52 protein-coding genes and 1 tRNA gene (1 of these 53 cut by a window edge) are annotated in these 56,605 nt (G+C 63.5%); 36 read left to right on the plus strand and 17 right to left on the minus strand.

Annotated elements, in window-relative coordinates:
• Positions 1–514: 514 nt before the first annotated feature.
• The gene (locus BLT09_RS30120; protein WP_091600149.1) at positions 515–1,783 is read left to right on the plus strand and encodes an SAM-dependent methyltransferase; all 1,269 of its coding nucleotides are present in this window, start codon (positions 515–517) and stop codon (positions 1,781–1,783) included.
• 52 nt (positions 1,784–1,835) lie between these two features.
• On the opposite strand, the gene acs is transcribed toward BLT09_RS30120, so the two are convergent.
• Entirely contained in the window at positions 1,836–3,791 is a 1,956-nt protein-coding gene (gene acs / locus BLT09_RS30125) for an acetate--CoA ligase (RefSeq protein ID WP_091600151.1), read from the minus strand.
• Positions 3,792–4,097: 306 nt separating this feature from the next.
• Here acs and BLT09_RS30130 point away from each other — a divergent pair, with 306 nt between their 5' ends.
• Positions 4,098–4,370 carry an usg protein gene (locus BLT09_RS30130; RefSeq protein WP_027154578.1) on the plus strand — a complete coding sequence of 91 codons (273 nt, stop codon included), beginning with the start codon at positions 4,098–4,100 and terminating at the stop codon, positions 4,368–4,370.
• Between the two features lie 332 nt (positions 4,371–4,702).
• On the opposite strand, the gene BLT09_RS30135 is transcribed toward BLT09_RS30130, so the two are convergent.
• Together BLT09_RS30135 and BLT09_RS30140 are read right to left on the minus strand one after the other, a co-directional pair.
• The gene (locus BLT09_RS30135) at positions 4,703–5,737 is read right to left on the minus strand and encodes an aldo/keto reductase (RefSeq protein WP_091600153.1); all 1,035 of its coding nucleotides are present in this window, start codon (positions 5,735–5,737) and stop codon (positions 4,703–4,705) included.
• Between the two features lie 39 nt (positions 5,738–5,776).
• Positions 5,777–6,955, minus strand: a complete 1,179-nt coding sequence (locus BLT09_RS30140) for an MFS transporter (RefSeq protein ID WP_091600155.1) — start codon at positions 6,953–6,955, stop codon at positions 5,777–5,779.
• A 137-nt stretch (positions 6,956–7,092) separates the two neighbouring features.
• Here BLT09_RS30140 and BLT09_RS30145 point away from each other — a divergent pair, with 137 nt between their 5' ends.
• Positions 7,093–8,001 (plus strand): LysR family transcriptional regulator, encoded by a 909-nt coding sequence (locus tag BLT09_RS30145; protein ID WP_091600157.1) that lies wholly within the window; start codon positions 7,093–7,095, stop codon positions 7,999–8,001.
• A 48-nt stretch (positions 8,002–8,049) separates the two neighbouring features.
• Here BLT09_RS30145 and BLT09_RS30150 read toward each other — a convergent pair whose 3' ends face one another.
• Together BLT09_RS30150 and BLT09_RS30155 are read right to left on the minus strand one after the other, a co-directional pair.
• Positions 8,050–9,099, minus strand: a complete 1,050-nt coding sequence (locus BLT09_RS30150; RefSeq protein WP_091600159.1) for an aldo/keto reductase — start codon at positions 9,097–9,099, stop codon at positions 8,050–8,052.
• Positions 9,100–9,262: 163 nt separating this feature from the next.
• Positions 9,263–9,925: a YggS family pyridoxal phosphate-dependent enzyme gene (locus BLT09_RS30155; protein WP_091600218.1), complete on the minus strand. Its 663-nt coding sequence runs from the start codon at positions 9,923–9,925 to the stop codon at positions 9,263–9,265.
• Between the two features lie 146 nt (positions 9,926–10,071).
• Here BLT09_RS30155 and leuS point away from each other — a divergent pair, with 146 nt between their 5' ends.
• Both leuS and BLT09_RS30165 read left to right on the plus strand, forming a co-directional pair.
• A complete protein-coding gene (gene leuS / locus BLT09_RS30160) occupies positions 10,072–12,696 on the plus strand; it encodes a leucine--tRNA ligase (protein ID WP_091600161.1) in 2,625 nt (874 codons plus the stop codon).
• Positions 12,683–13,270 (plus strand): LPS assembly lipoprotein LptE, encoded by a 588-nt coding sequence (locus BLT09_RS30165; protein WP_091600163.1) that lies wholly within the window; start codon positions 12,683–12,685, stop codon positions 13,268–13,270. The genes leuS and BLT09_RS30165 overlap by 14 nt, the downstream gene beginning before the upstream one ends.
• 127 nt (positions 13,271–13,397) lie before the next feature.
• Here the strand turns inward: BLT09_RS30165 and fsa are convergent, their stop codons facing one another.
• Positions 13,398–14,051: a fructose-6-phosphate aldolase gene (fsa, locus tag BLT09_RS30170; protein WP_027154569.1), complete on the minus strand. Its 654-nt coding sequence runs from the start codon at positions 14,049–14,051 to the stop codon at positions 13,398–13,400.
• Positions 14,052–14,240: 189 nt separating this feature from the next.
• On the opposite strand from fsa, the gene BLT09_RS30175 reads away from it, so the two are divergent.
• The 7 genes from BLT09_RS30175 to BLT09_RS30205 all read left to right on the plus strand — a co-directional run bounded on the left by BLT09_RS30175 (position 14,241) and on the right by BLT09_RS30205 (position 22,546).
• Positions 14,241–16,424 (plus strand): primosomal protein N', encoded by a 2,184-nt coding sequence (locus tag BLT09_RS30175; protein WP_091600165.1) that lies wholly within the window; start codon positions 14,241–14,243, stop codon positions 16,422–16,424.
• A gap of 292 nt (positions 16,425–16,716) precedes the next feature.
• Complete coding sequence (locus BLT09_RS30180) at positions 16,717–17,112, plus strand: AGROH133_08824 family phage infection protein (protein ID WP_023800088.1); 396 nt, start codon at positions 16,717–16,719, stop codon at positions 17,110–17,112.
• Between the two features lie 246 nt (positions 17,113–17,358).
• Positions 17,359–17,919, plus strand: coding sequence for a F0F1 ATP synthase subunit delta (locus BLT09_RS30185; RefSeq protein ID WP_091600167.1), 561 nt, complete (start codon positions 17,359–17,361; stop codon positions 17,917–17,919).
• The gene (gene atpA, locus BLT09_RS30190; protein WP_023800086.1) at positions 17,919–19,448 is read left to right on the plus strand and encodes a F0F1 ATP synthase subunit alpha; all 1,530 of its coding nucleotides are present in this window, start codon (positions 17,919–17,921) and stop codon (positions 19,446–19,448) included. The genes BLT09_RS30185 and atpA overlap by 1 nt, the downstream gene beginning before the upstream one ends.
• Before the next feature lie 34 nt (positions 19,449–19,482).
• The gene (locus tag BLT09_RS30195; protein WP_023800085.1) at positions 19,483–20,367 is read left to right on the plus strand and encodes a F0F1 ATP synthase subunit gamma; all 885 of its coding nucleotides are present in this window, start codon (positions 19,483–19,485) and stop codon (positions 20,365–20,367) included.
• 72 nt (positions 20,368–20,439) lie between these two features.
• Positions 20,440–22,023: a F0F1 ATP synthase subunit beta gene (gene atpD, locus BLT09_RS30200; protein ID WP_167366577.1), complete on the plus strand. Its 1,584-nt coding sequence runs from the start codon at positions 20,440–20,442 to the stop codon at positions 22,021–22,023.
• 115 nt (positions 22,024–22,138) lie between these two features.
• Positions 22,139–22,546, plus strand: a complete 408-nt coding sequence (locus BLT09_RS30205) for a F0F1 ATP synthase subunit epsilon (RefSeq protein ID WP_027154563.1) — start codon at positions 22,139–22,141, stop codon at positions 22,544–22,546.
• A gap of 226 nt (positions 22,547–22,772) precedes the next feature.
• On the opposite strand, the gene BLT09_RS30210 is transcribed toward BLT09_RS30205, so the two are convergent.
• Positions 22,773–24,257 carry a mannitol dehydrogenase family protein gene (locus BLT09_RS30210; RefSeq protein ID WP_091600220.1) on the minus strand — a complete coding sequence of 495 codons (1,485 nt, stop codon included), beginning with the start codon at positions 24,255–24,257 and terminating at the stop codon, positions 22,773–22,775.
• 176 nt (positions 24,258–24,433) lie between these two features.
• Here BLT09_RS30210 and uxaC point away from each other — a divergent pair, with 176 nt between their 5' ends.
• From uxaC to recQ, 9 genes are all read left to right on the plus strand, one after another.
• Positions 24,434–25,843, plus strand: a complete 1,410-nt coding sequence (gene uxaC / locus BLT09_RS30215) for a glucuronate isomerase (protein ID WP_091600170.1) — start codon at positions 24,434–24,436, stop codon at positions 25,841–25,843.
• Between the two features lie 36 nt (positions 25,844–25,879).
• Complete coding sequence (locus BLT09_RS30220; RefSeq protein ID WP_027154560.1) at positions 25,880–26,857, plus strand: TRAP transporter substrate-binding protein; 978 nt, start codon at positions 25,880–25,882, stop codon at positions 26,855–26,857.
• Positions 26,858–26,960: 103 nt separating this feature from the next.
• The gene (locus BLT09_RS30225; RefSeq protein ID WP_091600171.1) at positions 26,961–27,488 is read left to right on the plus strand and encodes a TRAP transporter small permease; all 528 of its coding nucleotides are present in this window, start codon (positions 26,961–26,963) and stop codon (positions 27,486–27,488) included.
• A gap of 4 nt (positions 27,489–27,492) precedes the next feature.
• Positions 27,493–28,773, plus strand: a complete 1,281-nt coding sequence (locus tag BLT09_RS30230; RefSeq protein WP_065011186.1) for a TRAP transporter large permease — start codon at positions 27,493–27,495, stop codon at positions 28,771–28,773.
• A 9-nt stretch (positions 28,774–28,782) separates the two neighbouring features.
• Entirely contained in the window at positions 28,783–29,559 is a 777-nt protein-coding gene (locus tag BLT09_RS30235) for a FadR/GntR family transcriptional regulator (protein WP_023800077.1), read from the plus strand.
• Positions 29,560–29,586: 27 nt separating this feature from the next.
• Positions 29,587–30,444 carry a 5-dehydro-4-deoxy-D-glucuronate isomerase gene (gene kduI, locus BLT09_RS30240; RefSeq protein ID WP_091600221.1) on the plus strand — a complete coding sequence of 286 codons (858 nt, stop codon included), beginning with the start codon at positions 29,587–29,589 and terminating at the stop codon, positions 30,442–30,444.
• Entirely contained in the window at positions 30,441–31,208 is a 768-nt protein-coding gene (kduD, locus tag BLT09_RS30245; protein WP_091600173.1) for a 2-dehydro-3-deoxy-D-gluconate 5-dehydrogenase KduD, read from the plus strand. Before kduI ends, kduD begins: the two co-directional genes overlap by 4 nt.
• A gap of 22 nt (positions 31,209–31,230) precedes the next feature.
• Positions 31,231–31,569 (plus strand): cupin domain-containing protein, encoded by a 339-nt coding sequence (locus BLT09_RS30250; protein ID WP_167366578.1) that lies wholly within the window; start codon positions 31,231–31,233, stop codon positions 31,567–31,569.
• Positions 31,570–31,990: 421 nt separating this feature from the next.
• The gene (gene recQ / locus BLT09_RS30255; protein WP_091600175.1) at positions 31,991–33,835 is read left to right on the plus strand and encodes a DNA helicase RecQ; all 1,845 of its coding nucleotides are present in this window, start codon (positions 31,991–31,993) and stop codon (positions 33,833–33,835) included.
• 36 nt (positions 33,836–33,871) lie between these two features.
• Here the strand turns inward: recQ and BLT09_RS34715 are convergent, their stop codons facing one another.
• Complete coding sequence (locus tag BLT09_RS34715; RefSeq protein WP_236473479.1) at positions 33,872–34,174, minus strand: SEC-C metal-binding domain-containing protein; 303 nt, start codon at positions 34,172–34,174, stop codon at positions 33,872–33,874.
• Between BLT09_RS34715 and BLT09_RS30265 the strand changes: the two genes are divergently transcribed.
• A complete protein-coding gene (locus BLT09_RS30265) occupies positions 34,167–34,403 on the plus strand; it encodes a type II toxin-antitoxin system PemK/MazF family toxin (RefSeq protein ID WP_091600177.1) in 237 nt (78 codons plus the stop codon). The genes BLT09_RS34715 and BLT09_RS30265 overlap by 8 nt on opposite strands.
• A 104-nt stretch (positions 34,404–34,507) precedes the next feature.
• Here BLT09_RS30265 and BLT09_RS30270 read toward each other — a convergent pair whose 3' ends face one another.
• Positions 34,508–34,831 (minus strand): hypothetical protein, encoded by a 324-nt coding sequence (locus tag BLT09_RS30270; RefSeq protein WP_091600179.1) that lies wholly within the window; start codon positions 34,829–34,831, stop codon positions 34,508–34,510.
• Positions 34,832–34,909: 78 nt separating this feature from the next.
• Positions 34,910–35,803 (minus strand): alpha/beta fold hydrolase, encoded by an 894-nt coding sequence (locus BLT09_RS30275; RefSeq protein WP_091600181.1) that lies wholly within the window; start codon positions 35,801–35,803, stop codon positions 34,910–34,912.
• Positions 35,804–35,992: 189 nt separating this feature from the next.
• Here BLT09_RS30275 and BLT09_RS30280 point away from each other — a divergent pair, with 189 nt between their 5' ends.
• Positions 35,993–36,973 carry a Tim44 domain-containing protein gene (locus BLT09_RS30280; RefSeq protein ID WP_091600224.1) on the plus strand — a complete coding sequence of 327 codons (981 nt, stop codon included), beginning with the start codon at positions 35,993–35,995 and terminating at the stop codon, positions 36,971–36,973.
• Positions 36,974–37,055: 82 nt separating this feature from the next.
• Here the strand turns inward: BLT09_RS30280 and BLT09_RS30285 are convergent, their stop codons facing one another.
• From BLT09_RS30285 to BLT09_RS30310, 5 genes are all read right to left on the minus strand, one after another.
• Entirely contained in the window at positions 37,056–37,949 is an 894-nt protein-coding gene (locus tag BLT09_RS30285; protein WP_091600183.1) for a LysR family transcriptional regulator, read from the minus strand.
• A 121-nt stretch (positions 37,950–38,070) separates the two neighbouring features.
• Complete coding sequence (locus BLT09_RS30290) at positions 38,071–38,424, minus strand: cyclophilin-like fold protein (protein ID WP_236473477.1); 354 nt, start codon at positions 38,422–38,424, stop codon at positions 38,071–38,073.
• Between the two features lie 123 nt (positions 38,425–38,547).
• A complete protein-coding gene (locus tag BLT09_RS30295) occupies positions 38,548–39,660 on the minus strand; it encodes an alpha/beta hydrolase (protein WP_091600225.1) in 1,113 nt (370 codons plus the stop codon).
• Between the two features lie 652 nt (positions 39,661–40,312).
• A complete protein-coding gene (locus BLT09_RS30305) occupies positions 40,313–41,029 on the minus strand; it encodes a pentapeptide repeat-containing protein (protein ID WP_091600187.1) in 717 nt (238 codons plus the stop codon).
• Positions 41,030–41,501: 472 nt separating this feature from the next.
• A tRNA-Ser gene (locus tag BLT09_RS30310) sits at positions 41,502–41,591 on the minus strand.
• 321 nt (positions 41,592–41,912) lie between these two features.
• On the opposite strand from BLT09_RS30310, the gene BLT09_RS30315 reads away from it, so the two are divergent.
• The 3 genes from BLT09_RS30315 (at position 41,913) to BLT09_RS30325 (ending at position 43,657) form a co-directional block, all read left to right on the plus strand.
• Positions 41,913–42,584: a 50S ribosomal protein L21 gene (locus BLT09_RS30315; RefSeq protein WP_091600189.1), complete on the plus strand. Its 672-nt coding sequence runs from the start codon at positions 41,913–41,915 to the stop codon at positions 42,582–42,584.
• A 99-nt stretch (positions 42,585–42,683) separates the two neighbouring features.
• A complete protein-coding gene (gene rpmA, locus BLT09_RS30320; RefSeq protein ID WP_023678077.1) occupies positions 42,684–42,953 on the plus strand; it encodes a 50S ribosomal protein L27 in 270 nt (89 codons plus the stop codon).
• Between the two features lie 116 nt (positions 42,954–43,069).
• Positions 43,070–43,657 (plus strand): GNAT family N-acetyltransferase, encoded by a 588-nt coding sequence (locus tag BLT09_RS30325; protein WP_091600191.1) that lies wholly within the window; start codon positions 43,070–43,072, stop codon positions 43,655–43,657.
• A gap of 169 nt (positions 43,658–43,826) precedes the next feature.
• Here BLT09_RS30325 and BLT09_RS30330 read toward each other — a convergent pair whose 3' ends face one another.
• Positions 43,827–44,696, minus strand: coding sequence for an endonuclease/exonuclease/phosphatase family protein (locus BLT09_RS30330; protein WP_091600193.1), 870 nt, complete (start codon positions 44,694–44,696; stop codon positions 43,827–43,829).
• Positions 44,697–44,826: 130 nt separating this feature from the next.
• Here BLT09_RS30330 and obgE point away from each other — a divergent pair, with 130 nt between their 5' ends.
• The 5 genes from obgE to BLT09_RS30355 all read left to right on the plus strand — a co-directional run bounded on the left by obgE (position 44,827) and on the right by BLT09_RS30355 (position 50,559).
• The gene (gene obgE / locus BLT09_RS30335) at positions 44,827–45,855 is read left to right on the plus strand and encodes a GTPase ObgE (protein ID WP_091600195.1); all 1,029 of its coding nucleotides are present in this window, start codon (positions 44,827–44,829) and stop codon (positions 45,853–45,855) included.
• 2 nt (positions 45,856–45,857) lie between these two features.
• Entirely contained in the window at positions 45,858–47,054 is a 1,197-nt protein-coding gene (gene proB, locus BLT09_RS30340; protein WP_091600197.1) for a glutamate 5-kinase, read from the plus strand.
• A 3-nt stretch (positions 47,055–47,057) separates the two neighbouring features.
• Complete coding sequence (locus tag BLT09_RS30345) at positions 47,058–48,344, plus strand: glutamate-5-semialdehyde dehydrogenase (protein WP_091600199.1); 1,287 nt, start codon at positions 47,058–47,060, stop codon at positions 48,342–48,344.
• A gap of 116 nt (positions 48,345–48,460) precedes the next feature.
• A complete protein-coding gene (locus BLT09_RS30350) occupies positions 48,461–49,048 on the plus strand; it encodes a nicotinate-nucleotide adenylyltransferase (protein ID WP_091600201.1) in 588 nt (195 codons plus the stop codon).
• A gap of 215 nt (positions 49,049–49,263) precedes the next feature.
• Positions 49,264–50,559, plus strand: coding sequence for an MFS transporter (locus BLT09_RS30355; protein WP_091600202.1), 1,296 nt, complete (start codon positions 49,264–49,266; stop codon positions 50,557–50,559).
• Positions 50,560–50,580: 21 nt separating this feature from the next.
• On the opposite strand, the gene BLT09_RS30360 is transcribed toward BLT09_RS30355, so the two are convergent.
• Positions 50,581–51,435, minus strand: coding sequence for a mechanosensitive ion channel family protein (locus tag BLT09_RS30360; protein ID WP_091600204.1), 855 nt, complete (start codon positions 51,433–51,435; stop codon positions 50,581–50,583).
• Between the two features lie 239 nt (positions 51,436–51,674).
• On the opposite strand from BLT09_RS30360, the gene rsfS reads away from it, so the two are divergent.
• The 5 genes from rsfS to BLT09_RS30385 form a co-directional block, all read left to right on the plus strand.
• Positions 51,675–52,052 (plus strand): ribosome silencing factor, encoded by a 378-nt coding sequence (gene rsfS / locus BLT09_RS30365; RefSeq protein WP_023800052.1) that lies wholly within the window; start codon positions 51,675–51,677, stop codon positions 52,050–52,052.
• A gap of 81 nt (positions 52,053–52,133) precedes the next feature.
• A complete protein-coding gene (rlmH, locus tag BLT09_RS30370) occupies positions 52,134–52,616 on the plus strand; it encodes a 23S rRNA (pseudouridine(1915)-N(3))-methyltransferase RlmH (protein ID WP_091600206.1) in 483 nt (160 codons plus the stop codon).
• 147 nt (positions 52,617–52,763) lie between these two features.
• Positions 52,764–54,185, plus strand: a complete 1,422-nt coding sequence (locus BLT09_RS30375) for a murein hydrolase activator EnvC family protein (RefSeq protein ID WP_091600208.1) — start codon at positions 52,764–52,766, stop codon at positions 54,183–54,185.
• A gap of 1 nt (position 54,186) precedes the next feature.
• A complete protein-coding gene (locus BLT09_RS30380; RefSeq protein ID WP_023800050.1) occupies positions 54,187–55,512 on the plus strand; it encodes a S41 family peptidase in 1,326 nt (441 codons plus the stop codon).
• A gap of 110 nt (positions 55,513–55,622) precedes the next feature.
• Positions 55,623–56,605, plus strand: the 5' portion of a protein-coding gene (locus BLT09_RS30385; RefSeq protein ID WP_091600210.1) for a divergent polysaccharide deacetylase family protein. The gene runs 229 nt beyond the window's last position; only the first 983 of its 1,212 coding nucleotides appear in the window; the start codon lies at positions 55,623–55,625; its stop codon lies beyond the right edge, outside the window.

The following is a 56,605-nucleotide window of genomic DNA, read 5'->3' on the forward strand; positions in this document are numbered from 1 at the left end:
CCATCGGCCAAATCCTCGGCACTGTCACGTCAACCGAATGCAGAAATTACTTCATCGAGGCCGGCTATGCGCCAACCTAAATTCATCCCGCTCTAATAGACGAACACCCAAAGGAAAAGGCCGCCGCTTCTTTCGAAGCCGGCGGCCTTCCGTGTTTCCGTCCATGGCGCGGCTCATGGCGGCGACGTAACTAAAGTGCTGGAGCGTCCTTTGCGCGTCCAAAGGACGCGCGGCGCTACAGGCGTCGCCAGCCGCGCATCTCGCGCCTTAACGGGAAGACTGCTTCCCGAAAGTGCAATCCGCTGAGGCCACGTTCTGGAAAACGAAATCACTCGACATCGGATCACCTCCTTTCGATTTGTTGAACACGCCCTCATGATGGGGTGTCGATCTGCAAATGGCAAGGCGCCATCGTGAAAATGCGGTGCGCGTTTGCCGCTAACTGCTTGCGGCTATCCGATCGGACAGGCAATGTCGCTGCCGGACCGTCAGGGGCTGAGCAGGAGGAACGGGGATGGAGGCAGCCGAGAGAGCCGCACGGATCGTTCGAACGGTTATCGAGACGTTGAAGCCGGGTTTCGCGGTCAAGCTGTGGAACGGCGAGCGGATCGGCCCCGCCACCGGCCCGGTGGTCACCATCAACGACCAGGACATCGTCTGGCAGGTGATGCGGCGGCCCAACCTCTCGACGCTGATCGAAATGTGGATTTCCAAGACCATCGACGTGGAAGACGGGTCGCTGTTCGATTTCTACGCTCTGCCTGCGCAGGGCAAGCTCAGGGCGAAGCTCAATTCGTTGCCCAAGCTCGCGGTCCTGCGCGACCTGCCGGCCGTGCTGTTTTCGAGAAAACAGATGACGGCGCGGACCGACCTTTCCGGGCGCAACCCCTTCGTCAGCGGGTCGAACAGGCAAGCAATCCAGCACCACTACGACATTTCGAACGCCTTCTACCGGCTCTTCCTCGATGAACGCATGGTCTATAGCTGCGGCTATTTCACCGATTTCGCCAATGACATTGACCAGGCGCAGAAAGACAAGCTCGATCATATCTGCCGCAAGCTCCGGCTGAAGCCCGGCGAAAGGCTGCTCGACATCGGCTGCGGCTGGGGAGCCATGCTCATCCATGCCGCGAAAAATTACGGCGTCGTCGGCCATGGCGTCTCGCTGTCGGAAGCCCAGACCCAGCTCGCCCGCGAGCGCATCCGTGCTGAGGGACTGGAGGATCGCATCACCATCGAGATAAAGTCCTATGCCGAGCTGTCCGGCTCCTTCGACAAGATCTCGTCGATCGGCATGTTCGAGCATCTGGGGCTGGCCAACCACGCCGCATATTTCTCGACCATTCGTCGCCTGCTCAAGCCGGGCGGCATCTATCTGCATCACGCCATCACCCGGCGCGACAAGGGCAGCATCAAGAAGACCTTGCGCAAGGGCCCGGAATTCAAAGCGCTGATCAAATACATCTTTCCCGGCGGCGAACTCGACACGATCGGCATGACGCTTGGCAATCTCGAAGCGCACGGCTTTCTTGTCTACGATGTCGAGAATTTGCGCGAGCACTACGCCCGCACCTGCCGTCTGTGGGCCGAGCGCCTCCACGCACGCTTCGACGAAGCGATCGCCGAGGTCGGCGAAGCCAAGGCGCGCCTCTGGCTGCTTTATCTCACCGGCTGTTCGATCACTTTCGAACGCGCCTCGGCGCAGATTTTCCAGACCGTCGTCACCAAGCGCGCGCGGGGCCCGAGCGGACTGCCGCCGACGCGGTCGGACCTTTATCGGTAGAGCGGGAGCGAGCCGATCTCATCCGATCGGGTTTCCGTCGACCGGATGTTTCTTATGCCCGCTTGTTCTGCCGGTTGGCGATGAGGTCGTCGACGACCGCCGGGTCGGCCAGCGTCGAGGTATCGCCGAGCGCGGCAAAATCGTCCTCGGCGATCTTGCGCAGGATGCGACGCATAATCTTGCCCGATCGGGTTTTCGGCAGGCCCGGAGCGAACTGGATCTTGTCGGGCGTGGCGATGGCGCCGATGTCCTTGCGGACGTGGGTGACAAGTTCCTTGCGCAACGCCTCGTCCGGCTTCTCGCCGGCCATCAATGTGACGTAGCAGTAGATGCCCTGGCCCTTGATGTCGTGGGGGTAGCCGACGACGGCGGCTTCCGAGACTTTCTCGTGCGAAACCAGCGCCGATTCGACCTCGGCCGTGCCCATGCGGTGGCCGGAGACGTTGATGACGTCGTCGACCCGGCCGGTGATCCAGTAGTAGCCGTCGGCGTCGCGGCGGCAGCCGTCGCCGGTAAAATATTTGCCCTTGTAAGTGGAAAAATAGGTCTGCACGAAGCGCTCGTGGTCGCCGTAGACGGTGCGCATCTGGCCCGGCCACGAATCGGCGATGCAGAGGTTGCCGCTGGCAACGCCTTCCAGCACCTTGCCGTCGCCGTCGACCAGTTGCGGCTTGACGCCGAAGAACGGCTGCGTCGCGGAACCTGCCTTGAGCGGGGTGGCGCCGGGCAACGGCGTGATCAGGATGCCGCCGGTCTCGGTCTGCCACCAGGTGTCGACAATCGGCACCTTGCCGTTACCGACGACATTGAAATACCACTCCCAGGCTTCCGGATTGATCGGCTCGCCGACCGTGCCGAGCACGCGCAACGATTTGCGCGAGGTTTTGGCGACATGGGCGTCGCCGGCGCCCATCAGGGCGCGCAACGCCGTCGGCGCGGTGTAGAAGATGTTGACCTTGTGCTTGTCGATGACCTCCCAGAAGCGCGATTGCGACGGATAGTTCGGCACCCCTTCGAACATCAGCGTGGTGGCGCCGTTGGCGAGCGGCCCGTAGACGATATAGCTGTGGCCGGTGACCCAGCCGACATCGGCGGTGCACCAGTAGATGTCGCCGTCATGGTAGTCGAAGACATATTGGTGGGTCATCGAGACGTAGACGAGATAGCCGGCCGTGGTGTGCAGAACGCCCTTCGGCTTGCCGGTCGAGCCCGATGTATAGAGGATGAACAGTGGGTCCTCGGCCTTCATCTTCTCCGGCTTGCATTCCGCCTTAACCGTCGCGATCTCGTCATGGTACCAGACGTCGCGTCCGGCCACCCAGCCGGTCTTGCCGCCGGTGCGGCGCACCACGACGACCTTTTCGACTTTCGTTCCGGCCTTGGCGGCGATCTCGATCGCCTTGTCGGTGTTGTCCTTCAACGGGATCGGCTTGCCGCCGCGCAGGCCCTCGTCGGCGGTGATCACGAAGCTTGATTTGCAGTCGTCGATGCGGCCTGCCAGCGCGTCCGGTGAGAAGCCGCCGAAGACCACCGAATGGATGGCGCCGATGCGTGTGCAGGCAAGCATCGCATAGGCGGCTTCCGGGATCATCGGCATGTAGATGGTGACGCGGTCGCCTTTCCTAACGCCGTGCTTCTTCATCACATTGGCGAGCCGGCAGACATGCGCGTAGAGCTCGTTATAGGTGATCTTCCTGTCGTCGTAGGGATTGTCGCCTTCCCAGATGATGGCGGTCTGATCGCCGCGCTTCTTCAGATGCCGGTCGATGCAGTTCCACGAAACATTGGTCTCGCCATCCTCGAACCATTTGATCGAGACCTTGCCGTCGAAGGAGGTGTTCTTGACCTTGCTGTAGGGCTTGAACCAGTCGATGCGCTTGCCGTGTTTGCCCCAGAACTTGTCCGGGTTCTTCACGCTGTCGGCGTACCATTTCAAATAGGTGTCTTTATCGATCAGCGCATTCTTCTTCCACGCCGGCTGGACGCGATGGACATGAACCTCGGACATATCTTTGCTTTCCTCCCGAAACCAGGCCGCCCGGCTTGACCGCCGGCGGCATCGCGGCGAAGCGGCCGCGAATTCGCGCGCATTATTAACAGTTCCGCGGTGACGGCAACATTAGACGTTGGATTCGCGCGGCGGGATGCCGCAGAGGTTTGAGTTGCCGCTATCAGCACTCGACCACGATCGCTGCTAACTGCATGTTTTTGTGTCGTAAATCCGGCCTCTAACTACGAAATAGCAATAGACGATTAAGCAAATAGCGCGCACAATTTCAAATTGGGAGGAAGGAGAATCAACCGGGGGACCGCGATGCGTGACCATTCCGAAATGGACCTGATGCTCAAGGGCTATGGCTTGACCACGGCCAAGATCCTTTATCATTTTCCCGATCATCCGCATCTGCTGCAGAGCTTCATCTGGCAGGACTACGACATCGCTCCGAAATTTCCGGTGCTGATCCGGTTCATCGAGTTCTGGCAGACCAAGCTCGATGGCCCGCTGCATTCGGTGAGCTATACGCACCAGAAGCTGATCGCGCCCAATGAGTGGCGGAAGCTCGATGGCGAGTTCGTGCTGCATTAGGGCAACGGCGCAGAATGTTCTGGCGGGCTGCTTGCATGATGGATTCCGCATGCCTTGGTGATTGGCGGAAACATCTCGGAGCTTCGTCATCCTGGGGCGGAGCAAGGAGCGAAGCGACGCGGCGCAGACCCCAGGATCCATGCCGTGACTTCAAAGCGCCGCTGCGGTGCCGAATTCTGCTCCGCTGCACCCTACGGCCAAGGTTATGGCATGGATCCCAGGGTCTCCGCGACGGAGCTTCGCTCCTGCTTCGCCCAGGGATGACGAAGTTGGGGAGGCTTCGGCTAGTCCCGAATGTTTATGATGGTCACCCGAACGAGCGATCGCGACTCTCAGACCGCAGGTGGGCTCAGCCGGGCAAAACCCTCCTGCCGGCGATACGGAAAATACGGATAGGCTGCGGTCACCGCGCTTGCTGCGTCGAGCTTCTTGATCTGGTCTGATGTCAATGACCAACCGACGGCACCAAGATTCTGGCGCAGCTGTTCCTCGGTGCGCGCGCCGATAATGACAGAGGCGACGGTCGGCCGCTGCAGCAACCAGTTGATGGCGATCTGCGGCACGGTCTTGCCGGTTTCCTTGGCCGCGGCTTCGAGCGCATCGACAACCCTGTAGAGCAACTCGTCTTCGACCGGCGGCCCGAAGCTTGCGGTGTCGTGCAGCCGGCTTTTTTCCGGCAGTGGCTCGCCGCGGCGGATCTTGCCGGTCAGGCGGCCCCAGCCGAGCGGGCTCCACACCAGCGCGCCAACGCCCTGGTCGAGGCCGAGCGGCATCAACTCCCATTCATAGTCGCGCCCGACCAGCGAATAGTAGACCTGATGGGCGACGTAGCGCGGGTAGCCGTGCTTATCCGCCAGGGCGAGCGATTTCATCACTTGCCAGCCGGAAAAGTTGGAGACGCCGACATAGCGCAGCTTGCCGGCGCGCACGAGACTGTCCAGCGTCGACAGCACCTCCTCGATCGGCGTTGCGGCGTCGAAAGCATGCAGCTGCAGCAGGTCGATGTAATCGGTGCCGAGACGCTTGAGCGCGTCCTCGACCGCCTTGATGAGGCGCGATCGGGAGGACCCGGCATCATTGGGTCCGTCGCCCATCGGCAGCGAGGTCTTGGTCGAAATCAGCACGGCATCGCGGCGGCCCTTGACGGCCGCGCCGAGCACTTCCTCGGAGGCGCCGTTCGAATAGACGTCGGCGGTGTCGAACAAGTTGACGCCGGCCTCCAGGCAGATGTCGACCAGCCGCCGCGCTTCCGTCGCATCGCTGTTGCCCCAGGCGCCGAACAGTGGCCCCGAGCCGCCGAAGGTTCCAGCGCCGAACGAGAGCGCCGGAACCTTCAGGCCCGAGGCGCCAAGACGTCGATAATCCATCTTTTTCTCCTGTGATGTCTAAGGGGGTTCGTCGGGTTGCTACGAGCGGGCAGATGCCGGCTCGCCAAGCGTCGGGCGATCGAGGCGCAGCGCCAGCCACGCCACGGCGAGCGCCGAGAGCGGCAGCAGGGCGGCGACCCAGGTGACGGCGCCAAGGCCGGGGCCATGGGCGATGACCATGCCGCCGAGCCAGGCGCCGGCGGCGTTGCCGAGGTTGAAGGCGGCGATGTTGAAGGACGAGGCGAGGCTCTGGGCGGCGCCTTCAGCCTTTTCCAGCACCCACATCTGCAGCGGCGTTACGGTGGCGAAGGCGGCGGCGCCGAGCAGGCCGACATGGATGACGGCCATCGCCCGGCTGTGCAGGGCGAAGGTCATCGTGCCGAGCACCAGCGCCAGCACAACGAGACTGCCGAGGACGGAAGGCACCAGCCAGCGGTCGGCGAACTTGCCGCCGGCGAGATTGCCGGCGATGAGGCCGCCGCCGAAGACAAGCAGGATCGGCGACACCGCCGCTTCCGCAAAACCGGTGATCTCGGTCAGCAGGGGGGCGATATAGGTGAAGACGGCGAAGACGCCGGCATAGCCCAGCACGGTGACGGCGAAGCCAAGCAGAACCGGGGCGCGGCCGAGCAGGGCGAGATCGCCGCGCAGGTCTCTCTTTTCCAGCGCTGCCGGGCTGCGCGGCACCAGCAGGAGAATGATGGCGAAAGCGACGATGCCGACCAGGGTTACAGCCCAAAAGGTCGCCCGCCAGCCGAAGGCCTGGCCGAGCCAGGTGCCGAAGGGCACGCCGAGGATGTTGGCGATGGTCAGGCCGGTGAACATCAGGGCGATCGCCGAGGCCTTCCTGTTGGGAGCGACCAGCCCGGTCGCAACCACCGCACCAACGCCGAAGAAGGTGCCGTGGGCGAAGGCGGTGAGCACGCGGGCAGCCATCAGCGTCCAGTAGTCGGGGGCCAGCGCGCAGGCGAGGTTGCCCAGCGTGAAGACCGCCATCAGCGCCAGAAGCACGGTCTTGCGCGGCCAGCGGCCGGTGGCGATCGTCAGCAGCGGCGCGCCGATGACGACGCCCAGCGCATAGCCGGAGATCAACTGGCCGGCGGCCGAGATCGAGACGCCGAGATCGGTGCTGACGTCGAGCAGCAGGCCCATAATGACGAATTCGGTGACACCGATGCCGAACGCACCGGCGGCGAGAGCATAAAGTGCAAGAGGCATTGCGGTTCCCACTCCGATGACAGCAGTTTTGAGGACAGGACGTTGTGTCCTCCTGCGTCCCGACCCGGAAGATCGTGTTGCCATGTGCTGTGAACCAGCCTTGCGTCGGGCACATTGTCTGTGAAATAGATTCACGAATGGCGAGGCCTGACATCAACCGCTCCGGCGAGATCGAAGTGTTTGTCCGTGTCGTCGAAGCGGGCAGTTTTTCGGCTGCGGCGCGGATGCTGCGGATGACGCCGTCGGCGGTGAGCAAGCTGATTGCGCGGCTTGAGGCGCGGCTTGGCGCGCGGCTGATCAGCCGTTCGACGCGCAAGCTCCAATTGACTCCAGAAGGCGCGGCCTTCTTCGACAGCGGCGTGCGCATCCTGGCCGACATGGCGGCAGCCGAGCGCGAGGCGGCGGCCGGTGCTGCGCCGCGCGGCCGGCTGCGGGTCAACAGCTACGTGCCGTTCGGGCAGCACCGGCTGATCCCGCTGTTGCCGCGCTTTCTCGAGCGCTATCCGGAAATCGCCATCGATCTGGTTTTGACCGACAACGTCATCGACCTGATGGAGGAGCGCGCCGATGTCGCCATCCGCGCCGGGCCGCTCGGCGAATCACGTTTGGTGGCGCGCAAGCTCGGGCAGAGCCGGCTGGTCGTCGTCGCCGCGCCATCGTACATCAGGACGCATGGCGCGCTCCAAACGCCGGCCGATCTCGATCACCACAACCGGATGGGTTTCTGCTTCGTGCGCCATGTCGACGGCTGGCCCTTCGTCGCTGCGGCCGGCGAGGCCCTCATCGTCCCGATCACCGGAAATGCGCTGGTCAGCGACGGCGAGGCGATGCGGCTGATGGCGCTCTCGGGCGCTGGCATCGCCCGGCTGGCACGCTGGCATGTGGAGCCCGACATCGCCGCCGGCCGGCTGGTCCCGCTTCTGGAGGACTTCAACCCAGGCGACGAGGAGCTTACCCACGCTGTTTACGTCGGCCAGGGCAAACATTTGCCGGCCCGAGTGCGGGCCTTTCTCGACTTTCTGGTCGAGACGGTCCGGCTGAGCTGAGCCCAAGAAGATCGGGAGCCCGCCGGCTTCCGAAATCGAAGATGAGATTTACTTCTTCTCCGCAAAGGGCGCCGGACGCCGGCCAGCCGCCTGGCGCTCGAGCATCCAGCCCGGATATTCGGATGGCAGCGCGCTGACTTCGTCGAGACGAGCAAGATCGTCGCTGTCGAGCTTCAACGCGGTGGCGGCAAGGTTCTGTTCGAGCTGCTCCATGCGGCTGGCGCCGATGATCACGCTCATCACGAAAGGCTTGGCCAAGACATAGCCAAGTGCCACCGTGGCGACGCTGGCGCCGTGCTTGCCGGCGATCTCGCGCATGACTGCGACCGCCGCCCAGGCGCGGTCTTCATTGACCGGCGGGAAATTGAAGCTGGCGCGGCGGCCCTCGCCATTGCCGGGCGCGCCGGGTCCGTATTTGCCGGAAAGCAGCCCGCCCGCCATCGGCGACCAGACCATCAGCCCAAGCTTCTCCTCGTTGAGCAGCGGCACGATCTCGCGCTCCAGATCGCGGCCGGCGATCGAATAGTAGGACTGAACCGTCTCAAAACGGGCAAAGCCCTTGCGTTCGGCGATGCCCAATGCCTTGGCGATGCGCCAGGCCGCCCAGTTCGAGACGCCGACATAGCGGACCTTACCGCTGGCAACCAGATCGTCGAGCGCCCTGAGCGTCTCGTCGATCGGCGTTACCGCGTCGGTGCCGTGCAACTGATAGAGATCGATATGGTCCAGTTGCAGCCGTTCGAGACTGCCGTCGACCGAATCCATGATGTGGCCGCGCGAGGAGCCGCGCTGGTTGGGGCCGTCGCCCATGGCGCCATGGACTTTGGTGGCGATGATCACGTCCTGCCGCTCGATGCCGAGATTGCGCAGCGACTGGCCGAGAAATCGTTCCGATGCGCCGAAGGAATAGACATCGGCCGTGTCGAAGAAATTGATGCCGGCGGCGAGCGAGCGCTGGACGATCCTGTCGACGCCATCCTGGTCGAGGCTGGCGATCAGGCCCCATTGGTTGTTTTGGTCGGCGGCGCCGAAGGTCATGGTGCCGAGACACAGTTCGGAGACAAACATCCCCGTGTTTCCAAGTTGATTGTAACGCATGGTGGCTCCGGAAAGTTTTGGAATGATCCGGTCGATATAGGAACGATACGTTTCGTTTCTATATGTTGGCGTAACGGCCTGGTGGTTCTGGACCAAGCTCCGCGACCGACGATCCGGTGCAACGGGGAACAGGCTGATCACTAAACTGCCGCTAAAATGCCCGCTAGCGGCTGCCGAAGATCGCCGAGCCGACCCTGATGCTGGTTGCACCGAAGGCGATCGCGGTTTCATAGTCGCCGGACATGCCCATCGAAAGCGCCTCCACCCCTGCCTCCGTGCCGAGCTTTTCCAGCAGCGCGAAATGCGGGCCGGGATTCTCATCGGCCGGCGGAATGCACATCAGGCCTTGGATGGCGAGGCTATGGACCTCGCGGCAGCGCGTAACGAAGGGTACGGCTTCGCGCGGCTCGATCCCTGCCTTTTGCGGTTCCGAGCCGGTGTTGACCTGAACGTAGAGTTTTGGTGACCGGCCTTGCCTGGCGATTTCCTTGGCGAGTTCGGCGGCGATCTTCTCGCGATCGACCGTCTCGATGACGTCGAACAGGGCGACTGCTTCCTTCGCCTTGTTCGATTGCAGCGGACCGATCAGGTGCAGCTCGATGTCGGGGAAGGCTTGCTTCAGCGCTGGCCATTTGGCTTGTGCTTCCTGGACGCGGTTCTCGCCGAAGACGCGCTGCCCGGCGTCGATGACCGGGCGGATATCGTCGGCGCTGAAGGTCTTCGAGACCGCGACCAGCGTCACCGCGCCGGCTTGCCGTCCTGCCTCGCGCTCGGCGGCGGCTATCCTCGCCTTGACCGTGAAAAACTGTTCGACGGCGCTCGCCATGCCTATATCCTGACTCTGGTTTTTGTCCTGGCCGGGGCGTCGCAGTTGACGGGTCCGGCAATCCATGGTGAACACCGCGACGACATTTCCTGAGCCGCCGGGCATGTCCGGCTGTTCGCGCATGCTTTTTAAGTGAAAAACACCCAATGGCAACCGAACGATACAATCCGCGCGCATCAGAGCCCAAATGGCAGAAGGCCTGGGACGCCAAGAAGCTGTTCGAGGCTGACAACGACGACCCGCGTGCGAAATACTACGTGCTCGAGATGTTTCCGTATCCGTCGGGGCGCATCCATATCGGCCATACCCGCAACTACACGATGGGCGACGTGGTGGCGCGCTACAAGCGGGCCAAGGGTTTCAACGTGCTGCACCCGATGGGCTGGGACGCCTTCGGCATGCCGGCCGAGAACGCGGCGATGCAGAACAAGGTCCATCCCAAGGACTGGACCTATCAGAACATCGCCGCCATGCGCGAGCAGCTCAAGGTCATGGGCCTGTCGCTCGACTGGGCGCGCGAATTCGCCACCTGCGATGTCGACTACTACCACCGCCAGCAGATGCTGTTCCTCGATTTCGTCGAGAAGGGGCTGGTGACGCGCAAATCCTCCAAGGTCAACTGGGATCCGGAGGACATGACGGTGCTTGCCAACGAACAGGTCATCGACGGACGCGGCTGGCGCTCCGGTGCGCTGGTCGAACAGCGCGAGCTGACGCAGTGGTTCTTCAAGATCACCGACTATGCGCAGGACCTGCTGGACTCGCTGGAAGGCCTCGACGAATGGCCGGAAAAAGTCAAGCTGATGCAGGCGAACTGGATCGGCCGTTCGGAAGGCCTGCTGATCCGCTGGCCGCTGGCCACTCCAGTTGACGGCGAAGATGAGCTGGAGGTCTACACGACGCGGCCCGACACCATCTTCGGCGCCTCCTTCATGGCGGTCGCAGTTGACCATCCGCTGGCCAAGACGGCGGCCGAAAACAATCCGGCGCTGGCCAAGTTCATCGACGAGGTTCGTCACATGGGCACTTCGGTGGCGGCGCTGGAAACGGCCGAAAAAAAGGGCATGGATACCGGTATACGAGTCGTCCATCCGTTCGACGCGAACTGGACGCTGCCTGTCTATGTCGCCAATTTCGTGCTGATGGAGTACGGCACCGGCGCCATATTCGGTTGCCCGTCCGGTGACCAGCGCGACCTCGACTTCGCTAACCGATATGGCCTGCCGGTCATTCCGGTGGTGATGCCGGAAGGCGAGATCCAGGGAAACTTCCAGATCATCGACGAGGCCTATGTCGGCGACGGCGTGATGATCAATTCGCGCTTCCTCGACGGCATGAAGCCTGATCAGGCGTTCGACGAAGTGGCCAAGCTGCTGGAACAAAAGACCATCGGCAACCGGCGGATGGCCGAGCGCAAGGTCAACTTCCGCCTGCGCGACTGGGGCATTTCGCGCCAGCGCTACTGGGGCTGCCCGATCCCGATGATCCATTGCGAGGATTGCGGCGTCGTGCCGGTGCCGAAGGCGGACCTGCCGGTCAAGCTTCCCGACGACATCGAATTCGACCGGCCGGGCAATCCGCTCGACCGCCATCCGACATGGCGGCAGGTCAAATGCCCGCAATGCGGCAAGGATGCACGCCGCGAAACCGACACGATGGACACGTTCGTCGATTCGTCGTGGTATTTCGCGCGCTTCACCGCGCCCCGGGCGAACGACCCAACCGATCCCAAGGCAGCTACCGAATGGCTGCCGGTCGACCAGTATATTGGCGGCATCGAGCACGCCATTTTACATCTGCTCTATTCGCGCTTCTTCACCCGCGCCATGCGTGAGACCGGCCATGTCGACCTCGCCGAGCCGTTCAGGGGCCTGTTCACGCAAGGCATGGTGGTGCACGAGACCTATCGGCTCGGCAGTGGCGCGAACAGCCGCTGGCTTGCGCCCAGCGAGGTGCGGCTGGAGGACGTCGATGGCAAGCGCCGCGCCATAGAAATCGCGACCGGCGAAGAGGCGGTGATCGGCCCGCTCGAAAAAATGTCGAAGTCGAAGAAGAACACGGTGAGCCCCGAAGAGATCACCGACGGCTACGGCGCCGACACCGCGCGCTGGTTCATGCTGTCGGACTCGCCGCCCGAACGTGACGTCGAATGGACCGACGAGGGCGCCGCCGGCGCGCACCGCTTCATCCAGCGTATCTGGCGCCTGGTGTCGACAGCCGCCGAATCGCTCGCCGGAATCCAGCCGGCAGCGGCGAAGCATGGCGAGGCAGGGACTGTTTCCAAGGCCGCGCACAAGATCCTGAAATCGGTGGGCGAGGACATTGAAAAGCTCGCCTTCAACCGCGCCATCGCCCGCATCTACGAACTCGCCAATGCGCTTAACACGCCGCTCAACGAGGCGGCCGAAGGCAAGGCCGATCCGGCGCTCAAGGCTTCTTGCCGGCAAGCCGTCGACATCCTCGTGCATTTGATTGCGCCGGTCATGCCGCATCTGGCCGAGGAATGCTGGCAGGCGCTCGGCGGCACCGATCTGGTCGCCGAACGGCCCTGGCCTGTCTTTGATCCGTCGCTTGTTGTCGACAGCGAGATCGTGCTGCCGGTCCAGGTCAACGGCAAGAAGCGCGGCGATTTGACAATTGCCCGCGACGCGGACCAAGGTGCCGTCGAAAAAGCGGTTCTGGCTCTCGACTTCGTGCAGAAAGCGCTCGAAGGTAAGGCACCGCGCAAGGTGATCATCGTCCCGCAGAGGATCGTCAATGTCGTTGCCTGATCCGAGGAAGACAGAAGTGACGCATTTGCTGCGCCGTGCCGCGCTGTATGGGCTGGTCGCTTCGGTTGCGCTGGTTTCGGCCTGCACGGTGCGCCCGCTCTATTCGAGCGCGCCGCTGTCGGCCGGTTCGCAAGTTGGCGCTGCCGCCGAACTCGGGTCCATCTCGGTCAAGCCGGTCAACACGCGCTACGCCCAGCAGGTCCGCAACAATCTGATTTTTGCGCTCGGCCAGGGTGCGGGCGAGCCGGCGTCGCCCGCCTATTCGCTCGATCTCGGCGTTACCGAACTTATTGAATCCGCTGCAAAGGTGCAGGTCACGACCGATGACGACGAACCAACCGCGGGCACGGTGACACTGACCGCGAATTATGTGCTGACAGACGCCAGGACCGGCACGACGATCGCGACCGGCAAGCGCTCGATAGCGTCGTCCTTCGACCGGCCCCGTCAGGAGTTCGCCTCCTACCGGGCGCAAATCGACGCCGAGAACCGCGCGGCGCGCGAACTGGCGGACCTGCTGCGCCTGTCGATCGCCCAGGCTTTGGTCAAGCACGGCAAGACGGTGGCGGGTTAGCGCCGTTCGGCCTGGATCAAGACGTTCCGGCTACCGCCGAGGCCTGATTGCTGGCGCAAAAAAAGGCCGATTGCTCGGCCTTTTTTACGGGAACACGGCGTTTTGATTTCAGCCGATCTTCTTGATTTCAGCCGATTTTCTGGCCGGTCTTGGCCCAGTCAGCGAGGAACTGCTCCAGGCCCTTGTCGGTCAGCGGGTGCTTGACCAGCGCCTTCAGCGTCGCCGGCGGCGCGGTGATGACGTCGGCGCCGATCAGTGCGGCCTGCTTGACGTGGTTCACCGTGCGCACCGAGGCTGTCAGGATCTCGGTCTGGAAATCATAATTGTCGTAGATGGTGCGGATATCGGCGATCAACTCCATGCCGTCCCAGCCGCTGTCGTCGATGCGGCCGACGAAGGGCGAGATGAAGGAGGCGCCGGCCTTGGCGGCGAGCAGCGCCTGGGTAGCCGAGAAGCACAGCGTGACATTGACCATGCGGCCGTCCGAGCGGATGTCCTTGCAGGCCCTCAGGCCGTCGAGCGTCAGCGGCACCTTGATGCAGACGTTGTCGGCGATCCTGGCCAGGATCTTGGCCTCCGCCATCATGTCCTTGTATTCGGTGGCGACGACTTCGGCCGAGACCGGGCCCTTGACGATCTCGCAGATCTCTCTGGTGACTTCGGCGATCTTGCCGCCGGATTTGAGGATCAGCGAAGGATTGGTGGTGACGCCGTCGAGCAGCCCCAAATCGTTCAGTTCACGGATTTCCTTGACATCGGCGGTGTCGACAAAAAATTTCATGACGGTCTCCTGAAGATTTTTATCGCATCGGCCCGAAAATCGAATCGATTTTCGGAAGCACGATGCGAGGTTTAAAGTTCTAGAGCGTACTTTGTGCGTCCGGATGGACGCACGTCGCTCTAGTGCATGTCATGCACCTCTGGGGGTCGGACTTTGATCTAGACGAAAGTCGGGGCAAGGTCACGCCTCATGATCGAAGATTCGCCCTTTGTCGCGGCCGCACCAGTGCTGGTGCCGATGCCCGCCGAGCGGCCCTACACCTATGCCGTGCCCGCCGGCATGCGCGTGGTGCCGGGCTCGATCGTGCGCGTGCCGCTCGGTCCGCGCCAGGTTGCCGGCATCGTCTGGGACGGCGCCGTCGAAAAGGTCGATGCCAAAAAACTGCGCTCGATCGAGCAGGTCTTCGACTGCCCGCCGATCGGCCGCGCCATGCGCCGCTTCGTCGACTGGATTGCGCAATACACGCTGTCGCCGCCCGGCATGGTGGCGCGCATGCTGCTGCGGGCGCCGGAGGCCTTCGACCCGGAACCGTGGATCGAAGGCCTGCAACGCACCTTGGCCAGACCCGACCGTGTGACGGATGCGAGGATGCGCGTGCTGGAGACAGCCGAAGGCGGGCTCGCCTGGACGCGGTCCGGGCTGGCGCATGCGGCCGGCGTGTCGTCGACGGTCATCGACGGGTTGAAGGCGCAAGGCGTGTTCGAGACCGTCATGATCCCGCCGCGACCGGTGGTCGCAGCACCCGACCCAGGCTACGCCCAACCATCGCTGATGCCGGACCAGCGCGATGCAGCCGAGATGCTGCGCAGCAATGTCGCGGCCGGCGCATTCGGCGTCACGCTGCTCGACGGGGTGACCGGATCGGGCAAGACCGAGGTCTATTTCGAGGCGGTGTCGGCGGCGCTCGACCGCGGCAAGCAGGTGCTGATCCTGCTGCCGGAGATCGCGCTGACCCACGCTTTCCTCGAGCGCTTCCAGGAACGGTTCGGCGCCAAGCCGGCCGAATGGCACTCGGACCTGCCGCCAAGAATGCGCGAGCGTGTCTGGCGGCAGGTGGCGGAAGGTGGCGTGCGCGTCGTTGCCGGCGCGCGTTCGGCGCTGTTTTTGCCGTTCAGGGAGCTTGGGCTGATCGTCGTCGACGAGGAGCACGACCCCGCCTACAAGCAGGAAGACCGCGTCTTCTACAATGCCCGCGACATGGCGGTGGTGCGCGGCCACATCGGCGGCTTTCCGGTCGTGCTCGCCTCGGCGACACCGTCGGTCGAAAGCCGGGTCAATGCGAGCCAAGGCCGCTATAGCAGGGCGGTGCTATCGGCGCGCTTTGCCGAGGCGGCGCTTCCCGACCTGAAGACGATCGACATGCGCCGCGCCCCGCCGGCACGCGGCGGCTTCCTGTCGCCGGTGCTGCTTGGCCATATGCGCCAGACACTGGAGAAGAAGGAACAGTCACTGCTGTTCCTCAACCGGCGCGGCTATGCGCCGCTGACGCTGTGCCGGGTCTGCGGCCATCGCTTCGGTTGCCCGGTCTGCTCGGCCTGGCTGGTCGAGCACCGCTTTCGCGGCCAGCTCGTCTGCCACCATTGCGGGCACAATGAGCGGCGGCCCGAGGCCTGCCCGGAATGCGGCACGCTCGACCATCTGGTCGCCTGCGGGCCGGGCGTCGAGCGCATCGCCGAAGAAGTCGTCGCGCATTTCCCCGACGCCCGCACCATCGTCCTGTCGTCCGACCTGATGGGCGGCGTGCGGCGGCTGAGGCTGGAGCTTGAAGCCATCGCAAATGGCGAGGCCGACATCGTCATCGGCACGCAGCTCGTCGCCAAGGGCCACAATTTCCCCAACATGACACTGGTTGGCGTGGTCGACGCCGACCTCGGCCTGGCCAATGGCGATCCGCGCGCCGCCGAGCGCACCTTTCAGCTGCTCAGCCAGGTGACCGGCCGCGCCGGCCGCACCGGCAAGAAGAGTCTTGGCCTGCTGCAGACCTTCCAGCCCGACCACCCGGTCATGCGGGCGATCGTCTCCGGCGACGCCGAGGCTTTTTACGAGCGCGAGATCGCCGAGCGCGAGCGGGCGGTGCTGCCGCCTTTCGGCCGGCTCGCCGGCGTCATCGTCAGTGCTGCGACGCGGGCGGAAGCGGAGGGCCATGCGCGGGGTTTGCGGCGCGCCGCACCTCAGGCCGCCGACCTGTTCGTGCTCGGCCCGGCCGAGGCGCCGCTGTCGCTGATCGGCGGCCGCCATCGCTTTCGCCTGCTGATCCAGGGCGAACGGCGCGCCGACATTCAGGGGTTCATTCGCGCCATGCTGGCCGAGGGACCGAAGCTGCGGGGCTCGGTGCGCGTGCAGGTCGACATCGACCCGCAGAGCTTTTTGTGAGGCGTTTGGAGTTAGCCTAGTCAGCCGCAGGCGGGTCTTGCAATATATTCCAGCACCACACCTCGAGCGCCTCACTCCCTGTGTGGTCTCATGTGGTCATAATGCATAGCGTTCCATAAAGGAGGATCAGCCCGTCATGAAGCTCTTGGTACGACGCGCATCCATACCGAGGCGGCGGTCGTGTTCGCGTTGGACTGATGCGCGCCCGTAATTCGTGACGCGCATCTGGCGCATGGCTCTTGCTTCGCTAGAATGCCCGAAATTTCGAAACAGCCATTTGCGAGGGGACAGTATGGAATTTGCGTTTCCGTGGCCGATGAGCCAGGGCGAGTGGCTGGCGTGGTCGAGCGCCGTCGTGACCTTGCTGTTCGGGCTGATGTTGTTCCTGGCGCCGGCACTGGCTTTCCGGATACTCAGACTGCAGGTCAAGCCCGAAAAGGCGGCGGCGATCGCCGAAGGGCGCGGCAGGATGTCAGGCTTCTATCTCGGCGTCGGCCTGTGCTGCATTCTGCTGGCGCAACCGCTGCTCTACATGGCGCTTGGCTTTTCCTGGCTGTTCACCGCCTTCGGTCGCCTGCTGTCGATGATGTCGGACAGCGCCAACACACCTTTCAACTGGGCGTCCATCGTGGTCGAACTGGTGCTGGCGGCGCTGCCGCTTGCCTTCGCTTTCGGCTTTGTGCCTTGAATCAAAGGCTAATTCGGGACCGGCGGTCGAACCGCGCCGCCGGATGCGACAATAGTGCCTGAAAACCATGCGGGGCGACGCATTGCGGTCTTAAAATGCCTGTGCTAGACGGCAATCGACTTTCGGCCGGGGATAGCGGAAGCCGCGTCTTCGTGCTTGGAAAAATGCAGTAAGGTCAAAGATTTAGCCAGAGTTTTCGCTCGCGCCAATAATCTGCGGCCTGTCAGACAAGAGAAAAGACGGTCCGTGGCCCAATCGTCATCGCCAATCTCAGGTGTCGCAGAGCGCTATGCGGGTTCGCTGTTCGAGCTCGCGCTCCAGGCGAATTCGGTCGGCCAGGTCGAGGCCGACCTCAACAGTTTCGCGGCGATGCTCGAAGGCAGTGCTGATCTGACCCGCCTGATCAATAGTCCGGTGTTCTCCAGCGAGGACCAGGCCAAGGCCATTGCGGCGATCGCCGACAAGGCAGGGATCACCGGCCTTACCGGCAATTTCCTGCGCGTCGTCGCCCAGAACCGCCGTCTGTTCGCCATCCCCGGCATGATCAAGGCATTCCGCCAGATCGCCGCCGAGCATCGTGGCGAGACCGCCGCTGAAGTGACCTCGGCGCATGCGCTGACCGACGCCCAGCAAACCGAGCTGAAGGCGGCGCTGAGAAGCGTTGCCGGCAAGGATGTCGCGATCACCGTGACCGTCGATCCGTCGCTGCTCGGCGGGCTGGTGGTCAAGATAGGCTCGCGCCAGATCGATACGTCGCTCAAAACCAAACTCAATTCGCTCAAGCTTGCACTGAAAGAGGTCGGCTGATGGACATCCGCGCCGCGGAAATTTCCGCAATTCTGAAAGACCAGATCAAGAATTTCGGCAAGGAGGCCGAGGTCTCCGAAGTCGGCCAGGTTCTGTCCGTCGGTGACGGCATCGCCCGCGTCTATGGCCTCGACAATGTCCAGGCCGGCGAGATGGTCGAATTCCCCGGCGGCATCCGCGGCATGGCGCTCAATCTCGAAGCCGACAATGTCGGCGTCGTCATCTTCGGCGCCGACCGCGACATCAAGGAAGGCGATATCGTCAAGCGCACCGGCGCCATCGTCGATACGCCGGTCGGCATGGGCCTGCTCGGCCGCGTCGTCGATGCGCTCGGCAACCCGATCGACGGCAAGGGCCCGATCCAGGCGACCGAGCGCAAGCGCGTCGACGTCAAGGCGCCCGGCATCATTCCGCGCAAATCGGTGAACGAGCCGATGTCGACCGGCCTCAAGGCCATCGATGCGCTGATCCCGGTCGGCCGCGGCCAGCGCGAGCTGGTCATCGGCGATCGCCAGACCGGCAAGACCGCGATCATCCTCGACACGATGCTCAACCAAAAATCGGTGCACGAGCACGGCCCGGAGAAGGAAAAGCTCTACTGCGTCTACGTCGCCGTCGGCCAGAAGCGCTCGACCGTTGCGCAGTTCGTGAAAGTCCTCGAAGAGCGCGGCGCGCTCGATTATTCGATCATCATCGCCGCCACCGCTTCCGATCCGGCGCCGATGCAGTTCCTGGCGCCGTTCACCGCCTGCACGATGGGCGAATATTTCCGCGACAACGGCATGCACGCGCTGATCAGTTACGACGATCTGTCCAAGCAGGCCGTCGCCTATCGGCAGATGTCGCTGCTGCTGCGCCGCCCGCCTGGCCGCGAAGCCTATCCGGGCGACGTCTTCTACCTGCATTCGCGCCTTCTGGAGCGTGCCGCCAAGCTCAATGACGACAATGGCGGTGGTTCGCTGACGGCTCTGCCGATCATCGAGACCCAGGCCAACGACGTGTCGGCCTATATCCCGACCAACGTCATCTCGATCACCGACGGCCAGATCTTCCTGGAAACCAATCTGTTCTTCCAGGGCGTCCGCCCGGCGGTCAATGTCGGCCTGTCGGTGTCGCGCGTCGGCTCCTCGGCGCAGATCAAGGCGATGAAGCAGGTCGCCGGCTCCATCAAGGGCGAGCTCGCGCAGTACCGCGAAATGGCGGCCTTCGCCCAGTTCGGCTCCGACCTCGACGCCGCGACGCAGCGCCTGCTCAACCGCGGTGCACGCCTGACCGAACTCCTGAAGCAGCCGCAGTTCTCGCCGCTCAGGGTCGAAGAACAGGTCGCGGTGATCTTCGCCGGCGTCAACGGCTATCTCGACAAGTTGGCGATCGACCAGGTCAGCAAATTCGAGCATGGCTTGCTCAGCCACATGCGCTCGGCCGGCAAGGAGGTGCTCGACGGCATCCGCAAGGAGAAGGCGCTGTCGGACGATCTGCGCGCCAAGCTGAAGGCGGAGATCGACACCTTCGCCAAGACCTTTGCTTGAACGACGGCCGGACGGACGGGATCAGGTTTGAAGCATGCCTTCACTAAAAGACCTTCGTAACCGTATCGCCTCGGTCAAGGCGACGCAGAAGATCACCAAGGCGATGCAGATGGTCGCCGCGGCGAAGCTGCGCCGCGCGCAGGAGGCGGCGGAAGCAGCGCGCCCCTATTCGGAGCGCATGGGTGCGGTGCTGGCCAACATCACCCAGGCGATCGGCGGCGGCGGCGAGGCCCCGGCGCTGATGACCGGCACCGGCAAGGACGACGTGCATCTGCTCGTCGTCTGCACCGCCGAGCGTGGTCTGTGCGGCGGCTTCAATTCGCAGATCGCACGCCTTGCCCGCGACCACATCCGCAAGCTTTTGGCCGACGGGAAACAGGTCAAGATCATCTGCGTCGGCAAGAAGGGGTTCGACATCCTGCGTCGCGACTATGCGGCGCTGATCCTCGAGCGCGTCGACTTGCGCGAGGTGAAGACGCTGGGCTTCGTCAATGCCGATGGCATTGCCAAGAAGGTCATCCAGCTCTTCAACGAGGGCGGCTTCGACATCTGCACGCTGTTTTACTCGCAGTTCAAATCGGTGATCAGCCAGATCCCGACAACCCAGCAGATCATCCCGGCAGGCGTGCCTACCGCCACCGCCGAGGCGACGGACGGCGGCAGTGCCGTCTATGAATACGAGCCGGAGCCGGGCGAAATCCTCTCCGATCTCATTCCGCGCAACATTTCCGTCCAGGTTTTTCGCGCTCTGCTCGAAAACGCCGCCGGCGAGATGGGCGCCAAGATGAGCGCCATGGACAATGCGACGCGCAACGCAGGCGACATGATCAACAAATTGTCGATCACCTACAACCGCCAGCGGCAGGCGCAGATCACCAAGGAATTGATCGAAATCATTTCGGGCGCCGAAGCGCTCTAGGCGCGCTCCCATGAAGGTCAGCGACCTTCAGGCGGATCGCGTAGAAACAAAGAGACGAAAAGGGTAAAGACGATGGCGAAAGCAGCGACCCCCCAGAAGGCGGCCCCGAAGACCGCCGCGACGGCGGCAGCACCGGCAAAGGCTCCGGCAGCGGCAGCGAAGGCGGCTCCGGCCAAGAAGGCGGCAGCGCCCGCCAAGGCTGCCGCGGCGAAGGCGCCGACCGTTGCCATCAACAAGACCGGCTTGGCCGGCAAGGTTCGCCAGGTCATCGGCGCCGTTGTCGACGTGCAGTTCGGCGAATATCTGCCGGCGATCCTGAACGCCCTGGAAACGTCCAATGTCGGCAATCGTCTCGTGCTCGAGGTGGCTCAGCATCTCGGCGAGAACACGGTGCGCTGCATCGCCATGGACTCGACCGAAGGTCTGGTGCGCGGCCAGGACGTCTATGACACCGGCGCGCCGATCACCGTGCCGGTCGGTCCGGGCATGCTCGGCCGCATCATCAACGTCATCGGCGAGCCGGTCGACGAGGCAGGCCCGGTCGACGGCATCGAGATGCGCTCCATCCACCAGCCGGCGCCGACCTATGTCGAGCAGTCGACGGAAGCACAAATCCTGGTCACCGGCATCAAGGTTCTCGACCTGCTGGCACCCTATGCCCGCGGCGGCAAGATCGGCCTGTTCGGCGGCGCCGGCGTCGGCAAGACGGTGCTGATCCAGGAATTGATCAACAACGTCGCCAAGGCGCATGGCGGCTTCTCGGTGTTCGCCGGCGTCGGTGAGCGCACCCGCGAAGGCAACGATCTCTATCATGAGTTCATCGAGTCCGGCGTCAACAAGAAGGGCGGCGGCGAAGGATCCAAGGCGGCGCTCGTCTATGGCCAGATGAACGAGCCGCCGGGCGCGCGCGCCCGCGTCGGCCTGACCGGGCTGACTGTTGCCGAATATTTCCGCGACCAGGGCCAGGACGTGCTGTTCTTCGTCGACAACATCTTCCGCTTCACGCAGGCTGGCTCCGAAGTGTCGGCGCTGCTCGGCCGAATTCCTTCGGCCGTGGGCTATCAGCCGACACTGGCCACCGACATGGGCGCGCTGCAGGAGCGCATCACGACGACGACCAAGGGCTCGATCACCTCGGTGCAGGCGATCTACGTGCCGGCCGACGATCTGACCGATCCGGCGCCCGCGACCTCGTTCGCCCACCTTGACGCGACGACCGTGCTCAACCGCGCGATCTCGGAAAAGGGCATCTATCCGGCCGTCGATCCGCTCGATTCGACCTCGCGCATGCTCGACCCGATGGTCGTCGGCGAAGAGCACTACCAGGTCGCCCGCCAGGTGCAGTCGATCCTGCAGCGCTACAAGTCGCTGCAGGACATCATCGCCATCCTGGGCATGGACGAGCTGTCGGAAGAGGACAAGCAGACGGTGGCCCGCGCCCGCAAGATCGAGCGCTTCCTGTCGCAGCCCTTCTTCGTCGCCGAAGTGTTCACCGGCGCGCCGGGCAAGCTGGTCGACCTCGCCGACACCATCAAGGGCTTCAAGGGCCTCTGCAACGGCGACTACGACCACCTGCCGGAAGCCGCCTTCTACATGGTCGGCGGCATCGAAGAAGCGGTCGAGAAGGCACAGCGCCTGGCGGCCGAAGCGGCGTGATTGGTGAATGGTCAATAGTGAATTGTGAATGGGGAGCAGCGGACAGGAAATCGAGGCTGAGTGAAGGTCTTTCGGACCATTCACCATTCACCATTCACCATTCGCTGAGTTGATCATGCCTGAAGCTTTCAAATTCGAACTGGTCTCGCCGGAGCGGCTGCTGGTTTCCGAGCAGGTCGAATCCGTCGTCATTCCGGGCGCCGAAGGTGAAATGACCGTCATGGCCCATCACGCGCCGGTCATGACCACGATCAAGCCCGGCGTCGTCACGGTAAAGACCGCGGAAGGCAAGGCAGAGCGCTACGTCGTGTTCGGCGGCTTTGCCGACATTGTTCCGGCCGGCTGCACGCTGCTGGCCGAATCGGCTGTAGCCGTCGGCGACATCGACCGCGCCGACCTCGCCCGCCGTATCCAGGAAGCCAGGGAAGACGTCGCCGACGCCAAGGACGACGAGACGCGCAGCAAGGCCGAGCAGTTCCTTAGCCAGCTCACCACACTCGAAGGCGCGATTTTGCCGGCATAGAGGGCAGGGCGCCACTTCCCTTCTCCCCTTGTGGGAGAAGGTGGATTGGCGCGCAGCGCCAAGACGGTTGAGGGGTGTTGGAAGAAATGAGGCGTCGGCGTTCTCGGGAACACCCCTCATCCGACCGAGCTTCGCTCGGCCACCTTCTCCCACAAGTGGAGAAGGTAAGTGGGCGGTCGGCCCATTAGCGAATCTACCGCGGCGCATGGCGCGTTTCAGGGCGGCCTCATGGCCTTTTAGTGACTATCCCCAGCGCTGTGAAAGCAGCAGCCACGCCGCCCTGGCGCAGGCGTTCGAGATGGGCGGCCGCGAGGTCGATCAGCGTCAGGCGCTCGGCACCGCCCTTGGCGAAGCCGGCCAGGTCGAACACCGCCACCACCGCTTCGCCAGCCGACAGATGCCGAGTGTCGAGTGCGGCCAAAGCCAGGTCGAGCGGGTCGGTGAAGTGGTTTTCCGGCAAGGCTTTGCCGCGCGCCTCGCAAGCCGCGATCCAGGCAGCCACCACCAGCATCAGATAGGCGGGCGGGGCACCGTCACTCATCCGCTCCATTGCCGAGGCAATGATGCGCTGGGGCAGTTTCTGGCTGCCATCATTGGCGATCTGCGCCGTCCGATGGGCGAGCGCGGTGTTCGAATAGCGCTTGGCAAGCTGGGCCGTGTAGTCGGTCGTGTCGAGCCCGGCGTCCTTCGGCAGTGTCGTGATCGCCTCGGCCCACAATCCGTCGACGAATTGCCGGATCGCCGGATCGGCGAAGGCGCGGTCGACCGTCTCATAGCCGCTGAGCAGGCCAAGATAGGCGATCGCCGAATGCGAGCCGTTGAGCAGGCGCAGTTTCATGTCCTCGAACGGCCCGACGTCACCGACCATGGTGACGCCGAACCTTTCCCAGGCCGGCCTGCCCGCCGGGAAATCGTCTTCGACCACCCATTGGCAGAACGGCTCGGTCATGACAGGCCAGGCGTCGACGACGCCGAGCTGGCCCGATATCCGTGCCCGGTCGGCATCGGTGGTCGCCGGCACGATGCGATCGACCATGCTCGACGGAAACGCCACTTCATCGGCGATGTGGCGGGCGAGATCGGTACCGCGCAAAGCGGCGAATTCGACCAGCAGCCGGCGCAGCGTGGCGCCGTTGGCCGGGAGATTGTCGCAGCACAGCACTGTGAATGGCTGGATACTGGCGGCGCGGCGGCGCGCAAGCGATTCGGCCAGAAAACCATGCGCCGTCCGCGGCATTTGCGGGTTGGCCAAATCGTGGACGATGTCGGGATGGGCTGTGTCCAGTCCGCCACCCGCCGCCCTGAGATAGGCTTTTTCGGTGATCGTCAGTGTGACGATGGCGGTGCGCGGATCGGTCAGCGCGGCCAGCACCGCACCCGGATCTTCCGGCGCCACCAGCATCGACAGGATCGAGCCGACGACGCGCAGGCTTTCGCTGTCGCTGCTCCTGACCGCCAGCGTGTAAAGTCCGTCCTGCGGCGCCAGCGCGTCGCGTGTGTCGGCGCTGCGCAGCGAGACACCGACAATGCCCCAATCCGTCTCTCCTGCCGCCAGGCAATCGTCGACATAGGCTGCCTGATGGGCGCGGTGGAATGCGCCGACGCCGAGATGGACGATGCCGGGTACGACACGGTTGCGGTCGTATCCGGGGACCGCGACCGAGGCCGGCAATGCCTGCCGCGTGCTGTTGGAAAGGCGTCTGTCTGTCATCGTGCGATGGGTCTGATCGAGCTCGTGCCGGGCGTGGCAGGCATGCGGCGTAACATCCGTTTCGTTCCCGCACAATGGGCTGACGTTGCGTTAAAGTCATCATACAACAATCTATTTTTTGTATGTTGACATTATTTCTTTCCGACCCTACCGATGGCCGGGATGGGAGGAACGACGTGGCCGCATTGACCGATCCGGATCTGCTGTTTCCGTCGGAGGCGCGTCCGCTGTCGCTCGCCCGCGATCTTTACGCCGCTGTCAAGGATCTGCCGATCGTCAGCCCGCACGGTCACACCGATCCGCGCTGGTATGCGCTCAACGAGGCGTTTTCCGATCCAGCGCAATTGCTTGTCGTGCCGGACCATTACATCTTCCGCATGCTGTTCAGCCAGGGCGTCCGGCTCGAGGATCTCGGCGTGCCAACGCTCGACGGCTCACCGGTGGAGACCGACGGCAGAACGAACTGGCGGCGCTTCGCCGAGCACTATCATCTGTTCCGCGGCACGCCGACGCGGCTGTGGCTCGACCATGTGCTTGCCCATCTGTTCGGCATCGAAGAGCCGCTGACGGCCGCAACCGCCGACGGCCATTACGACACGATCTCGTCCTTGCTGCAGTGGGAGAATTTTCGCCCGCGAGCCCTGTTCGAGCGCTTCAACATCGAGGTCATCGCGACGACCGAAGGCGCGCTCGACGATCTCAGATGGCACCAGATGATCCGCGACAGCGGCTGGGAGGGCCGCGTCGTCACCGCCTACCGGCCGGACGCCGTCGTCGATCCCGATTTCGAAGGCTTTTCTGCCAATCTCGATCGACTCGGCGACATCACCGGCTGCGATACCGGCAGCTGGGCCGGCTATCTCGATGCGCATCGCCAGAGAAGGGCCTTCTTCAAAAGTTTTGGCGCGACCGCGTCGGATCACGGCCATCCGACGGCAGAGACCGCCAATCTGTCGGATGCTGCCGCGCAGGAGCTGTTCAACCGCATCCGCCGGGGTTCGGACGACGAGCGTGAGCGAAAACTGTTTCGCGCCCAGATGCTGACCGAGATGGCCAAGATGAGCCGCGACGACGGGCTGGTCCTGCAGATCCATCCCGGCTCCTGGCGCAATCATTCGCCTGCCGTCTTCCACAAGTTCGGCAGGGACAAGGGTTTCGACATCCCGACCAGAACCGACTATGTGACGGCGCTGAAGCCGCTGCTCGACTGCGTCGGCCTGGAGCGCGACCTTGCAATCATCCTCTTCACGCTCGACGAGACCAGCTATGCGCGCGAACTGGCGCCACTCGCCGGCGTCTATCCTGCGCTGAAGCTCGGGCCGGCCTGGTGGTTCCACGACAGCCCGGAGGGCATGCGCCGGTTCCGCGAGATGACCACCGAGACTGCCGGCTTCTACAACACCGTCGGCTTCAACGATGACACCCGCGCCTTTCCATCCATCCCGGCCCGCCATGATGTTGCGCGTCGGGTCGATTGCGCCTTTCTTGCGCGTCTCGTCGCCGAGCACCGGCTCCGCGAGGACGAGGCGCACGAGCTGGCGCAGGAACTTGCCTATACGCTCGCGAAAAAGGCGTACCGGCTCTAACGGCGCTTGCCGCCATCGTTCAAACGGGAGGAACCAATGCTGCATTTTTCTAGACTGGCGGGAGCTACGCTACTGGCCGCCGCACTGATGGCCGGAACGGCAAGCGCCCAGACGGTCCTGCGCTCGTCCGACACGCACCCGGACGGCTATCCGACGGTCGAGGCGGTCAAATATTTTGGCGAGCTTGTGAAGGAGCGCACGGCCGGCCGCTATTCGGTCGATGTCTATCATTCCGCGCAGCTCGGCGAGGAAAAGGACACGATCGAGCAGGTGCGCTCGGGCGTGATCGACCTCAACCGCGTCTCGATGGCGCCGTTCAACGGACTCATCCCCGAAACCACCGTTCCCTCGCTACCCTACATCTTCCGCTCGGAAGACCATATGCACAAGGTCATGGACGGACCGGTCGGCGACCAGATTGCGGCGGCGTTCGAACAGGTCGGGCTGGTGCTGCTCGCCTTTTATGACGGCGGCGCGCGCTCCTTCTACAATTCGAAGAAGCCGATCAACTCTGTCGCCGATATGGCCGGCTTGAAATTCCGCGTCATCCAGTCCGACATCTTCGTCGACATGGTGGCCGCACTCGGCGCCAACGCGACGCCGATGCCGTATGGCGAGGTGTATTCGGCGATCGAAACCGGGGTCATCGACGGCGCGGAGAACAATTTTCCGAGCTACGACACCGCCAAGCATGCGGAAGTCGCCAAGCACTATTCGCTCGACGAGCACACGATGGTGCCGGAAGCCTTTGTCATGGCGAAGTCGAGCTGGGACAAGCTGACGCCGGAAGACCAGGCGATCTTCAAGGCGGCCGCCAAGGAAAGCGTCGCCAAGCAGCGTGAGCTGTGGGCCGCCAAGGTCAAGGAATCGCGTGCCAAGGTCGAGGCGGCCGGTTCGCAGATCACGACGCCGGACAAGCAGGCCTTCATCGACGCGATGGGACCGGTCTACGAAAAGCACGTCAAGGACGACAAGCTGAAGGCGATGGTCGAAGCCATTAGGGCCGTTCAGTGATCAAGCGGCGGCGCGGGCATTCCGCGCCGCCACCCTCTTGCGGAGAGAACCAGTGACCTCCAGCTCAGAACAGAGACCGTCCCTGTCCGGCATCGCGCGGGTGATGTCGCGCGTCAGCACGGCGGCGCTGTGGATCGCTGGCATCGGGCTGGTGCTGATGACCGCCTTCGTCGCCTGGCAGGTGTTCGGCCGCTATGTTCTGAACCGCTCGCCGAGCTGGACCGAGCAGGGCTCGGTGATGCTGATGAGCTGGTTCATTTTCCTCGGCGCTGCCGTCGGGGTGCGCGAGAACTATCACCTCGGCTTCGACGTCCTGCTCTACGTGCTGCCGAAAGGCGGCAAGCGTTGGCTGAGGATGATCTCGGATCTCGTCGCGCTCGCCTTCGGCATCGGCATGATCTGGTATGGCAGCCAGCTGGTCGCGCTGACCTGGGGCGCCACCTTGCCGTCGCTCGGCATATCGGGGGGCTGGGACTACGTCCCGCTTGTCGCGGGAGGCGCGCTCATCGTGCTGTTCACGCTGGAGCGCATCGTGCTTCGCCTCTCCGGTGCGCCGATCGACGATGCGCTCGATGAGCTGCCGCCGGCGGAAGTCGCAGCCGAACTCGACACAGCCAACGTGAAGGTCTGACGCCATGGAACTCTGGATACTTTTTGGCGTCTTCACTGTCCTGATGCTCATCGGCACGCCGATCGCTTTCTGCCTCGGCGTCGCAAGCTTTGCCACCGTTCTCTATATGGGCCTGCCGCCGCTCATCGTGTTCCAGCGCCTGAATTCCGGCATGAGCGTCTTTTCGCTGCTGGCCATTCCGTTTTTCATCTACGCCGGCGACCTGATGGTGCGCGGCGGCATCGCCAGCAAGATCGTTGCCTTCGCCGGCTCGCTCGTCGGCCACATGCGCGGCGGCCTCGGGCAGGTCAACATCGCGACCGCTACACTGTTCGGCGGCATTTCGGGCTCCGCCGTGGCGGAGGCAGCCGCGGTCGGCGGCTTGATGATCCCGCAGATGAAGGCGCGTGGCTATGGAGCGGATTACGCCGTCAACGTCACATCGATGGCGGCGCTGATCGCGCTGCTGCTGCCGCCGTCGCACAACATGATCATCTACTCGATCTCGGCAGGCGGAAAGATCTCCATCGCCGACCTGTTCACCGCCGGCATCATCCCGGGCCTGCTGTTGGCCCTGGCGCTGATGATCACCGCCTACTTCGTGGCGCGCTCGCGCGGCTATCCGACCGAGCCGTTTCCTGGCTTCGCCGCCGTCGCGCATCTTTTCGCCGTCGCGGTGCCAGGCCTGCTGCTGATCGCGATCATCTTCGGCGGCGTGCGATCGGGCGTTTTCACGGCCACAGAGAGTTCCTGCATCGCCGTCATCTATGCATTGCTCGTGACTGTCCTGGTCTACCGGCAGATGACCTGGGAAGGTTTCGTTCATGCCACCCATGGCGCCGTGCGCACCACGGCCATGGTGCTGCTCATCATCGGCATGGCAGCGGCGTTCTCGTGGTTGATGGCCTTCCTCAAAGTGCCGGCAGCGCTGATAGCCTCGATGAACGCGATCTCGGAAGATCCGCTGGTCGTGCTGCTCCTGCTCAACCTCTTGATGCTGTTCCTCGGCACCTTCATGGACATGGGGCCGACGATCATCATCTGCACGCCGATCTTCCTGCCCGTGGCGCAGGCCTACGGCGTCGATCCGGTGCATTTCGGTGTCATCATGATCCTCAACTTCGGCATCGGGCTGAACACGCCGCCGGTGGGCGCAGTGCAGTTCGTGGCGTGCGCGGTGGGCAAGATATCCGTCTGGGAAGCGATGCGCTCGATCTGGCCGTTCTATGGGGCCGGCCTCGTGGTGCTGGGGCTCGTCACTTACATTCCGGCCATCTCGCTATGGTTGCCGAGCGTCTTCAAATAGGGGCTGGCAATGGCATCGGACATGGCAATCAACCTGAAGGTCGAACGCAAGCCCAAGCTGTCGGAGACCGTGGTCGCGGCGATTCGCAAGCAGTTGCAGGCGGGCGAGATCCAGCCAGGCCAAAAGCTGCCGACCGAGGGTCGGCTGACCGAAACCTTCGGGGTCAGCCGCACCGTCATCCGCGAAGCGCTGGCCAAGCTTGCCGCCGACGGTCTGGTCGAGCCGCGCCAGGGCGCTGGGGTGTTCGTCACCGAGCATATCTCGACGATGTTCGGCACGCTGGCCGCGGACATCGGCAGCAAGGATTCGATCGCCCTCAACGTGCTGGAGGTGCGCCTGGCGATCGAGATTGAATCCGCCGGTCTGGCCGCTATCCGTCGCAATGCCGCGCAGGAAGCGGCGATCCAGGAGGCGTTTTTCGAGTTCGAGCGGCTGCTGTTGAACAGCGAGCCGACAGGTCCGGCCGACCTCGCCTTCCACCGGGCGATCGCCAGCGCCACCAACAATCCGTTCTATGTCGAGATGCTCGACGTGCTCGGCCGGCGCGCCATTCCTTGCGACGTGACATCGCCGTGGTCGACAGAACTCGCCCAATCCGACGCCTATCAGCGCGGCCTGCAAGACGAGCATCTGGTGATCCTGAACGCCATTACATCAGGCGATGCCGAGTCCGCGCGCGAAGCGATGCGCGCGCATCTCAGCGCCAGCCAGCAGCGCTATCGCGAGCGCCTGCATGCACGTCAGATCTTTTATGCCGATTCGGTCAAGGCCGCGGCAACCGAATGACCAATGAGGCAGCCCAATGGGACAGCAATGAATCACACTGACAATCACACCGACTTCACCTCGCGCTTCGCCATCGACCCTGTCACCGCTGCGGCGATGGGGACGGACGAGCTCCGCCACAATTTCCTGATCGAAGGCCTGTTCCAGCTCGGCCGCATCGGCCTGGCCTATACGCATTACGACCGCATGATCGTTGGCGGCGCCATGCCTGCCGGGACACCGCTTTCGCTGCAGGCGATCAAGCCGACCGGAACAGAGAACTTTCTCGATCGCCGCGAAATGATCGCCGTCAACATCGGCGGCGCCGGCATCGTGAAAGCCGGCGGCCAGTCCTACGAGCTGCAGCCGCGGGACATGCTGTATCTCGGCATGGGCGCCAATGAGGTGTCATTCGCCTCAGTCAATCCAGCCGAGCCGGCCAAGTTCTATCTGCTCAGCGCGCCGGCGCATCAGAGCCATCCCAGCCGGCTGATCCGCATCGGCGATGCCAAGCGGCTCGACCTCGGCAGTCAGGCGACCTGCAACGAGCGCTCGATCTTCCAGTTCATCCATGCCGAGGGTGTGAAGACCTGCCAACTCGTCGTCGGCATGACCCAGCTCGCCCCAGGCTCGGTCTGGAACACCATCCCGTGCCATGTGCATGACCGGCGCATGGAGGCTTATCTCTATTTCGACCTGCCGGAGACGGCGCGGGTGTTTCATTTCATGGGCGAGCCGGACGAGACACGCCATCTCGTCATGCGCAACGAGGAAGCGGTGCTGTCGCCGGGCTGGTCGATCCATTCGGGCGCCGGCACCTCCAACTACGCCTTCATCTGGGCGATGGCCGGCGACAATGTCGACTATACGGATGTCGACCCGGTAGCGATGGAAGAGCTGCGATGAGCGACCTCTCGGCTTTCAGCCTGGCCGGCAAGCGCATTCTCGTCACCGGCGCCAACACCGGAATCGGCCAAGGCATCGCCCTGTCGATCGCGCGCGCCGGTGGTGCGGTGGTCGGCGTCGGCCGCTCTGCAATGGATGAGACCGCGGAAAAGATCGCTGGTGCGGGCGGCGGCTTCGAGGCGGTGCGCTGCGATCTTGCCGACCACGCCGCCGCCCAGGCGATACTCGATCGCGTCTGGGACGAAACCGGGCCGCTCGACGGGCTGGTCAACAATGCCGGCATCATCCGGCGCGCCGACGCCGTCGATCTGGGGCAAGCCGATTGGGACGATGTCATGGACGTCAACCTGAAGACGGTGTTTTTTCTTAGCCAGAGCTTTGCCCGGCGCGTGCTTGCCGATCCCGAACGGCGCGGCAAGATCGTCAACATCGCCTCGGTGCTGAGCTTCCAGGGCGGCATCCGCGTCGCCTCCTACACCGCCTCGAAACATGGCGTGGTCGGCATTACCCGGTTGCTCGCCTGCGAATGGGCGTCGAAAGGCATCAACGTCAACAGTATTGCGCCCGGCTACATCGAAACCAACAACACCGAGGCGCTGCGTGCCGACCCGGACCGCAGCACCGCCATTCTGGCGCGCATTCCAGCCGGGCGCTGGGGCGGACCGGAAGACATCGGCGACGCTGCCGTCTTCCTGCTGGCGCCGGCGTCAAACTACATGCATGGCGCGGTGGTGCCGGTGGACGGCGGCTGGCTGGCGCGATGAGGAGCATGACAAGGATGTGGCGATGATCGGAACGAAGATCTTTACGCATGCCGGCGAGGGCGCGTGGACGCCGACCCCGGATGGCAATCGCAGGCGTGTGCTGCTGCACACGGACGAATTGATGATGGTCGAGTTCGGGTTCGACAAGGGCGGTGTCGGTGCGCTGCATTCGCACCCGCATGTCCAGGCGAGCTACGTCGCCGAGGGCCGCTTCGAGGTCACCATCGACGGCACGACCGAGATCCTGGAAACGGGAAGCAGCTTCATCGTCCCTTCCAACCTGATCCACGGCGTCAAGGCGCTCGAGGCCGGCCGCCTCGTCGACAGCTTTACCCCGCATCGCGCCGATTTCCTCGTCTGACAGTACGAGAACGCCCGCAGGTCACTACGCAGCGGCAGCCGAAGCAAAAAGCCCGCGCCTCCGGAGAGACGCGGGCGTGTTGCCTGGGCGCTTGTGGCGCCGCGGTACTCAAAACATCACCGCAGGACCTGAACCTGCCGAATCATGGTGAAGATAGGATTAATCGGCCCGAGCCGTTGCGCGATATTCACAGCCAAAGTGAATAGAGGCTGGAATCACGCTCGCATATCCGCCAATGAGGGGGATAACTTTTCAGACGGAGCCGACGGAGACAGGACTTGAGGAGCGTTCGAATGTCCGAATCGGCTGTCCAAGCGGTCACCCGACGATTCGCCAGGGAGCTTTGGCAGGTCACGTCGCCGCTGACTCGGGCCGTTTCCCCAATGCCTTTTCGGGCAGCGCTGATCATAGAAATTCCCTGATGCAGGCAGCGGCGGCGAGCGTCCCGGCGGAGGATCCCAAGCGGCGCGTCCTGAAGGACGTGTTCGGCTTCGACGATTTTCGTCCCGGCCAGGACGCCGTGACGGAGGCGCTGCTGGCCGGGCGTCATGTGCTGGCCGTCATGCCGACCGGCGCCGGCAAATCACTCTGCTACCAGGTTCCGGCGCTGGTCCTGGGCGGCCTCACCATTGTCGTTTCACCGCTGGTGGCGCTGATGCAGGACCAGGTCGCCGCATTGCGTCTTGCCGGCGTGGCCGCCGATACGATCAATTCCTCGCTCGACCGCGATGCCAATGTCGCCGCATGGCGCCGCGTCGCGGCGGGCCAGACGCGCCTGCTCTATGTTGCACCGGAGCGGCTGATGACCGCGCGGATGCTCGAGGCGCTGGCCAGGCTCGACATCCGGCTGATCGCTGTCGACGAGGCGCATTGCATCTCCCAATGGGGGCCGTCGTTCCGGCGCGAATATGAAGAGTTGTCGCGGCTGCGCGACATTTTCCCTGACGTGCCGATCATTGCGCTGACGGCGACAGCGGACGAGGCGACGCGCACCGACATCGCCGGACAATTGTTCGCCGGGCGTGTCGAAACCCTGGTGCTGGGTTTCGACCGGCCGAACATCAAGCTTGGCGTCGAGGCCAAGCAGGACAGCAAGCGCCAATTGCTGGGCTTCGTGCAGCGTCATGCCGGCCGCAGCGGGATCGTCTATTGCCTGTCGCGCAAGAAGACGGAAGAGATGGCGGCGTTCCTCGAGAAGAACGGCGTGCGCGCCCTAGCCTATCATGCCGGCATGAGCAAGGAGGCGCGTGAAGCAAATCAAAACGCTTTCATGACCCTGTCGGGCGTGGTGATGGTGGCGACCATCGCCTTCGGCATGGGGATCGACAAGCCGGACGTCGCCTATGTCTTCCACACCGACCTGCCGGGCAGCCTCGAAGCCTATTATCAGGAAATCGGCCGCGCCGGCCGCGACGGGCGGGCTGCCGAGGCACATATGCTCTTCGGTCTCGGCGACATTCGCATGCGGCGGCTTTTCATCGACGACGAGGACGCGCCGGCGGAGCATAAAAGGCGCGCGCATGGCCGGCTCGATACGCTGATCGGCTATTGCGAAACGGCCCAGTGCCGTCGCCAGATCCTGCTTGGCTATTTCGGCGAACCAGCAATGCCTTGCGGCAATTGTGACAACTGCCTTGACCAGACGCCGCATGCGGATGGCGAGGCGGAGGCGCGGATCGTCTTCGCGGCCATCGCGCAGACCGGCGAGCGTTTTGGCGCCGCCCATGTCGTCGATGTTCTGCTTGGCCTTGAAACCGAGAAGGTCCTGGCCAGGAACCACCAAAGGCTTGCCAGCTTCGGGACCGGTGTGGCGCGCAAGAAGGATGTCTGGCAGTCGCTCATCCGCCAACTCGTCGCGGGAGGGTTTCTGACTTTTGACTCAGGCGGCCATGGCGGCCTTGCAATCGCCGAAAAGGGCCGCGAGCTGGCCCGTGGCGAGGTCCCGTTCCGGTATCGCGTAGAGGTGCGGAACCGCGCGGCACAAGGCAAGACTCGTCCCACCCCGAATGCTGCCGCGGGTACTGAAGACCTGGATACCGCGCTTTTGGCCACGCTCAAGGCGGTTCGGCTGCGTCTCGCCCGGGAGCGCCAGGTGCCGGCCTTCGTCATCTTCTCCGATCGCACGCTGATCGATATGGCCGAACGCTGCCCGCGCGACCTCGACGCTTTTGCAGCAGTCAACGGCGTCGGTACCGCAAAGCTCAGGGAATTCGGCGAGATCTTCCTCGGTGCAATCGCTGCGCACCAATCCCGTGGATCGGTCTGAGACAGCCAAAGATCAAATCCGCGGTGCTGCAGCAGGTCAGTTTACGAGACAGCATTTCTTCGCTTTCTTGCCGCTTCCACAGGGACACGGATCATTCCGTCCGACATGGCGCCAAGGGTTTGTGACCGGCGCTGTCAGGCTCTTCAGTTCGTCGAGCCAAGTTTGTTCCGGCAAGGGCGATTGCAAATCTTCCTCGCCAAAATACTCAAGGTGGCTGGTCCATTCCAACGCTTCAAGCACATCGTCGATATAGCCGAGACCGGCGCGCCTGAATCGGTCCTCGATATCGTTCGGGCTTTGCTCGGCTGCCAGGAGTTCGTCTTCGAAATCAATGCCCAATGGGACGCGGCCGTCGTCCGACGCGCCATTGTTCCGTCTGTTCGTCGAACCGAACGAGCGCAACGGGCTGCTCACCGTCTGCCGACTGATGGTGGACAAGATCACCACGATCCCAAAGTCCAAGATCGGCGCAAATATCGGGCGGTTAGACGACGCGGACATCCTGCGCCTCAATCAGGCCGTTATCATTTTCCTCGGCTTGGCCGTGTCGCCGAGACTGAAGCCGTGACGGTGAGGATGACAGAGTCCACGGAGCCGTCGAGCCTCGGCTGTAATACTGCGAAATCGATCATTTTCAGCCTTCGGCAGCAGGCTCTCACACCGGTGCCGCAATCAGCACCTGCTTCGTCTCACAGCCGCGATCGCGGCCTCCTGCTGCTGCAATTGCTCGATTTTCGCGTTCTGGCGGACTGTGACGGTTGTGGCGACACGCCGGGCTCCCCATAGCCAGTTCGGAATGTTGGTTTTCGCGACTTTGCCCCGGATGATTGCTGTCGCCGAAAGCTCCTTGGCGACTTCACCCATGGCCACGTTGAGTTCGACGCAACTCATCCTGTCGTATTTCGCGGCATCAAAGGATGCATGGAAGGGCGATGCGCAACCTCCGACAAACACGATGCTGCATATCAGGGATATGGCTGGCGAGATGGCTTTCATTTTATCAAGCAGATTTGACGCCGGACGGGCGAATAAGGCATGTGAAGCTCTACAACACTCTGCCCTGGGCGTCATTCCCTATTCAACCTCGAAGAATTTCGAGAGAGCCGCTGCGGTCTGGTGAGGGTGCTCTTCTGGAAAGAAGTGCCCGCCCGGAACGGGACCTCCTTCAACTCTGTCGGCCCATTTCCTCCAGATAGCCAGCGGTCCGCCTTCCTCCGCATACCAGGTCTCCAGGCCGCCCTGGCTACTCCACAGTGCCAGGAGCGGACACTTGATGCGACGACCGTTTATCTGGTCCAGCGCGTCATGCTCACGATCGATCGTGGCAGCGGCCCGATACTCTTCGCAAATCGCATGAATATGAACGGGATCGCGAAGCGCCTTGACATAGGCCTCCCTGATCGTTGCAGAGAACATTTCTGCCGGCGATCCCCACTGCACAATCGCATTGTCGACGATGGCATCGGGCGCCGCGCCGATCAGTCGCTCCGGCAGCGGTTCCGGTTGCGCAAGCAGGCTCCAGGGCCAGAAGCCGAGAGCCAGTCTGGCATCCGCCCTGTCCCACGCGGCGGCGGTCGGGATGACGTCGAGGATCGCGACCCTGGATATCTCATCGGGGTGATCGAGCGCCAGGCGATAGGCGACCCGCCCGCCGCGATCGTGTCCGGAAACCATGAACTGCCCAAATCCCAACTGCTGCATGACTTGAACCATGTCTGCGGCCATGGCGCGTTTGGCGTATGGGCTATGCTCGGCAGAGGAGACCGGGCAGCCGCTTTGCCCATAGCCGCGAAGATCGGCGGCGACGACTGTGAAGCGGGGCGCCAGGGCCGCGGCAATGTCCCTCCACATCAGATGCGTTTCGGGAAAACCATGAAGCAGCAGCAGCGGCGGACCGGTTCCGCCGACCCTTGCGAAAATGGTCGTGTCGTCCAGATGCAAGCTGGTGGCCCTGAAACCTGCAAACACCGTTTTTCTCCTCGGTGTGCCTCAGGCGACAACGCACAAGGTAGCAGAAGGATCACGGTCGGCTGCGTTGCCTGAATTTGTGGCGGTCCTGGAATTCTCCTCAATTGCCAGGTACGGAAGCTGCGGCCACTGATATTTCGATCGGCGCACCCCATATAGCGCCAGAGTGTCGCTTGAGGATTTGCCATGATGATTTCGCGTTCGAGCCGGTTTGCCGTTCTGTTTGCAGGACTGTTCCTGGCGTTTTCCATGGTCACGGCCGATTACGCCGAGGCGCGGCGTGGCGGCAGCTTCGGCAGCCGCGGCACGCGCACGTTCCAGTCGGTTCCGCCGACCAGGACGGCGCCACAGCCGGCCGCGCCGGTCGAGCGCTCGATGACGCCCAACACCGCAACGAACAATGCGGCGCGCCAGACACCGGCAGCCCAACGACCAGGAATGTTCAGCGGCCTCGGCGGTTCGATGATGCGTGGCCTGCTGCTCGGCGGTCTGATCGGACTTCTTTTGGGCCAGGGGTTCGGCGGCTTGGCTGGCATGTTGGGCCTGCTGCTGCAAGGATTGCTGATCGGCGGCGCGATCATGCTGATCATCCGCTTTTTCCGGTCGCAATCGGCACGCAACCAGGCGCCTGCCATGGCCGGCGTTCCCCAGGGCATGGGCAATTTTGGGCGAAACGCGGCAGCCCAGCGCGAGGCGGACAACGTCACATCTTTCCCCATTCCAGGCATCGGGTCTGGCTTTGGCCGGACGGCTCCAGCCAACGATCAAATTACGATGACGCCGGCCGATCTCGATACATTCCAGCAGCGGTTGACCGAAGTTCAGGAAGCGTTCGGGCGTGAAGACCATGCTGGCTTGCGCCGGCTGGCGACCCCCGAGATGGTGTCGTACCTGTCCGAAGAACTTGCCGACAATGCCAAAAACGGCATCAGGAACGAGGTGTCGAACGTCAGCCTGCTGGAGGCCGATATTGCGGAGAGCTGGCGGGAAGACGATCGCGAATACGCGACGGCTGCCCTGCGCTACGAGTCTCTTGACGTGATGCGCGATCGCGCCAGCGGCAAGATCGTCGCCGGCGAAGCCGATCGGCCGACGGAAACGACCGAACTGTGGACCTTCACGCGCCAGAACGGCGGCGACTGGAAGCTCGCGGCGATACAGCAACCCTGACTGATACGCTGCAGCCTGGGCGGTTCACGTCCGCTGGCGATGGCTTCAGTGGCAGGAACGTCGAAGCCCGCGGCATCGATAGTCAGTCGCGATGGCGCAGCGCATCGACCAGGGCAACGAAAGCAGGCGAGGATTGCCGGCGGCTCGGATAATAGAGATGGTAGCCATCCCAATAGGGCAACCAACCTTCCAGGACCCGCGCCAGCCGCCCTTTGGCGATGTGGGGAAGGGCCATTTCTTCCGGAACATAGCCGAGGCCGCGGCCGGCCAGCGCGGCGTCCAGGACATGAAAGATGTTGTTGAAGACGAGCTGCCCATCGACGCGAATCTTGATCTCGCGGCCGTTCTCCTCGAACTCCCACACATAAAGAGCCCCGGACGATGGAAAACGGTAGTTGATGCAATTGTGCTGCACGAGGTCCTGCGGCTTCTCCGGCGCGGGATGCTCGGCAAAGTAGGATTCTTCGCCGACGACCGCGAAGCGGAAATCCGGTCCGATGCGCGCGGAGATCATGTCTTTCGCCAGCTGCTCGCCCATGCGAATCCCGGCGTCAAAGCGCTCCGTCACGATGTCGGTGAGGCCGTTGTCGAGCAGGAGTTCGACCTTGATGTCGGGATATTTCGGCAGAAAGCGTTTCAGCTTGGGCCAAAGGATGCTGCTTATTGCATAGTCAGGCGCCGACAGCCGGATGGTTCCGGCGGGCTTTTCCCTCAGTTCGTTCAGGGCATCGACCTCGATTTCGATCTGGTCAAAGTGCGGCCCAATCCGCTGCAAAAGCCTCTCTCCCGCCTCCGTGGGGGCCACCGCGCGGGTCGTGCGTGTGAGCAGGCGAACGCCAAGGCGCGCTTCGAGCTGGCGGATGGTGTGGCTTAGCGCCGATTGCGATATGCCGAACCGGGCTGCGGCGCGCGTAAAACTACGCTCCCGAGCAACAGCCAGGAACGCGAGCAGATCATTGACATTCTGCCGCGACACTCATGAATCCTTGTAATAGCCAGAGCTCGATTATACCGGATAAATCGAAGGCGAACACACTTCATTGAGCGGCAGCTGCGCTCGCCCCCCGGCGACGAACTACGAGCGGATTGCGCAGGTTTCAGTCGGCGCGTTCAACGCGGATGGTGACCGGACCGGGACGATCGAAGATCGAGACATCGCCAGTGACCTGCCCGAGCCTGATGATGCCAGGCGCCGGGAGGCGACCGCTCCGATAGTAGATCACGAAATGATCGGAACTCCACAGCCCAAGCGTGCCGACGGAGAAGTCGCGCTGCCGCGCCAGCTCGGGCAACGCGGAAGGCAGATTGCCGGTCTTTTCCTGGCGCAGATGATCGGACATCTCGATCGTGAGCGGCAGCATCTGCGCCAGAGATCTTGCGGCCTCGTTATCGGCGAGATCGGCTGTGACCTCGCCCCAATCCGAAGAAATGCGAATGCGTTCTTGAGCCATGGCAGATCCAGCCGCTGCGAGTGCGATAACAGCGGAACTCAGCATTAGTTTCAGCATTCCGTGGTACCTCCCGATCTATGCTGATGGAGCCTGTTCCGTCCGGTACAGGCTCCATCGCGCCGCTCACGCGGAGAGGTGCTGATTGAAGAAGCTTGTCAGCTTGTCGAACGGGATCAGGTCGACGCGATCGTAGAGGTCGACGTGCCCGGCGCCGGAAACCCAAACAAGCTCCTTCGGCTCGGCCGCTCGCTGGTAGGCATCCTCGCTGAACTCGCGGGAATGAGCCTGATCGCCGGCGATGAACAGCATCGGGCGCGGCGAGATCGTCTCGATGTCGTTGAACGGGTAGAAATTCATGAACTTGACATTGCTGGTCAGCGTCGGATGCGTGGTGATCTGCGGGTTTGCGCTGGCGGGCGTGAATTCACCCCGCGGCGTGCGGTAGAAGTCATAGAACTCCCGCTGGATCGGATGGGTGTCGGCGGTCAGCTCATGCACCGTGCCGCTGGTATATTCGACCTCGCCGCCTTCAAACTCTGCCCAGCGCCGCTCGGCAGCTGCAGCAATGGCCTGCTTGCGCTGCTCGACGCTCAGTGAATGGTTAAGCGCGTTGCGGTTGGCGGCCCCCATGTCGTACATGCTGACGGTCGCGACGGCGCGCATCCGCGGGTCGATCTTGGCGGCGCTGATGACGAAGCTGCCGCTGCCGCAGACGCCGATCGCACCGATGCGGTTTCTGTCGACGAATGGCCGTGTGCCCAGGAAATCGACCGCGGCGCTAAACGCTTCGGCGTAGACATCCGGCGAAACGATCTGGCGGGCCCCGCCCTCGCTTTCGCCCCAGAACGGCAGGTCTATGGACATGGCGACGAAGCCCTGTTCGGCCATCTTGGTGGCATAAAGATTCGCGCTCTGCTCCTTCACCGCACCCATCGGATGCCCGACGACGAGCGCCGGATGGCGCGCATTGCGGTCGAGCTTGTTGGGAATGAACAGATTGCCCGCAACGTTCATCTCGTATTGGCTCTTGAAGGCGATCTTTTCCAGCGTCACCTTATCGCTGGTGTAGAAGTTGTTGGCGCCGTTTGACATGTCTTGAGCCTTTGCGACGGGGATGCTGAACAGCGACGCCGCACCGAGCGCAGCAACGCCGGCACCGGTCAGCTTGAGGAGATCACGCCGGCCAAAGTCGACACTGGACTGCGCCGTGCTCTCGATTCCGATCTGCTTGTTCATGCCTGTCTCCTTTGATCGTCCTGAACTGTCGCAGGGCTGCCGGGCCATGCTCATTTCCTCGGCATGCGCGACAGTGTTGCGAATGTGTGAAATAGAATAGCGACGACGCCGGCGATCGATTAGACGGCAAAATCCGCATGTCGTTATGAGGATGATTCATCAATCGAATAGCGCAGGCTCGTCCCGAAGGTGAACAGATTCGTCCGCCTCCGGCCGCATCTGCATGCACAGGAAGAAGATCGTCACCGTGCCCGCCGATCAAAGGTTCGGCGTCAACGAGTTCGACGATGGCATTTGGCCCTTGAGCCTCATGCCCTATGATCTTGGATACTTCGACCTGAAACAGAGGACATTGCCCATCCCGCATTCTTGGCGCAGCCTGGATGCTCGCACCTATGGTGTATAATGCCGGGGCGCGTGACGGGCTCCATTGCATCCGGAAGGCAGATCAGTTCGTCACTCATGCTATGATCCTTCCTTCTGAGCAGGAGGTGGACTAGCCACCTCTGCGAACGGTGCGGAAAGCACGAGTTCATGCATGCCGAGACGCAAAACCAACCGCTCGGGAACGGCAGGGCATTCGGGTTAGGCGGCTTGCCGAAAGGTTCGAATCCTGTCGGGTGCAGCATTGCCGCAGTTCGCTTGCCGACAACTATTCCTGCTGGAATTGACAGGGCCAATCTTCAGGCCTCGTCAAGCCAGAAGGCAACTCGGTCCGGGCGTCTCCGCAAGCCATGTTGAGCTGCCACTGGGACAGACCCGCCGAATTGGAAAGGTCGACGCCCTCGACACGGGTCAGAAAGAAAAAGGCGCGGTCAAAGTCTATCGACGCGGTGAACGTCGCTCCTCGGAAGTCCGCCCGTGCGAGATTGGCAAACGAGAAGCGGCTGCCGCTGATATCGGCGCCATGGAACTGCGCACGCCCCAATTCTGCCTTTGTGAAATCAACGTTGGTCAGATTGGCGTCCTGGAAATTCGAGCGCTGCAATTCCGCGCTCGCAAACACAGCGCCCTGCGCGTCCATACGGCTGAAGTCGGTCCTGTAGGCCTCGATTCTGTCGAACCGGGCGCCTTTGGCGGTGGAGTCGGCCAGGGAAGCACGCACAAGCGTTGCCTTCTCAAGATTTGCCGCAAGGAGATTGCTGTTCCTGAGGTCGGTCGAAGTGAAATCAACACCGAACAGGTTCGCCCCGCTCAGGTCCTGTCCTTCTAGGATGAGAAGCTTCTTGCCACACTCGTGCCAATTGACGCCAGGCGTCGCGGCTGCGTGGCAATTGTGAGCAGCAGTGGCGTTCTGCCAAGCAAACACAGTGCAAATCGCTAGAACCAAGCCGGATGCGGCGTAAGCTCTGGTTCGCCTCAAAGTCATGGTTGCTGGACCTCTGCTACTCGCCGACACTCAACCTGACCACATCTGCTGACACTCGAGAGTGCTCCTCGTCTACACCACCGTCAACCCGGGAGCAGAGGACCTGGCGACGGTCGCCGCAGATGCGCAGCGGACGTCAACAATGGGAAGCCTGCTCGGGTGCTGACCGCCACCGCCGGCGTCCGCCGCCGACAAGCGTGAATCCGCTTGGGTCCGCACCGATCGGTACTTCCCGACGGCGAGGTTGACCCTGCACGGGGTGCTAGTCGCGTATCCTGATTCCGCTGTCGCTACCCCACGACTTCGCTTAGCGAGGCCGAAGTTGATCTCTGCCATCTACCAGGTCGAAGCATGAACCCCGCATATTTGTGTCGTAAGCTGACGTGCCGCGAATACGGCGTTTTCGGTAGGCGGGCTTTATGGCGGGCGCGCAACCTATTCTTTGATTTTTATCAATGTAAACAATGTCGTATGGCGGAGAGGGAGGGATTCGAACCCCCGATGGGCTTGCACCCATGCCGCATTTCGAGTGCGGTGCATTCGACCACTCTGCCACCTCTCCGCGGTCATGGTCCGCCGTTGCCGGCGCGGCGCACTAGATAACGGCTGGACGGACAGGTTACAAGGGCCAATCTGCCTGATATCAGGCTTCCCTCCGGGCCGTATTGGTCGTTGTTCGCTACCTCCGCCGCCTGTGCCAACGGCACCGTCTTGCTTTCAGCCGTTTGCCTTGACTCGCGCTGCACCTTCGGCTAGGGACGGCGCGCAATCGGCGTGGAGGGCTCTTCCGCGCCGCTTGCTTTTTGAACCCGCAGACTGACAAAAAGACGGCCGAACCGCTGAAGCGGTTCGTCAAGGCCGACCGAACAGCGAAAGGCAAAAAATGTTCGCAGTCATCAAAACGGGCGGCAAGCAGTATCGCGTCGCCGCCAACGATCTCCTGAAGATCGAAAAAGTCGAAGGCCAGGTCGGCGACATCGTCGAGATCGGCCACGTGCTCGCGCATGGCGAGGGCGAGAATGTCACGTTCGGCGCGCCGTTCGTCGACGGCGCCTTGGTCACCGCCGAAGTCGTCGAACAGGGCAAGAACCGCACCGTCATCGCTTTCAAGAAGCGCCGCCGGCAGAATTCGCGCCGCAAGATCGGCCATCGCCAGTTGTTGACCACCGTGCGGATCGCCGAGATCCTGCTGGGCGGCGCCAAGCCGACGAAGAAGGCCGCGGCCAAGGCCGAAGCGAAGGCCGAGGCGAAGGCTGAAGCTGCGCCGAAGACCGAAGCGAAGCCAGAGGATGCGCCGAAGAAGGAAGCCAAGGCAACTGAAACCGCCGCCGCGCCGTTGTTCAAAGCGCCGAAGGGCGAGCCGGACGATCTGACCGTGATCAAGGGCATCGGCCCGGTTGCGGCCGGCCAGTTGAACGAGCAGGGCATCACGACCTTCGCCCAGATCGCCAAGCTGTCGGACAAGGATATCGCCAAGATCGACGAGCATACGCCGTTCAGCGCCGACCAGATCACGGACTGGCGCGAGCAGGCCAAAGATTTGGCGAAGAAGTAAAGCGGGCCGGCGCGATCGTCGCCGGTTCGGACTTGAAACGGAACGCGAACGCGTTCATAAGACCCTTTAAGCGCCTAGCGGCGCATCGGAGTTAGTTAGATGGCACACAAGAAAGCTGGCGGTTCGTCGCGCAATGGTCGCGACTCCCATTCCAAGCGGCTCGGCGTGAAAAAATTCGGCGGCGAAGCCGTGATTCCGGGCAACATCATTATTCGTCAGCGCGGCACGACGTGGCATCCCGGCACCAATGTCGGCATTGGCACGGATCACACGCTGTTTGCGCTCGAAGCTGGCGCAGTCACCTTCAATAAAAAAGCCAATGGCCGAACCTACGTATCGGTGAACCCGATGACCAAGGCCGCGGAGTAGCCGGTTCCGCACGAGAACACCGGCACCCATCTCGGGAACCGGTGTCTGGCCAAGCCAGGAAATGGATCAGGGGAGATGGGTTTCCATCTCCCCTTTTTCTTGCCTGGAGGACTGACATGGTTGCCGAAGCGGATGACACAGACGGTGAAAGTTACGCGATAGATTGTCCGGTCCTGGTGACCGAGCGGCTGGTGCTGCGGGCGCCGCGCGAAAGTGACATCGAGCAACTGGTGGTGCTCGCCGACAATCGCCACGTCGCCGAAATGCTGGCCCGCATGCCGCACCCCTATGGCGAGGCCGAGGCACGCGCCTTCCTCGCGATGACGGCATCGCGCCGGTCCGGCATTGCCTATGCCTTGACCTTGGCCGGCACCGAAACCTTCGTCGGATGCGCCGGCCTCAACACCACCGATCGCGGGCTGGAGCTCGGCTACTGGATCGGCGAACCCTACTGGAAGCGCGGCTATGCGACGGAGGCCGCGCATGCGCTGGTCGACCTCGCCTTCCAGAAGACGGCGATCCAGGTGCTGCATGCCTCGACGCGGGTGATCAATCCGGCCTCGCGCCGGGTCATCCACAAATGCGGCTTCCAGTATGCCGGCCAGGGCATGCTGAACTCGATCGTTGCCGGCCAGGTGCCGGTCGAGCGTTACCGCCTCGATCGCAGGACCTGGACCAGCCTGCGGAACTGGGTCCATTTCTAGGCATGTCGATCTTCAGGTGAGGCCGGCCTGCGAATGGTGGCTTCCTGCGCTTCCGGTGCTCACGTACTTAAGTACGCTCCGCTCCGGTTCTCGGAAGCCACCACTCTCGGCGCGGCCTGACCTGATTTTCAACACGCCTAGGCGCGAAGATTGCGGATCGAATTTGGGTTCAAACCATCTCGACCCAGACCGGCAGGTGGTCCGAACCGACTGCCTGCCGGTCGACCCACAGGCGCTTCTGCGATTTGGCCAGCGAGGCGCTGGTGAAGACATAGTCGATGCGCTTGTGGCGGCTGGCGTCGTCAGGCCGCTTGGGGTCGACCCAGGTGACGAGATCGGCGCCTGCGGCGGCAAGGCGCAGGGCGGCATCGACGGCAAGATCCGCGGTTACCGGCATGCCGAATTCGTGGTCCAGGCGGCCGGCGAATTCGACATATTCCGGCGATCCGGCCAGCATGTTGAAGTCGCCCATGACGACGAAGCCTTCGGGACAAGGCAGGTCCGGCAGGCCGACCTCGGCGACGCCCGACAGCGCGCCGCCCTCGATCGCATAGTTCAACAGGCGCCGGCGCAGAAACCGGATCTGGCTGGCGCGTTCGACCGGGCTGCGATGGTCGAGATGGGTGGAATAGAAGCGGATAAAACCAAGCGGCGTCTCGATCAGCGCCTCCAGCGCGCCGCGCTGGAAATTCATCACTTCGAAACTGCGGCTGCGGGGCAAGAGGAGATTGCGCGACAGATGAACGGGGGTTTTCGACAGCACCATGTTGCCGAGCTGGAAGGTGGTGGTGATGGCACGGCCGTTTTCCAGACGCGAGCCGACATTGGCCTCGAAATTGCTGCCGTAGACGGCGAAATATTCGGGCAGCGCCTCGCCAAGCTCGGCCACCATGTCGCGGCCGCCATTGCTGGGGTTGTTGCGCGAGACCTCCTGCAGCGCGATCACGTCGGCGCCGCGCACGGCATCGGCAATGCGGCCGACATCGTAGCGTCCGTCAAGACCGACGCCGTAGTGGATGTTGTAGGTTACAAGCTGCATTGCGACTCCGGCGATGTTCAGACTCGGGCCATGTTGATAATCAGCCTCGCCCTTCGCCCCGCCTTGGTTTAGAGCAGTGCCAAACGTTAGAGCAATGCCGCAAGGCCACTAGCAGAAACTCAGCAATACGATGAAATTTCTCGATCAAGCCAAGGTCTATGTCCGCTCCGGCGATGGTGGCGCCGGATCGGTGTCGTTCCGGCGCGAAAAGTTCATCGAATTCGGCGGCCCCGACGGCGGCGACGGCGGCCGCGGCGGCGACGTCTGGGTGGAGGCGGTCGATGGGCTGAACACGCTGATCGATTATCGCTACCAGCAGCATTTCAAGGCCAAGACCGGCACGCACGGCATGGGCCGCAACATGACCGGCGCCAAGGGCGCCGACGTGACGCTGAAAGTGCCGGCGGGAACGCAGGTCTTTGCCGAGGACAACGAGACGCTGATCTGCGACCTGACCGTCGTCGGCCAACGCTTCCTGCTGGCCAAGGGCGGCAATGGCGGCTTTGGCAACCAGCATTTCAAGACCTCGACCAACCAGGCGCCGCGCCGCGCCAATCCGGGTCAGCCGGGCGAAGAGCTCAACATCTGGCTCCGGCTCAAACTGATCGCCGATGCCGGCCTGGTCGGCCTGCCCAATGCCGGCAAGTCGACTTTCCTCGCCGCCGTCACCGCAGCCAAGCCGAAGATCGCCGATTATCCCTTCACCACGCTGCATCCGGGCCTCGGTGTGGCCCGCATCGACGGGCGCGAGTTCGTCATCGCCGACGTTCCCGGCCTGATCGAAGGCGCGCATGAAGGCGTCGGCATCGGTGACCGTTTCCTCGGACATGTCGAACGCACGCGCGTCCTTCTGCACCTCGTCTCGGCGCAGGAAGAAAATCCGGGGAAGGCCTACAAGACCGTGCGCGCCGAACTCGACGCCTATGGCCATGGACTGGTCGAGAAGGTCGAGATCGTGGCACTTTCCCAGGTCGACACGCTCGATGCCGACGCACGCAAGAAGAAGGTCGCTTCGCTGAAACGCGCCGCCGGCCGCGCGCCGATGCTTTTGTCCGCCGTCACCGGCGAAGGCGTCGAAGCCGTTCTGCGCGCGCTGATGACGGTCGTCGCCGAGGCGCGCGACGCTGTCGCCGCTCCGGTCGAGACGCGCTGGAGATAGCGATGGCCGCGCAGTCGCTGAAAAAATACCGGCGCATCACCGTCAAGATCGGCTCGGCGCTGCTTGTCGACCGCACGGCGGGGCTGAAGCGCGACTGGCTGGCCTCGCTTGCCGACGACATTTCAGTGCTGGCCGAGAATGGCGCCGAGATCCTCGTCGTGTCGTCCGGCGCCATCGCGCTTGGCCGCACCATTTTAGGCCTCGGCAAGCGGGCGCTGAAGCTCGAGGAAAGCCAGGCGGCGGCGGCGGTCGGGCAGATTGCGTTGGCCGGCGCCTGGTCGGATGCGCTCGGCAAGGGCGGCCTGAAATCGGGCCAGATCCTGCTGACGCTCGGCGACACCGAAGAGCGCCGCCGTTATCTCAATGCGCGCGCGACGATCTCGACGCTGCTCAAGATGAAGGCGGTGCCGGTCATCAACGAGAACGATACGGTGGCGACCTCCGAAATCCGCTATGGCGACAATGACCGGCTGGCGGCGCGGGTGGCGACGATGATGGGCGCGGACCTTTTGGTGCTGCTCTCCGACATTGACGGCCTCTACACGGCGCCGCCGGCGCGAGACCAGCATGCCAGGTTCGTCGCTGTGGTCGACCGCATCACGCCTGACATCGAGGCGATGGCGGGTGCGGCCGCTTCGGAGTTTTCACGCGGCGGCATGCGCACCAAGCTCGACGCCGGCAAGATCGCCACCGCCGCCGGCACTGCCATGATCATCACATCAGGCACGCGGCTGTCGCCGCTGCTGGCGATCGAGCGTGGCGAGCGGGCGACGTTCTTCCGGCCGAGCGCCAATCCGGTCAAGGGCTACAAGACATGGATCGCCGGGCAGCTCGAACCGGCAGGCCGGCTGACAGTCGATGCCGGCGCCATCGGCGCGCTGCTGTCGGGCAAGTCGCTGCTGCCGGCCGGCGTCAAGCTGGTCAGCGGCAATTTCTCGCGCGGCGACACGGTGGCGATCCTGTCGCCCGAAGGCCGCGAGATCGCGCGCGGACTGGTTGCCTACGATGCCGCCGATGCCGTAAGGATCGCTGGCTTGAAAACAGCCGAGATCGAAACGGTGCTCGGCTATGAAGCGCGATCGGCGATGATCCACCGCGACGACCTTGTGGTGAGCCATTCCAGTGACCAAGTAGGGGCCAGTGACCAAGTACAGGCCGGCGACCAAGCGGTCGGTGACGAGGTGCGTAGCGGAGGATGAGCCATGCTGAAGCTGCATGAAAAATCCCGGGACGATACGGTGGCGCTGATGGCCGATATCGGCCGCCGCGCCCGCGCTGCCGCCCGACCGCTGGCCGTCGCCACAGCCGAGCGCAAGCACGCCGCGTTGATCGGTATGGCGCAGGCGATCCTTCGTCACGAGCAGGATATTCTCGACGCCAACGCCATCGACATCAAAAATGGCGAGCAGTCGGGGCTTTCGCCTTCTTTCATGGACCGGCTGAAGCTTGATCCCGGCCGCATCCGTGCCATGGCCGACGGCATCAGTGAAATCGCCGGGCTGCGCGATCCGGTCGGCGATGTCATTGCCGCATGGGACCGGCCGAACGGCCTGCATATCGAGCGCGTGCGCACGCCGCTCGGCGTTGTCGGCGTCATCTACGAAAGCCGGCCGAACGTGACCGCCGATGCCGGCGCGCTGTGCCTCAAGGCTGGCAATCCGGTTATCCTGCGCGGCGGCTCGGATTCGCTCAACTCCTCGGCGGCGATCCATGCCTGCCTGGTCGAAGGGCTGAAGGCGGCCAAGCTGCCGCAGGATGCCATCCAGCTGGTGCCGACCGCCGACCGCGCCGCCGTCGGCGAGATGCTGAAAGGGCTTTCCGGCAACATCGACGTCATCATTCCGCGCGGCGGCAAGAACCTGGTCGAACGCGTCCAGAACGAAGCGCGGGTGCCCGTCTTTGCTCATCTCGAAGGCATCTGTCATCTCTACATCGACGGCTCGGCTGATCTCGACATGGCCGCCAGGATCGCGGTCAACGCCAAGATGCGGCGCACCGGCGTCTGCGGCGCGGCCGAGACGCTGCTGGTCGACCGCGCTGTTGCCGCCACTCATCTGGTGCCGATCCTCGGGGCGTTGCGCGCGGCAGGGTGCGAAATCCATGCCGACGCCGAGGTGCTGAAAGTGTTTGCCGACGCTAAAGCGGCGACCGACGCCGACTGGGTGAGCGAATATCTCGATGCCATCATCGCAGTAAAACTGGTCGATGGCGTTGCCGGTGCGATCGAGCACATCGAGACTTTTTCCTCGCACCACACCGAGGCGATCGTCGCCGAGGATGCGGAGGCCGTCGAACGGTTCTTCAACGAGATCGATTCGGCGATCCTTCTGCACAATGCCTCGACGCAATTTGCCGATGGCGGCGAATTCGGCATGGGCGCCGAGATCGGCATCGCCACCGGCAAGATGCATGCGCGCGGCCCGGTCGGTGTCGAGCAACTGACCTCGTTCAAGTACCGCGTGCGCGGGACGGGACAGGTGAGGCCTTGAGCTTATTCGCGGTTAGAGCCTGACAGGCGTGCGCCCAGCCACCCCCCTCTGTCCTGCCCGGTGCCTGACACATGCTATCCCCGTCCGAACAACCCGTCCCCTCTCGCTACCTTCATATGCCGCATGCCGAAAAGGGCCTGGCCGTCGGACTGTTCGGCGGCTCGTTCAATCCTGCCCATGCCGGCCATGCGCTGGTCGCCGAGATCGCGCTCAGGCGCCTGGCGCTCGATCAGTTGTGGTGGATGGTGACGCCGGGCAATCCGCTCAAGAGCGCGCGGGAACTGGCGCCGCTGGCCGAGCGGCTGCGCCTGTCCGAGCAGATTGCCCGGAACCCGAAGGTCAAGGTCACCGCCTTCGAGGCGAGCCATTATGTCCGCTTCACCGCCGACACGCTGGCCCTGGTCAAGGCGCGCAACCCGGGCGTCGACTTCGTCTGGATCATGGGCGCCGATTCGCTGCGCGATTTTCATCGCTGGCAGCGCTGGCGCCAGATCGTGATGACGTTTCCGATCGCGGTGATCGATCGCCCTGGCGCGACGCTGTCGTTCCTGTCGTCGGTTGTCGCCAAGACCTTCGACTACGCGCGTGTCGACGAGGGCGACGCGCCGCGGCTCGCCCGCATGAAGGCGCCGGCCTGGACCTTCATCCACGGCCCACGCTCGTCGCTGTCGTCGACCGCGATCCGCAAGATGGTGCAGGGATAGGATGAGCGCTGGTCTTCCCTTCTCCCCCTGTGGGCCCTGTAGGGGAGTAGGGGAGTAGGGGAGTAAGGGAGTAGGGCAGTATGTTATGCTGCTCGCCGACCCAGCCATTTTTTTCTTTTCCCTACTCCCATACTGCCCTATTCCCCTACTCCCCTGTCGGGCGATGTCGCATTTGCGGCTGCCTTTCCTCGGTCCGTGAGCGATCCTGCGCGGGCATGGCGATTCTCGAGCGAAACCAGACCAGACGCGACCCGGCGCAGGGCAGCCCGCCGGCCCCGGCGATCGCCATCGCCAGCGTCGTCCTGTCGATGGCGCTGGTAGCGGTCGGCAACGGACTGATGTTCGCCTATATCCCGGTCCGGCTCGGCGCCGAAGGCTTCGATCCGACCTGGGCCGGGCTGATCGTCACCGGCCTCTCGGCCGGCGGCCTGGCAGGCTGCATCCTGACCGGTCCGCTGGTACGACGCGTCGGCCATGCGCGCGCATTCATGGTGCTGTCGGCTTTGATCGTGCTGTCGAACGCCGCCGTCGGGGCCGGACCGCACCCGCTGTCGTGGATCGCGGCACGCGCGCTCTACGGCTTTGCCATATGCGGCCTGTTCATCGTTGCGCAAAGCTGGCTGAACGACGTCATCGCCAACGCCATACGCGGCAGGGTCATGGCCTTCTTCTACGTCGCCTATGTTGCCGGGCTCGGTGTCGGCTACTCCACACTGGCGCTGATCGACATACGGGCTGCGGACGCGCCGCTGGTCGGCATCGCCTTCACCGCGCTGTCGATCCTCCCCGTCGGGTTGACGCGCCTCGCCCAGCCGCCGCCGCCGCAGGCGGCGTCGGTGGCGCTTGGCCGGGCCTGGCGGATTTCGCCGGTCGGCGTCGCCGGCATGCTTGCCGTCGGCGGCCTGTCGATGACGATTTCAGGCTTTGCGCCGATCCATGCCACGGCCAAGGGCTACAGCCAGGCCGATGTGGCACTGCTGCTGTCGGCGATGCCGATCGGCACATTGATCCTGCAGGTCCCGCTCGGATGGATTTCCGACCGCACCGACCGCCGCTTTGTGCTGGTAGCCGCTTCGGCGCTTGCCATGGTGGCGGGCCTGTTTGCGCTGGGCTTCGATGGTGGTGCGCTGGCGGCGCTGGTCGTCATCTATGTGGTCTGGGCCGGCGCATCGGAATCGATCTATTCGCTGGCCAGCGCACATGCCGCCGACCGCGCCGGCAAGGACGACATGGTGGCGCTGTCCAGTTCACTGCTGTTCGCGTGGTCGCTGTCCGGCTTCATCGTGCCCGGCATCGTGACCGGGCTTTCCGCCGTCTACGGAACCCAGGCCTTCATCCATGTGGCCGTCGTCATTGCCACCGTTTTTTGCCTGTTCGTGCTGTGGCGCGTGGTGGCGATGTCGCCTGTTCCCGCCGCCGAGACCGGCAATTTCGCGCCGATGAGCGCGCAGGCACCGCTGCCCCTCGATCTTGCCTTTCCGTCCGAAGAGCAGCGCCGCGCGGATAAATAGCTATGCCGGGAATCGATCGTCTCACTGTCTGGTGACGGCTTCCTGCCGCGGTGCTTCCGGTGGTGGCGCGGGTATAGAAATGCCTTCGCTGTCGAAGGCCTGCTTGGCGCGTTTGGTGAGATCGATCTGGGTCGCGAAGAAATCGGCAGCCGAGGTCCAGTAGCGCAAGGTTATGGCGACGTTGCTGTCGCTGACGGTCGCCACAAAGGCAATCGGCGCCGGCTCCCGCCTGACGCGTCGCTCGTCGGCGGCGACGCCCAGCATGGTCTTTTGAGCGAGATCGATATCGTTCCACGAGCCGATGGTCAGGGTGATATCGGCGCGGCGGACGCCGTTGCGTGTAAAATTGCGGACGGGCTGGTTCCACAGCGTCGAATTGGGAGCGACCACGTAAACGCCTTCGACCGTTCTCAGCGTGGTGGCGAACAGCCCGATTTCCTCGATGGTCCCGGAAATGACCCCGACCTCGACATATTCGCCGATGCGGAATGGCCGCAGCGCCAGCAGCATGATGCCGGCGGCAATGTTCTGCAGCGTGCCCTGCAGCGCCAGGCCGATGGCCAGGCCGATGGCGCCAATGGCGGCAATGATCGAGGTCGTCTGGACGCCGAACTGGCCGAGCACCATGACGACGACGAGGATCAGTATGGCGTAGCGGACGATCCGCGAGAAGAAGTGGCGCAGCGTCGTGTCGAAGCCATGGATATGGCCGAGGCCGGCGTAGATCGAGCGCTGGGCAAGGCCGGCGACGATATAGCCGAGGACCAGCAGGATGACGGCGCCTATGGCCGAGAACGAGTACGAGACGATCAGAGCGCTGAGCTGCGCAAGGCCGGACTGCACGGTGAGGAGAGCGTTCTGAGGGTCGACAGGCATGAGGGGGATCCGAATGGTCAATGCGCCGATAACCCTCGCCAGGCGGCAAGAGTTCCGATTTTTCTTCAACTGCGGAACCGGAAGAACGGTTCTTCGTTGGCTACGGTAGGGTTGCCGTCTTGAAACTGCAACGCAACTCTGCCTATCTAAGGGTGTCACCTGCTTTGAAGGGTGATTTGGTTGTTCTTGCTGCGAAAGGAAATACACTGAGAACAGCACTTTGGAAGAAGGCCGACATCGTGCCTTCGCCGGCCGGGATCAGCGTAAACGACGCCGTGTCCCGCGCCATCAAGACAGTCCTTGCCAGTCTGGAAGACTCCAAGGCCGAAAACATCGTCTCAATCGACATTCAGGGAAAATCGAGCCTCGGTGACTATATGGTCATCGCGTCCGGCCGATCGCACCGTCATGTCTCGGCTGTCGCCGATCATCTCCTCAAGGCGCTCAAGGATGCCGGGCTCGGCACGGCGCGCGTCGAGGGACTGGCCGGCGCCGACTGGGTCCTGATCGATTCGGGCGACATCATCGTCCATGTCTTCCGCCCCGAAGTCCGCGACTTCTACAATCTTGAAAAGATGTGGCAGGCGCCGGACCTCGAGGAAGAGACCCTCCACTGAGCCGTATCGGTTGATGCATGTCGTTTACCAAAACCGGTGACCACTTTTGGTGACATGCATTAGCGGCTCTTCGAGGCAGGGATGAAAATCACCGTTCATGCCGTGGGCCGGATGAAAGCCGGCCCCGAGAAGTTGCTCGCCGACCGATATTTCGAGCGCTTCGCCAAGAGCGGGCCGGCCGTGGGGCTCGAATTCTCAGGGGTCGTCGAGATCCCGGAGGGCCGCGCCCAGACCGCCAACGAGCGTCGCCGCGACGAGGGCCAGAAACTGCAGGCGCAGTTGCAGCCTGGTGCCGCGCTGATGCTGCTCGACGAACGCGGCAAGAGTTTTTCCTCCGAGGATTTCGCCGGGCGCATCGGCCTGCTGCGTGATAGCGGCCGCAAGGCGCTGGTCATCGCCATCGGCGGCGCCGACGGTCACGACCAGTCGCTGCGCGATCAGGCCGACCTGATGGTGTCGTTCGGTGCGCCGACATGGCCGCACCAACTGGTCCGTGTCATGTTGGGCGAGCAGCTTTACCGGGCGGCCACAATCCTGTCCGGTCATCCCTATCACCGCTCGTGAGCCGTTGCAGGTTCAACCGAAACCGGTGGATTGGCGTCAGCCGCCCGGATTTTCGCCTCAATGCGTCACGAGGCTGTTTTTCGGTCAGCGGGCTCTCGAACATGGTTGATTGTTCGTTAACGAAGCCACGCATAGAGTCGGGCTTCAATGGCTGAAGGTTGGAAATCGCGATCGGGCTTTTGGCGCGCAGGCTGCGGCTTGGCAGCGGCGGTGCTTATGCTGTCGCTCGGTGCCGCGCGGGCGCAGAGCAGGCTCGACATGGCGCCCGACCCGGACCAGAGCCGCGCCGAATACGAACGGATATCGCAGGAGATCACGCTGTCGTCGGAGCGGCTGGCCAGGCTCGCCGCCGACATGGCGACGGTCAAGAAGGACCATGCCTCGATCACCGCGGCGCTGATCCAGTCGGCGATGACCGAGCAGAAGCTCGGCCAGGACATCGAGGACATCGGTGCCAAGCTGGAAGGGCTGAAGGGCGACGAGCAGAAAATCCGTGCCTCACTGGCTGCCAGACGCGACGTTCTGGCCGAGGTGCTGGCCGCGCTGCAGCGCATGGGGCTCAATCCGCCGCCGGCCATCCTGGTCAAGCCGGAGGACGCGCTGTCGTCGGTGCGCAGCGCCATCCTGCTCGGCGCCGTAGTGCCGGAACTGCGCCAGCAGACCGAGATATTGCTGGCGGAACTCAAGGAGCAGTCACGGGTGACGGCCTCGATCGAGGCGGAGCGGGCGCGGCTGACGGCGGCAGTCGCCGAGCAGACGGCGGAAAAGAAGCGGCTCGGCATGCTGCTCGAAGCCAAGCAGAAGCTCGAGGCCGAGACGCAAACGGCCCTGGCGGCGGAAAAGCAGCGATCCGCGGCACTGGCGGCCAAGGCCGGCAGCCTGAAGGAACTGATCGCCTCGCTCGAGGCCGACAAGGCCCGCAAGACTGCGGACGCGGCGAAGGCAGCCGAGCAGAAGGCCGCCGAACAGAAAGCCGCGGAGCAGAAAGCCGCGGAGCAGAAGGCAGCGGGTGCCGACAAGGCCCCGGCACTGGGGGCTCCGGCGCAGACGGCTCCGGCACAGAAGGCCCCGGAACAGACGGAACTGGCGGCCCTGCCGGTGCCGGAAGCCAACCGGCTCACCGCCGCTGCGCCGTTTTCGGCGCTTCAGGGGCAGATCGCTTTGCCGGTCACCGGCAAGATCAAGCGGCGGTTCGGGGCCAGCGACGGTAACGGCGCAGTGATGCTCGGTGACATGGTTGCGACACAATCGGGAGCCATCGTCACCGCGCCGGCGGACGGAAATGTACTTTATGCGGGACCTTTTCGCTCTTATGGCCAACTCTTGATCCTGAACGCAGGTGACGGCTATCATGTCGTTCTCGCGGGGATGAGCAGAATCAGCGTCGCGTCTGGCCAGTCGGTGCTCGCAGGAGAGCCGGTCGGCGCGATGGGAGAGGCCCGGGTGGCGAGCACCTCGGCATCGAAGAATGGAAATGCCACGCCGGAACTCTATGTTGAGTTCCGCAAGGATGGAAAACCCGTCGATCCGACCCCATGGTGGGCGGACCGTTTGTCTGGAAGGACGTGAGATGATGCGGAAACTGTCGCTTCTGTTTGCCGGTGCGCTGATGGGCGCATCAGCGATGAGCCTGGTCTATGGCGCGCCCGGCTCGACGGCGAACGCTGCGGGCTCCGAGACCTATAAGCAACTGGCGATCTTCGGTGATATTTTCGAGCGGGTGCGGGCGCAATATGTGACGCCGCCCGACGACAAGTCGCTGGTCGAAAACGCCATCAACGGCATGCTTACCTCGCTCGACCCGCACTCCTCCTATATGAACGCCGAAGAGGCGCAGGACATGCGCGTGCAGACCAAGGGCGAGTTCGGCGGCCTCGGCATCGAGGTCACCATGGAGAACGACCTGGTCAAGGTGATCACGCCGATCGACGATACGCCGGCTGCCAAGGCGGGCGTGCTTGCCGGCGACTATATTGCCAAGATCGACGGCGAGGAGGTTCGCGGCCTGAGCCTCAACGATGCGGTCGAGAAGATGCGCGGGCTGGTCAACACGCCGATCAAGCTCACCATCCTGCGCCAGGGCGCCGACAAGCCGATCGAACTGACGGTGGTGCGCGACATCATCAAGGTCAAGGCGGTCAAGTTCCGGGTCGAGAACGACATCGGCTACATCAAGATCACCTCCTTCACCGAAAAGACCCATGATGATCTCGAGAGCGCCATCGAAACCATCGAGAAGCAGGTGCCGAAGGAAAAGCTAAAGGGCTACGTGCTCGATCTGCGCCTCAATCCGGGCGGGCTGCTCGATCAGGCGGTGAGCGTGTCCGACGCCTTCCTCAACCGTGGCGAGATCGTCTCGACGCGCGGCCGCGATCCGAAGGACGTCACCCGCTTCGACGCGCGGCCGGGCGACGATATCGACGGCAAGCCGCTGGTCGTGCTCGTCAATGGCGGCTCGGCCAGTGCGTCCGAAATCGTCGCCGGCGCGCTGCAGGATTTGCGCCGCGCCACGGTCGTCGGCACGCAGTCGTTCGGCAAGGGTTCGGTGCAGACCATCGTCCCGCTCGGCGAGAACGGCGCGCTGCGCCTGACGACGGCGCTCTATTACACGCCGTCCGGCAAGTCGATCCAGGGCAAGGGTATCACGCCCGACATCAAGGTCGACCAGCCGTTGCCGCCGGACCTGCAGGGCAGGGACCTGACGCGCGGCGAGTCGGACCTCAAGGGCCACATCAAGGGCAGCGAGGAGGGCGATGCCGGTTCAGGCTCGGCAGCCTATGTGCCGCCGGAGCCGAAGGACGATCTGCAGCTCATCTTCGCCCAGCAGTTGCTGCGCGGCGAGAAGACCGATCCGGCGTTCCCGCCGAATCCGGACAAGGCTGTGCTGAACCAGTAAAAGTCGATCAGCCGGACAACAGGTCTGGCTGCCTGATCGAAGCGATGTAATGCTGCCGGGGCCGCAAGGCCTCGGCAGTTTGATTCGGGGACCGCGGCTGGGGATGCGGCTTGGCTGACATCGGTAGTGACATCGAACGCCCACTCGGGCAGGCCGCCCGGCCGCCGCGCGCGGCCCGCAGGATCAGCGCTGGCGTGGTCGCGGCCACTGTCGTGGTGCTGGCCGTGATCGGCGTCTCCGGGGCGATTGCGCTGCGTGAAAGGCCGTTTCGAAACCCGGAAGAAGTCGCCGTTTCGACGCCGAAGGCGACAGCCGTGGTCGAACCCGCAGCGCCGATCACTGAACCGGCGCCGAGGGCCGAAGCAGCGTCCAAGGCGAGCATACCCAAGACGGGCGGGTCCAAGGCAAGCGGATCCAAGACGGGCGGGCCGCAGATCATCCACATGCAGGCCGAAGCGGGCGACGGTCCGCCCGGGGCCATCGTCATCCACGACCCTTCGACGACCGGCCAGAACCTGAGGATCGCGCATATTCCCGACAGGGCGCTGGTCGAGTCTGGCGAAACCGGTTCATTGCCGGTTCGTGCTGCCGACGGCAGGCGGCCGTTCGATGTCTATGCGCGACCGTGGTCCGGTGCGCGCGGTGCGCGCGTGGCGATCGTCATCGGCGGGCTTGCCGTGTCACAGACCGGCACGCAGGCGGCCATCGCCAAGTTGCCGGCCGAAGTGACGCTGGGCTTCGCGCCGCAGGGCAACAGCATCGGCCGCTGGATGCAGGCGGCGCGGCAGAGCGGCCATGAGATCGTCATGCAGGTGCCGCTCGAACCGTTCGATTATCCGAATGTCAATCCCGGCCGCAACACGCTGACGGTCGTGGCGACACCCGACGAGAATTTGGAGAATTTGCGCTGGGCGCTGTCGCGGACGACCAATTACACCGGGGTCATGAACTATATGGGCGCGCGTTTTTCGGCCGATGCGGCGGCGATGGGGCCACTGATGGCCGAGCTTGGCAGGCGCGGCCTGGCCTATGTCGACGACGGTTCGTCGGCACGCAGCCTGGCGCCCGAACTGGCGTTGAAGAACGGTGTGCC

The organism is Mesorhizobium muleiense (assembly GCF_900099905.1).
Lineage (GTDB): Bacteria > Pseudomonadota > Alphaproteobacteria > Rhizobiales > Rhizobiaceae > Mesorhizobium > Mesorhizobium muleiense.

What these genes read in the sequence shown, in the direction of transcription:
- BLT09_RS30165 (WP_091600163.1), top strand. Translation starts at nt 12,683, where the DNA reads ATGTCGTTGCCTGATCCGAGGAAGACAGAAGTGACGCATTTGCTGCGC.
- BLT09_RS30155 (WP_091600218.1), bottom strand. Translation starts at nt 9,925, where the DNA reads ATGGCGAGCGCCGTCGAACAGTTTTTCACGGTCAAGGCGAGGATAGCC.
- kduD (WP_091600173.1), top strand. Translation starts at nt 30,441, where the DNA reads ATGAGCGACCTCTCGGCTTTCAGCCTGGCCGGCAAGCGCATTCTCGTC.
- rpmA (WP_023678077.1), top strand. Translation starts at nt 42,684, where the DNA reads ATGGCACACAAGAAAGCTGGCGGTTCGTCGCGCAATGGTCGCGACTCC.
- BLT09_RS30250 (WP_167366578.1), top strand. Translation starts at nt 31,231, where the DNA reads ATGATCGGAACGAAGATCTTTACGCATGCCGGCGAGGGCGCGTGGACG.
- BLT09_RS30135 (WP_091600153.1), bottom strand. Translation starts at nt 5,737, where the DNA reads ATGGATTATCGACGTCTTGGCGCCTCGGGCCTGAAGGTTCCGGCGCTC.
- BLT09_RS30225 (WP_091600171.1), top strand. Translation starts at nt 26,961, where the DNA reads ATGTCGCGCGTCAGCACGGCGGCGCTGTGGATCGCTGGCATCGGGCTG.
- proB (WP_091600197.1), top strand. Translation starts at nt 45,858, where the DNA reads ATGGCCGCGCAGTCGCTGAAAAAATACCGGCGCATCACCGTCAAGATC.
- BLT09_RS30315 (WP_091600189.1), top strand. Translation starts at nt 41,913, where the DNA reads ATGTTCGCAGTCATCAAAACGGGCGGCAAGCAGTATCGCGTCGCCGCC.
- BLT09_RS30380 (WP_023800050.1), top strand. Translation starts at nt 54,187, where the DNA reads ATGATGCGGAAACTGTCGCTTCTGTTTGCCGGTGCGCTGATGGGCGCA.
- BLT09_RS30350 (WP_091600201.1), top strand. Translation starts at nt 48,461, where the DNA reads ATGCCGCATGCCGAAAAGGGCCTGGCCGTCGGACTGTTCGGCGGCTCG.
- atpA (WP_023800086.1), top strand. Translation starts at nt 17,919, where the DNA reads ATGGACATCCGCGCCGCGGAAATTTCCGCAATTCTGAAAGACCAGATC.
- BLT09_RS30175 (WP_091600165.1), top strand. Translation starts at nt 14,241, where the DNA reads ATGATCGAAGATTCGCCCTTTGTCGCGGCCGCACCAGTGCTGGTGCCG.
- rlmH (WP_091600206.1), top strand. Translation starts at nt 52,134, where the DNA reads ATGAAAATCACCGTTCATGCCGTGGGCCGGATGAAAGCCGGCCCCGAG.
- BLT09_RS30235 (WP_023800077.1), top strand. Translation starts at nt 28,783, where the DNA reads ATGGCATCGGACATGGCAATCAACCTGAAGGTCGAACGCAAGCCCAAG.
- BLT09_RS30220 (WP_027154560.1), top strand. Translation starts at nt 25,880, where the DNA reads ATGCTGCATTTTTCTAGACTGGCGGGAGCTACGCTACTGGCCGCCGCA.
- BLT09_RS30290 (WP_236473477.1), bottom strand. Translation starts at nt 38,424, where the DNA reads ATGGCTCAAGAACGCATTCGCATTTCTTCGGATTGGGGCGAGGTCACA.
- BLT09_RS30140 (WP_091600155.1), bottom strand. Translation starts at nt 6,955, where the DNA reads ATGCCTCTTGCACTTTATGCTCTCGCCGCCGGTGCGTTCGGCATCGGT.
- atpD (WP_167366577.1), top strand. Translation starts at nt 20,440, where the DNA reads ATGGCGAAAGCAGCGACCCCCCAGAAGGCGGCCCCGAAGACCGCCGCG.
- obgE (WP_091600195.1), top strand. Translation starts at nt 44,827, where the DNA reads ATGAAATTTCTCGATCAAGCCAAGGTCTATGTCCGCTCCGGCGATGGT.
- leuS (WP_091600161.1), top strand. Translation starts at nt 10,072, where the DNA reads ATGGCAACCGAACGATACAATCCGCGCGCATCAGAGCCCAAATGGCAG.
- BLT09_RS30195 (WP_023800085.1), top strand. Translation starts at nt 19,483, where the DNA reads ATGCCTTCACTAAAAGACCTTCGTAACCGTATCGCCTCGGTCAAGGCG.
- BLT09_RS30210 (WP_091600220.1), bottom strand. Translation starts at nt 24,257, where the DNA reads ATGACAGACAGACGCCTTTCCAACAGCACGCGGCAGGCATTGCCGGCC.
- BLT09_RS30345 (WP_091600199.1), top strand. Translation starts at nt 47,058, where the DNA reads ATGCTGAAGCTGCATGAAAAATCCCGGGACGATACGGTGGCGCTGATG.
- BLT09_RS30330 (WP_091600193.1), bottom strand. Translation starts at nt 44,696, where the DNA reads ATGCAGCTTGTAACCTACAACATCCACTACGGCGTCGGTCTTGACGGA.
- fsa (WP_027154569.1), bottom strand. Translation starts at nt 14,051, where the DNA reads ATGAAATTTTTTGTCGACACCGCCGATGTCAAGGAAATCCGTGAACTG.
- BLT09_RS30355 (WP_091600202.1), top strand. Translation starts at nt 49,264, where the DNA reads ATGGCGATTCTCGAGCGAAACCAGACCAGACGCGACCCGGCGCAGGGC.
- BLT09_RS30325 (WP_091600191.1), top strand. Translation starts at nt 43,070, where the DNA reads ATGGTTGCCGAAGCGGATGACACAGACGGTGAAAGTTACGCGATAGAT.
- acs (WP_091600151.1), bottom strand. Translation starts at nt 3,791, where the DNA reads ATGTCCGAGGTTCATGTCCATCGCGTCCAGCCGGCGTGGAAGAAGAAT.
- BLT09_RS30120 (WP_091600149.1), top strand. Translation starts at nt 515, where the DNA reads ATGGAGGCAGCCGAGAGAGCCGCACGGATCGTTCGAACGGTTATCGAG.
- BLT09_RS30280 (WP_091600224.1), top strand. Translation starts at nt 35,993, where the DNA reads ATGATTTCGCGTTCGAGCCGGTTTGCCGTTCTGTTTGCAGGACTGTTC.
- BLT09_RS30205 (WP_027154563.1), top strand. Translation starts at nt 22,139, where the DNA reads ATGCCTGAAGCTTTCAAATTCGAACTGGTCTCGCCGGAGCGGCTGCTG.
- BLT09_RS30130 (WP_027154578.1), top strand. Translation starts at nt 4,098, where the DNA reads ATGCGTGACCATTCCGAAATGGACCTGATGCTCAAGGGCTATGGCTTG.
- kduI (WP_091600221.1), top strand. Translation starts at nt 29,587, where the DNA reads ATGAATCACACTGACAATCACACCGACTTCACCTCGCGCTTCGCCATC.
- recQ (WP_091600175.1), top strand. Translation starts at nt 31,991, where the DNA reads ATGCAGGCAGCGGCGGCGAGCGTCCCGGCGGAGGATCCCAAGCGGCGC.
- BLT09_RS30295 (WP_091600225.1), bottom strand. Translation starts at nt 39,660, where the DNA reads ATGAACAAGCAGATCGGAATCGAGAGCACGGCGCAGTCCAGTGTCGAC.
- BLT09_RS30305 (WP_091600187.1), bottom strand. Translation starts at nt 41,029, where the DNA reads ATGACTTTGAGGCGAACCAGAGCTTACGCCGCATCCGGCTTGGTTCTA.
- BLT09_RS30150 (WP_091600159.1), bottom strand. Translation starts at nt 9,099, where the DNA reads ATGCGTTACAATCAACTTGGAAACACGGGGATGTTTGTCTCCGAACTG.
- BLT09_RS30145 (WP_091600157.1), top strand. Translation starts at nt 7,093, where the DNA reads ATGGCGAGGCCTGACATCAACCGCTCCGGCGAGATCGAAGTGTTTGTC.
- BLT09_RS30360 (WP_091600204.1), bottom strand. Translation starts at nt 51,435, where the DNA reads ATGCCTGTCGACCCTCAGAACGCTCTCCTCACCGTGCAGTCCGGCCTT.
- BLT09_RS30375 (WP_091600208.1), top strand. Translation starts at nt 52,764, where the DNA reads ATGGCTGAAGGTTGGAAATCGCGATCGGGCTTTTGGCGCGCAGGCTGC.
- BLT09_RS30270 (WP_091600179.1), bottom strand. Translation starts at nt 34,831, where the DNA reads ATGAAAGCCATCTCGCCAGCCATATCCCTGATATGCAGCATCGTGTTT.
- BLT09_RS30180 (WP_023800088.1), top strand. Translation starts at nt 16,717, where the DNA reads ATGGAATTTGCGTTTCCGTGGCCGATGAGCCAGGGCGAGTGGCTGGCG.
- BLT09_RS30265 (WP_091600177.1), top strand. Translation starts at nt 34,167, where the DNA reads ATGCCCAATGGGACGCGGCCGTCGTCCGACGCGCCATTGTTCCGTCTG.
- BLT09_RS30230 (WP_065011186.1), top strand. Translation starts at nt 27,493, where the DNA reads ATGGAACTCTGGATACTTTTTGGCGTCTTCACTGTCCTGATGCTCATC.